Source organism: Streptomyces asoensis (genome assembly GCF_013085465.1).
GTDB classification, from domain to species: Bacteria; Actinomycetota; Actinomycetes; order Streptomycetales; family Streptomycetaceae; genus Streptomyces; species Streptomyces cacaoi_A.
Window position 1 is genome coordinate 1480079 of the sequence record NZ_CP049838.1, and the last position, 57671, is coordinate 1537749.

The 57671-nt window shown below is 73.2% G+C and carries 40 protein-coding genes and 1 pseudogene (2 of these 41 running past the window's edge); 24 read left to right on the forward strand and 17 right to left on the reverse strand.

Going from position 1 to position 57671, the window contains the following annotated elements:
• Positions 1–790 carry the final stretch of a beta-L-arabinofuranosidase domain-containing protein gene (locus G9272_RS06630; protein ID WP_171395662.1) on the forward strand. The gene continues 1997 nt to the left of window position 1, outside the view, so the window shows 790 of its 2787 coding nt (coding positions 1998–2787); the start codon falls outside the window, past its left edge; its stop codon occupies positions 788–790.
• Between the two features lie 15 nt (positions 791–805).
• On the opposite strand, the gene G9272_RS06635 is transcribed toward G9272_RS06630, so the two are convergent.
• Entirely contained in the window at positions 806–1597 is a 792-nt protein-coding gene (locus G9272_RS06635) for a LysR family substrate-binding domain-containing protein (RefSeq protein ID WP_171395663.1), read from the reverse strand.
• Positions 1598–1655: 58 nt separating this feature from the next.
• Between G9272_RS06635 and G9272_RS06640 the strand changes: the two genes are divergently transcribed.
• Positions 1656–2042, forward strand: a complete 387-nt coding sequence (locus G9272_RS06640) for a DUF5997 family protein (RefSeq protein WP_171395664.1) — start codon at positions 1656–1658, stop codon at positions 2040–2042.
• A gap of 6 nt (positions 2043–2048) precedes the next feature.
• Here G9272_RS06640 and G9272_RS06645 read toward each other — a convergent pair whose 3' ends face one another.
• The gene (locus G9272_RS06645) at positions 2049–2957 is read right to left on the reverse strand and encodes an EamA family transporter (protein WP_253267739.1); all 909 of its coding nucleotides are present in this window, start codon (positions 2955–2957) and stop codon (positions 2049–2051) included.
• A gap of 68 nt (positions 2958–3025) precedes the next feature.
• Here G9272_RS06645 and G9272_RS06650 point away from each other — a divergent pair, with 68 nt between their 5' ends.
• The 8 genes from G9272_RS06650 (at position 3026) to G9272_RS06685 (ending at position 17998) form a co-directional block, all read left to right on the forward strand.
• Positions 3026–3901 (forward strand): LysR family transcriptional regulator, encoded by an 876-nt coding sequence (locus tag G9272_RS06650; RefSeq protein ID WP_253267740.1) that lies wholly within the window; start codon positions 3026–3028, stop codon positions 3899–3901.
• Positions 3902–3989: 88 nt separating this feature from the next.
• Positions 3990–4379 (forward strand): cold-shock protein, encoded by a 390-nt coding sequence (locus tag G9272_RS06655; RefSeq protein ID WP_028806173.1) that lies wholly within the window; start codon positions 3990–3992, stop codon positions 4377–4379.
• Between the two features lie 180 nt (positions 4380–4559).
• A complete protein-coding gene (locus G9272_RS06660) occupies positions 4560–5414 on the forward strand; it encodes a DUF4132 domain-containing protein (protein ID WP_171395665.1) in 855 nt (284 codons plus the stop codon).
• Positions 5411–10411, forward strand: coding sequence for a hypothetical protein (locus tag G9272_RS06665; RefSeq protein WP_171395666.1), 5001 nt, complete (start codon positions 5411–5413; stop codon positions 10409–10411). Before G9272_RS06660 ends, G9272_RS06665 begins: the two co-directional genes overlap by 4 nt.
• Positions 10412–10446: 35 nt before the next feature.
• Positions 10447–11643 carry an ATP-binding protein gene (locus G9272_RS06670; RefSeq protein ID WP_171401882.1) on the forward strand — a complete coding sequence of 399 codons (1197 nt, stop codon included), beginning with the start codon at positions 10447–10449 and terminating at the stop codon, positions 11641–11643.
• 5 nt (positions 11644–11648) lie between these two features.
• The gene (locus tag G9272_RS06675) at positions 11649–15614 is read left to right on the forward strand and encodes a DUF5682 family protein (protein WP_171395667.1); all 3966 of its coding nucleotides are present in this window, start codon (positions 11649–11651) and stop codon (positions 15612–15614) included.
• Complete coding sequence (locus tag G9272_RS06680) at positions 15611–17356, forward strand: hypothetical protein (RefSeq protein WP_171395668.1); 1746 nt, start codon at positions 15611–15613, stop codon at positions 17354–17356. The genes G9272_RS06675 and G9272_RS06680 overlap by 4 nt, the downstream gene beginning before the upstream one ends.
• Positions 17357–17443: 87 nt before the next feature.
• A complete protein-coding gene (locus G9272_RS06685) occupies positions 17444–17998 on the forward strand; it encodes a DinB family protein (protein WP_171395669.1) in 555 nt (184 codons plus the stop codon).
• A 19-nt stretch (positions 17999–18017) separates the two neighbouring features.
• Here G9272_RS06685 and G9272_RS06690 read toward each other — a convergent pair whose 3' ends face one another.
• From G9272_RS06690 to G9272_RS06710, 5 genes and pseudogenes are all read right to left on the reverse strand, one after another.
• The gene (locus G9272_RS06690; RefSeq protein WP_171401883.1) at positions 18018–19466 is read right to left on the reverse strand and encodes an alpha-amylase family glycosyl hydrolase; all 1449 of its coding nucleotides are present in this window, start codon (positions 19464–19466) and stop codon (positions 18018–18020) included.
• 189 nt (positions 19467–19655) lie between these two features.
• Positions 19656–20618, reverse strand: coding sequence for an ABC transporter substrate-binding protein (locus G9272_RS06695; RefSeq protein WP_253268180.1), 963 nt, complete (start codon positions 20616–20618; stop codon positions 19656–19658).
• Positions 20619–20667: 49 nt separating this feature from the next.
• The gene (locus tag G9272_RS06700) at positions 20668–21357 is read right to left on the reverse strand and encodes an ABC transporter permease (protein ID WP_171395670.1); all 690 of its coding nucleotides are present in this window, start codon (positions 21355–21357) and stop codon (positions 20668–20670) included.
• Positions 21354–22019 (reverse strand): ABC transporter permease, encoded by a 666-nt coding sequence (locus G9272_RS06705; protein WP_171395671.1) that lies wholly within the window; start codon positions 22017–22019, stop codon positions 21354–21356. The genes G9272_RS06700 and G9272_RS06705 overlap by 4 nt, the downstream gene beginning before the upstream one ends.
• 344 nt (positions 22020–22363) lie before the next feature.
• Positions 22364–23536 (reverse strand): annotated as a pseudogene (locus tag G9272_RS06710) (ABC transporter ATP-binding protein); the annotation flags it as partial.
• Positions 23537–23673: 137 nt separating this feature from the next.
• On the opposite strand from G9272_RS06710, the gene G9272_RS06715 reads away from it, so the two are divergent.
• The 4 genes from G9272_RS06715 (at position 23674) to G9272_RS06730 (ending at position 29877) form a co-directional block, all read left to right on the forward strand.
• Positions 23674–24675: an ornithine cyclodeaminase family protein gene (locus tag G9272_RS06715; protein WP_171395672.1), complete on the forward strand. Its 1002-nt coding sequence runs from the start codon at positions 23674–23676 to the stop codon at positions 24673–24675.
• Positions 24672–26270, forward strand: coding sequence for an HAL/PAL/TAL family ammonia-lyase (locus tag G9272_RS06720; protein WP_171395673.1), 1599 nt, complete (start codon positions 24672–24674; stop codon positions 26268–26270). Before G9272_RS06715 ends, G9272_RS06720 begins: the two co-directional genes overlap by 4 nt.
• Positions 26267–27169 carry an amidohydrolase family protein gene (locus tag G9272_RS06725; RefSeq protein ID WP_171395674.1) on the forward strand — a complete coding sequence of 301 codons (903 nt, stop codon included), beginning with the start codon at positions 26267–26269 and terminating at the stop codon, positions 27167–27169. The genes G9272_RS06720 and G9272_RS06725 overlap by 4 nt, the downstream gene beginning before the upstream one ends.
• A 230-nt stretch (positions 27170–27399) precedes the next feature.
• Positions 27400–29877, forward strand: a complete 2478-nt coding sequence (locus G9272_RS06730) for a CBM35 domain-containing protein (protein WP_171395675.1) — start codon at positions 27400–27402, stop codon at positions 29875–29877.
• 25 nt (positions 29878–29902) lie between these two features.
• Here G9272_RS06730 and G9272_RS06735 read toward each other — a convergent pair whose 3' ends face one another.
• Positions 29903–31306, reverse strand: coding sequence for a cytochrome P450 (locus G9272_RS06735; protein ID WP_171395676.1), 1404 nt, complete (start codon positions 31304–31306; stop codon positions 29903–29905).
• Positions 31307–31772: 466 nt separating this feature from the next.
• Between G9272_RS06735 and G9272_RS06740 the strand changes: the two genes are divergently transcribed.
• The 6 genes from G9272_RS06740 (at position 31773) to G9272_RS06765 (ending at position 42234) form a co-directional block, all read left to right on the forward strand.
• Complete coding sequence (locus G9272_RS06740; RefSeq protein WP_253268181.1) at positions 31773–33242, forward strand: acyl-CoA carboxylase subunit beta; 1470 nt, start codon at positions 31773–31775, stop codon at positions 33240–33242.
• Between the two features lie 47 nt (positions 33243–33289).
• Positions 33290–35026 (forward strand): fatty acyl-AMP ligase, encoded by a 1737-nt coding sequence (locus G9272_RS06745; protein ID WP_171395677.1) that lies wholly within the window; start codon positions 33290–33292, stop codon positions 35024–35026.
• The gene (locus G9272_RS06750; RefSeq protein ID WP_171395678.1) at positions 35023–39129 is read left to right on the forward strand and encodes a type I polyketide synthase; all 4107 of its coding nucleotides are present in this window, start codon (positions 35023–35025) and stop codon (positions 39127–39129) included. The genes G9272_RS06745 and G9272_RS06750 overlap by 4 nt, the downstream gene beginning before the upstream one ends.
• A 9-nt stretch (positions 39130–39138) precedes the next feature.
• The gene (locus G9272_RS06755; protein WP_171395679.1) at positions 39139–40083 is read left to right on the forward strand and encodes an alpha/beta hydrolase; all 945 of its coding nucleotides are present in this window, start codon (positions 39139–39141) and stop codon (positions 40081–40083) included.
• A gap of 122 nt (positions 40084–40205) precedes the next feature.
• Positions 40206–41414, forward strand: a complete 1209-nt coding sequence (locus G9272_RS06760) for a PucR family transcriptional regulator (protein ID WP_171395680.1) — start codon at positions 40206–40208, stop codon at positions 41412–41414.
• A gap of 178 nt (positions 41415–41592) precedes the next feature.
• Positions 41593–42234 (forward strand): cutinase family protein, encoded by a 642-nt coding sequence (locus G9272_RS06765; protein WP_171395681.1) that lies wholly within the window; start codon positions 41593–41595, stop codon positions 42232–42234.
• A gap of 75 nt (positions 42235–42309) precedes the next feature.
• On the opposite strand, the gene G9272_RS06770 is transcribed toward G9272_RS06765, so the two are convergent.
• The 4 genes from G9272_RS06770 to G9272_RS06785 all read right to left on the reverse strand — a co-directional run bounded on the left by G9272_RS06770 (position 42310) and on the right by G9272_RS06785 (position 46534).
• The gene (locus G9272_RS06770) at positions 42310–44031 is read right to left on the reverse strand and encodes a hypothetical protein (RefSeq protein ID WP_171395682.1); all 1722 of its coding nucleotides are present in this window, start codon (positions 44029–44031) and stop codon (positions 42310–42312) included.
• Positions 44032–44148: 117 nt separating this feature from the next.
• Entirely contained in the window at positions 44149–44589 is a 441-nt protein-coding gene (locus G9272_RS06775) for an OsmC family protein (protein WP_171395683.1), read from the reverse strand.
• 133 nt (positions 44590–44722) lie between these two features.
• On the reverse strand, positions 44723–46138 hold the full coding sequence (locus G9272_RS06780; RefSeq protein ID WP_171395684.1) for a DEAD/DEAH box helicase: 1416 nt from the start codon (positions 46136–46138) through the stop codon (positions 44723–44725).
• A 192-nt stretch (positions 46139–46330) separates the two neighbouring features.
• The gene (locus G9272_RS06785; RefSeq protein ID WP_020125862.1) at positions 46331–46534 is read right to left on the reverse strand and encodes a cold-shock protein; all 204 of its coding nucleotides are present in this window, start codon (positions 46532–46534) and stop codon (positions 46331–46333) included.
• A 440-nt stretch (positions 46535–46974) separates the two neighbouring features.
• On the opposite strand from G9272_RS06785, the gene G9272_RS06790 reads away from it, so the two are divergent.
• From G9272_RS06790 to G9272_RS06805, 4 genes are all read left to right on the forward strand, one after another.
• Positions 46975–47715 carry a class I SAM-dependent DNA methyltransferase gene (locus tag G9272_RS06790; protein ID WP_171395685.1) on the forward strand — a complete coding sequence of 247 codons (741 nt, stop codon included), beginning with the start codon at positions 46975–46977 and terminating at the stop codon, positions 47713–47715.
• A gap of 106 nt (positions 47716–47821) precedes the next feature.
• Positions 47822–48037, forward strand: a complete 216-nt coding sequence (locus G9272_RS06795) for a DUF4177 domain-containing protein (protein WP_062646259.1) — start codon at positions 47822–47824, stop codon at positions 48035–48037.
• 178 nt (positions 48038–48215) lie between these two features.
• On the forward strand, positions 48216–49718 hold the full coding sequence (locus tag G9272_RS06800; protein ID WP_171395686.1) for an APC family permease: 1503 nt from the start codon (positions 48216–48218) through the stop codon (positions 49716–49718).
• A 1-nt stretch (position 49719) separates the two neighbouring features.
• Positions 49720–50136: a universal stress protein gene (locus G9272_RS06805; protein WP_171395687.1), complete on the forward strand. Its 417-nt coding sequence runs from the start codon at positions 49720–49722 to the stop codon at positions 50134–50136.
• A gap of 70 nt (positions 50137–50206) precedes the next feature.
• On the opposite strand, the gene G9272_RS06810 is transcribed toward G9272_RS06805, so the two are convergent.
• From G9272_RS06810 to G9272_RS06830, 5 genes are all read right to left on the reverse strand, one after another.
• Positions 50207–51370, reverse strand: a complete 1164-nt coding sequence (locus tag G9272_RS06810; protein WP_171395688.1) for a substrate-binding domain-containing protein — start codon at positions 51368–51370, stop codon at positions 50207–50209.
• A gap of 69 nt (positions 51371–51439) precedes the next feature.
• Entirely contained in the window at positions 51440–52549 is a 1110-nt protein-coding gene (locus G9272_RS06815) for an ABC transporter permease (protein ID WP_171395689.1), read from the reverse strand.
• Positions 52546–54093, reverse strand: a complete 1548-nt coding sequence (locus tag G9272_RS06820) for a sugar ABC transporter ATP-binding protein (RefSeq protein ID WP_171395690.1) — start codon at positions 54091–54093, stop codon at positions 52546–52548. The genes G9272_RS06815 and G9272_RS06820 overlap by 4 nt, the downstream gene beginning before the upstream one ends.
• A 143-nt stretch (positions 54094–54236) precedes the next feature.
• Positions 54237–57095 carry a SpoIIE family protein phosphatase gene (locus G9272_RS06825; protein WP_171395691.1) on the reverse strand — a complete coding sequence of 953 codons (2859 nt, stop codon included), beginning with the start codon at positions 57093–57095 and terminating at the stop codon, positions 54237–54239.
• 161 nt (positions 57096–57256) lie between these two features.
• Positions 57257–57671, reverse strand: the 3' end of a protein-coding gene (locus tag G9272_RS06830) for a serine/threonine-protein kinase (RefSeq protein WP_253267742.1). The gene runs 1223 nt beyond the window's last position; the window shows 415 of its 1638 coding nt (coding positions 1224–1638); its start codon lies off the right edge, out of view; it ends in the stop codon at positions 57257–57259.

Consider the following 57671-nt stretch of genomic DNA (forward strand, 5'->3'; position numbering starts at 1 on the left):
GGCGGCCGACGGCAGCGCGCTGTACGTCAACCTGTACAGCCCGTCCACGCTCACCTGGGCCGAGAAGGGCGTCACCGTCATTCAGAGCACCGACTTCCCGCGCGAACAGGGCAGCACGCTCACCGTCCGGGGGCGCCGGACCGCCTTCGCGCTGCGGCTGCGGGTGCCGTCCTGGGCGACGGCCGGCTTCAAGGTGACGGTCAACGGGCGGAAGGTCGACGGGACTCCGGCGCCCGGCAGCTACTTCACGGTGTCACGGACCTGGCGCGACGGGGACGTCGTCCGGGTGACGATGCCGTTCCGGCTGCGGGTCGAGAAGGCGCTCGACGACCCGTCCCTCCAGACCCTGTTCCACGGTCCGGTCAACCTCGTCGCCCGCAACTCCGCGACGACGTACCTGGAGTTCGGCCTCTACCGGAACGCGGCCCTCTCCGGCGACCTGCTGCCCTCCCTCACGCCGGTGAGCGGGAAGCCGCTGCACTTCACCCTCGACGGCACCGAGTTCGCCCCGTTCTTCGAGGGCACCGAGGATCCGACCCACGCCTATGTACGGCGGGCCGAGCCCGGGATCGTCTTCGGCAACCACGACTCGGGCGTGGCCAACCCGGCGAAGGCGGACGGCACCACCCTGCTCGACGAGGTGTGGGCGGGGGCGCCGTTCCGTGGGAAGCCGCGGCTGGTGGCGCGGGTGCGGACGGTGGTGGACGCCTGGGTGGCCGCCGGGCTGCTCGGCGCGGCCGACGGAGCGAAGGTGGTGAGCACCGCGCGCGGGGCGACCTACCTGCCCTGACGGTGAGGGAGGTCGCTACGACCGGCGGCGGGGCTTGCCGCCGCCGGTACCGCGCCGACCGCCGCCGCCCTTCGCGGCACCGCCCTTGGCGCCACCGCTGCGGCCGCGGGCACCCCCGGCGGTGCTCTTGCCCGCACCGCTGCCCGCCTGCGGCTTACGACGCTCGCCCTTGCGCTCCGGCGCCGGCGCCTGCTGGGCGCGGCCCCGCGTGCTGTTGACGGTGCGGCCACGGACGATGCCGATGAAGTCCTCGACCAGCTCGGTGGTCGCGTCCTCGGGCCAGGCCAGGGCGATGTCCGACCTGGGGGCGTCGACGATCGTCCGGTAGGTGAGGTCCTTGCGGTGGTGGAGGCGGGCCAGGGACTGGGGCACGACCAGCACGCCGATGTTCGCCGCGACCAGCTCGATCGCGTCCTCGGTGGTCGCCGGACGCTCGAAGGCGGCCTCGCCGGGCAGCTGCTCCCAGCCGAGGACGTCGTCCAGCGGGTGCAGGACCACCTCGTCGGCGAGGTCGGCGACCGTGACCTCCTCGGCCGCGGTGATCACGTGGTCCCGGGGGACCACGACGACGGTGGTCTCCGTGTACAGAGGGATCGCGCTGAACACCGTACGGTCGACCGGAAGGCGCACGAAGGCAGCGTCCGCGGCGCCCCCGCGCAAGACGTCGGAGGCCTCCGTGGGGGTCACCTGGAGGAGGGTGAGGGGTGTGTCGGGCAGCCGCTCCGCCCAGATCCGCACCCACTTGGCGGGCGTCACTCCGGGGACGTACGCGAGCCGGAACGAGGGGGAGTCCGCCGAGTCGGTCATCCCGCCAGGTTACCGGCTGTGGTCGGGGGTCTCCGCCGCGGCCGATACCCTGGACTGTATGAAGTCGCAGCAGAACACCCAGACGATGAAGCCCGCCACCGCGGCGAAGAAGCTGGGTGTGCACCTCCCCGCCACGCCCGCCGAGTTCCAGGAGGGCGTCGTCTCGCGCGCCGAGCTGAACGAGCTCCAGGCGAACCCGCCCGAGTGGCTGCTCAAGCTGCGCGAGACCGGCCCGCACCCCCGTCCGGTGGTCGCGGCCAAGCTGGGCGTCTCCATCGCCGGCCTGGCCCGCGCCGGGGTGACCGAGGCGCTCACCACCGAGCAGATCGAGGCCGTCAAGGACGCCAAGCCCGAGTGGCTGGAGAAGGAGCGCGCCACGCAGGCCGAGGTCCGCAAGGAGACCGTCCGCATCAAGAAGCGCAACGCGGAGCGCGCCGAGTCCTGACCCCGGTCAGCGGCGCGGCACGAGGATGCTGAGACCGTTGGCACAGACGACGGCGGCGATCGCCGACCAGTCGACGAGGCCGAGCTCCTGCCCCAGCCCGAACCGGCCGACGAGCGCGGCGAGCACCGGGTTGACGCTCATGAACAGGCCGAACGCGGCGGCGGGCACCTGCCGCAGCGTGAACAGATCGGCGAGGTAGGGCACCGCGGAGGAGAGGACCCCGGCGGCCACGGCGAAGCCGACGGACTGCGCGGTCGGCGGGTGGCGCAGGACCAGAACCACGCCGACCGGCAGGAACAGCACGGCCGAGACGGTCGCCGCGGCAGCCGCGCCCTGGGCGCCGGGGACACGTCGGCCGACCGTGCGGTTGAGCAGGATGTACGACGCCCAGCAGACGGCGGCCAGCAGGCCGAGCCCCATCCCCGGATAGTCGGTGGAGGGCTGCGGGCGCATCAGGGTGACCGCTCCCGCCGCCGCGATCACCGCGCAGCAGGCGTCCACCCGGCGCCGCGCGGCGGCCAGCGCTATGGTCAGCGGCCCGAGGAACTCCAGGGTCACGGCGAGACCGAGGCCGATGCGGTCGATGGCCGTGTAGAGCGACAGGTTCATCGTCCCGAACACCAGCGCCAGCAGCAGGACCGGGCCCCACTGCCGCCGGGTGAAGGACCGCAGCCGCGGACGGCCCACGGCCAGCAGGACGAGCGCGGCGACGTACTGGCGTACCGCGACGACCCCCGTGGGACCGAGCACGGGGAACGCGAGGGAGCCGATCGCGGCGCCGCTCTGGTTGGACAGACCGCTGCCGACCATGGTGGCCACCCCGGCGAGTCGCCGCCCGCCACGGGACTCGGGTACGGGAACGGGAGCCGCCGCGGGGACGGTCGACGAGGGCGCGGGTACGGAGGCGGCTGGCATACCCGGATCGTCCTCACGATCCGGCCTTGCGCAAAATGCATGAGGTGCTCCATCCATACGATGAAGTCATGGATATGAGCGATCGAGGGCCGGGCGTGGAGCTTCGGCAGCTGCGGTGTCTGGTCGCGATCATCGACGAGGGCGGTTTCACCGACGCCGCCGCCGTGCTCGGGGTCTCTCAAGCGGCGGTGTCCCGGACCCTGGCCTCGCTCGAACAGGCGCTGGGCGTAAGGCTGTTGAGGCGCACCTCCCGGGTGGTGACGCCGACCGCGACCGGGCTGCGGGTGGCGGCGCACGCACGACGGGTGCTCGGCGAGGTGGACGCCCTGGTGCAGGACGCGGCTTCCGGACACACCCGGCTGCGCATCGGCTACGCCTGGTCGGCGCTCGGCCGCCACACCCTCGCCTTCCAGCGTCGGTGGACGGCGCAACGCCCGGAGACGGAGCTCCAGCTGGTGCGCGTGAACTCCGCGAGCGCCGGTCTCGCGGAGGGCACCTGCGACATGGCGGTGGTGCGCAGGCCACTGGAGGACCGGCGCTTCGACGCGGCGATCGTCGGCCTGGAACGGCGTCTGTGCGCGCTGGCCGCCGACGATCCCCTGGCCCGGCGCCGCTCGGTGCGGCTGTCCGACCTCGGCGGGCGGACCCTCCTGGTCGACCGCCGTACCGGCACCACCACCCCGGAACTGTGGCCGCCCGACGCGCGCCCCGCCACCGAGGAGACCCACGACGTCGACGACTGGCTGACGGTGATCGCCACCGGCCGCAGCGTCGGGATGACCGCCGAGGCGACCGCCAACCAGTACCCGCGGCCCGGCGTCGTCTACCGGCCGGTGCGGGACGCCGAGCCCGTCGCCGTCCGGCTGGTGTGGTGGCGCGACGACCCGCACCCCGCGACGCAGGCCGTGATCGAGCTGCTCACCACGCTGTATCGCGCACAGTGAATCCCCGGAGTCGCCCGCGGCCCGTCGCTTTGACTACGATCTGGGCAGGTTCACCGACGTGGGTGTTTCGAGGTTGCTGGGGGTTGGGATGGTTGCTGGTCGTGTGGTGCGCTTCGACAGTCAGCGGGGCTACGGCTTCATCGCGCCCGACGACGGCGGGGAGGACGTCTTCCTGCACGTCAACGACATGCTGATGCCCGAGTCGCAGGTGCGCCGGGGCATCGTGGTGGAGTTCGAGATCGAGGACGGCGAGCGCGGTCCGAAGGCGTCCGACGTCCGGCTCGCGCGGGGTGCGGACGGCAAGCCGCTGGCCGCCGACGACGACGTCCTGTGCGATGTGCTGAGCACCGAGGAATTCACCCGGGACGTCACCGAGGCGCTGCTGACGGCGGCGCCCTCGCTCACCGGTGAGCAGATCGTCCAGGTGCGGGCAGGCCTGGCGCAGTTCGCGAAGAACCACGGCTGGGTCGAGGGCTGAAGCCTCCGGCCGGCCAGGGGCGCGCAGGGTCCCGGGTGAGGCCCGCCACAGGGCGCTGACCTGGGATCTCGTCCTGCCGGACCCCCGGGTGCCGCCCGCCCCGCCGCCTTCCGGATCCCGTTGTCAGTGGCCTGTTCTACTCTTCCCGTCACTTGATCACAGCGGGTGCGGGAGGCACACATGGGGTGGGTGTCGGCCGGCGACTACGAAGTCGCCCTCGATGACGGCAAGGTGGTGTGCCGCAACGCGGCCGGGCGGCGGTTGAAGGCCGTGCCGCCCAAGATCGCCGACGAGCCGGCGGTGGTGGGCCTGCGTCAGCTCACCGAGTGGCTGGAACGGCACGAACGCCAGTGTCTGACCGACGTGGAGCGGTGGATGGTGCGCTCGCTGCCGGTGCCGTTCGCCGTCGTCGCCCAGGTGTGGCCCGACCCCGCCTGGCAGGCCGCTCTGCGCGACCTCGTCGTCACCGGGGCCGACGGCGAGGTGGCCGGGTTCCTGCGGGACGCCGACCCCGAGCGCGGACTCGGTCTGGTCGACCTCGACGGCGACACCGTCCGCATCACGCCCGACCTGGTCCACCTCCCGCACCCCGTGCTCCTCGACGACCTGGAGGAGCTGCGGGAGTTCGCCGTCGAACTCGGCGTCGAGCAGCGCGCGCAGCAGCTGTTCCGCGAGGTGTGGCGGCGTCCCGCGACGCTCGACGCGGAGGGCACCGCGGTCGAGGAGTACGCGGGCGGCTCGTTCAAGGAGCAGCGGTTCCTGCACGGCCGGGTCACCCAGCTCGGCTACCGCGTGCGCGGCGGCCACGCCGTCACCTCCGTCCTCGAGGACAACCGCACCGTCGAGGCCCGGGTGTGGGTCGGCGACTACGAGGGCTACGAGGAGGCGGAGACCGGCCCCCTGGTGTTCACCGACTCCGCCGGCCGGGTGCTGAAGCTCGGTCTGATCGGGCCGGTGGCCTGGTCCGAGGGCATGCGCATGGCGGCCGCGCTGTACGCCGGGCGGGACATCGAGGACGAGGAGCGGGCGGCATGACGACCTACGACGAGACCACCACCGGCGCGCTGCTCGACGCGGGCGCCGTGCTGCCGCCGGGGAGCACCACCCGCGAGGACGCCGACACGCTCACCGTCCGCAGGTACACCCACCCCGCGCTGGACGACCGGCAGATCGTGCGGCTCGTGCCGGGCACCCTGGGCGAGGCCGAGGACCTGGCGCTGGACTTCCTCGGGCTGGCCCGGGACCCGGAGACCCCCGAGGTCGGTCAGGTGCGCCGGGAGACGCTCGGCTTCCCCGCCTGGGCGCTGGTCAACGACCCGGCGAACGGCCACCACGCGCTGGCGCTGGTCAAGGACGTCGAGCGGCTCGCGCGGCAGGCCAAGTCCCGCCCCGGCAACGCCAAGGACGGCTTCGAGGCGCTCGGCACCCGGCTCGGCCGGGCCGTGCCGCACTTCCTGCCCACCTTCTACGAGCAGGCCGCCCGCGTCTTCCTCCAGCACGAGAACACGACGTACGCCTCCGCCTTCTTCGGCAAGGCCCGGGAGGCCGAGCGGGTGCACGCGCTGAAGGTGGACGAGGAGCGGCAGCGGGCCGTCTTCCTGGAGTTCGCGTTCGCCGGGGCACTCACGGTCAAGGCGCTCAAGGAGCACGTCAAGGCCCTCGCGGCGCGGCTCGACGCGGCCGAGGCATGGGCACAGTTCCGGCAGTTGACCGTGGAGCGCTGTGCGGCCGGGATGCCGCCGTACGCGTCCCTGCCGCAGGACGCGCGCGGGCTGATCAAGGCCGCCGGTCTCGACCGGGTCACCGAGGAGTGCGGCCTGGTCGCCGACCTGCTCTCCTCGCCCGCCGCGGTCCGGGCCCCCGCGTCCTTCTGGAACGCCTACCGGGCGACGCTCGCCGTCCTCGCCGAGCGCCGACCGGAGGTGCGCAGGCGACTGCTGGAGATCATGCCGGCCGGCCTGGGGCGTTCCGTCGAGGACGACGAGTTCTGGCTGACGCTGCTCGCGGAGTGCGGGGCGGATCTGCTCCTCACCGGTGAGACGGAGGCCGACGTGGACCCGGCGGAGTGGCTCGGCCGGTGGGCCCTGCACCGCAAGCACGGCGGCAATGTCAGCGGCCGTTCCCCGGCCACCCTCGCCCTGGTGGAGCGGATGGGGCCCCGGCTGCGTGACCTGGGCCGTCCCGTCGATCTGTGCTCGGGCCGCTGGCACGCCGGCGCCGATCTCGACCTGCTCGACCTGTGCGCGGCCCAGGGTGTGCCGCTGACGCTGCCCGGCCCCGGCCAGGTCGTGTACCTCTCCGTCGACCGCTGGTTGCGCGAGGCCGTTCCCGGCCGGCGCGACCTCACCGCGACCGCGGCGGACCCCCGCCTGCGCCGGCTGCTGTACGCCGACATCGGGACCCTCAGCGGGCTCCGCCCCGCGCCGACGGTACTGGAGGGGCTGGCCGCCCACCCCGTGCTCAGCGAGGTGCTGCGCGAGTGGCTGGACGACGCGGCCGGGGAACTGGCCTCGGCGGTCGGCCTGCCCGCCGCGCGGGCGGCGCTGGAACGGCTTCGCCCCTTCCGTACGGTGGCCGCCCGGGTCAGCCCGGCGGCCGTCGCCGTGGTCTCCGCGCACGCGGTCGCGCCGCTGCTCGGGCACACGCTGCGGGCCGGCCTGCTGGACGAGCTGGGCTGGCCCGCGCTGGACGAGGCGCTGCGCCGGCTCGACGCCGAGACCAGGCGCGACCGCGAGGACACGCTCGGCGTCAGCGAGGCCTGGCCCGCGCTGATCCTCGCCCGCGCCCACAAGGTGATCGTCGTCGGCCCCGAGGAGATCCTGCTCGAGCACGACCTTCGGCTGCCCGTGACTCTGGACCGCTGGCAGCGCCCGAGCTACCGCTACACGGACGGCGAACTGCTCGTCATGTGGCGGCAGGACGGCAAGCAGTTCGGCTACTGGTCGGCCCGCCCCGCCGACGTCTTCCCGCTCGGCGGTGAGCAACTCCCGCACTGGTACGGCGGCAACGACGCGGGCGAACCGTCGATCCCGGTCCCCGGAGGCGGCCGCGCCACCGGCGGGCGCACGCTGCACGCCGGTGACACCGTCGTGCCGCCGAGCCGTCGCATCCTCGGCGACGGCACCTCGTACTGGCGCCAGGGCAGGCAGGGCCGGCAGCAGGTGTGGCTCGAGTACGACCCGGCCACCGGCACCCACGGGCGCGCCTCGCTGCCCGCCTTCCTGGGGTCCGGCATCCGGGAGGACGCGACCCTGCTTCAGCAGCAATGCGAGGTGCTGCCGCTCCAACCCGGCCTGGAGCGGAGCCCGTTCGGCACGGACGGCACCGTGCTCGGCCGCTGGGTGCGCACCGAGGGCGAGGGCGCCGAGGCCCGTACGGTCGCCGGTACCCCGGACGGCCGCACCGTCACCCTGCCGTGGGCCGACGGGCGGGCGCCGGGCGTCCTGCTCGGCGCGCTGCGGCTGCCGGGCGGGGCCGAGCCCGTGGCCGTCGCTCTGCACCGGCAGATCGCCCTCTACGCGGGCGACGACCCGTCCGCCGCCGGGGAGCTGGGCCGGGTGACACCGATGGAGCGCGGCGGCGAGTTCGCCGCCGGCACCCGGTTCGTCCCGCCGGTCGACTTCTGGCACGCCCTTCGCCCGCGCGACGAGCGCGCGTCGGCGGTGCTGCGTGCCCTGACCGACGAGCAGGCGGCCGAGATGCTGCGGGCCGCGCAGGAGGCGTTGACGCAACGGCAGGCGAAGCTGGCGGCGGCCAAGGTGGTCGACGGGACCTCGGAGAGCGCAGCCGTCGTGCCGCCCGCCGACGAGGTCGTCCAGGAGGTCGTGTCCCGCTCCCTGCCCTCCCTCGGCGACGGGAGTCTCGTCACGGGTGTCGCCGCGCTGGTGCGCGCGGTGCTGCGGCTCGCGGAGTCGACCGCCGCGTTCGTGGCGCCACCGGTCGAGCGGCCGAAGGCGGAGCGCCGGCGGGTCGACGGCATGTTCGCCGACCTCAAGCCCGAGTACGGCGACGACGCGACGCTGCGCGAGGCCACCACCGGGATCACCGAGGTGCACGGGTGGTGGGGCAGCGAGGTCCGCTGGAGCACGCTGCGGCAGGTCCGCGCCGTGAACCACGTGCTGTCCGGGAAGCCGGCCGACGGCAAGGCCCTGACCGAGGCCTCCCGGTCCACCGGAACCGCCGACGGATGGCGCAGCGACGAGTTCACCCTGCCGGGCATCGGGCTGGTGTGGACGCCGGTGCTCGACGTGCTGCGCCCGCTCGCGTACCGCGCCGCCTCCGCCACGGTGACCGAGGCGCACCGCGAGGCGCTGCTGCTGCTGTTCGAGGCGATCACGGACGGTCCACTGGCCGCTCCGGGGGCCGCCCTGCGCGAGGTCGTGCTGAGCGAGCCGCACGAGAAGCAGGAGCGCGTCGGTCAGGTGCTGCGCCGGGACGGCCGTACCGTCGTCGTCCTCGGCTGCCAGAACCTGGACCGGCAGGCGGGTCGGGTGCACTGGCTCGCCCTGGACCACGATCCGGCCGGTGTCTTCGGCGCGATCGCCCACTTCACGCTGGAGCGGGAGACCGCGCACCCGGCGGTGTTCCCCACCGACGCGCTGAGCGCCGTCACCGGGCTCGTCCGGGACAAGGGCCCCGCGCCCTGGCAGCCGGAGGCGCCGGCCGCCCTCGCCGCCGCGACCCACGGCAGGCTGGGGCCCATGCAGGCGGCCCTGCTGCTGGCCGGCAAGCCGAAGCAGCTCACCGCCGAGGTGATCGCCGCGACCGGGCTGAAGCCGCGTCAGAAGGAGCTGGCCGACGCCCTGCTGTCCTCGGTCGGAAGCGACGACCGGACGGCCCTCGTCGGCGCCCTGCTGCCCGGGAACCCCGGTGACCTGTGGACGGCCGGGCCGGACACGGAGGCGGCGGGCCGGGTGTGGGCCGAGCGGCTCGGCGAGGTCGTCCGGCTGCCCGAGGACCTTGCCGGGGAACTCTCCCTCGGCGGCCTGCCCACCGGCTCCGCGGAGGACGTCCTCAATCCGCGGCTGACCCCCTGGATCAGCCGCACCACCGTCCAACGGCCGGACAAGGACGGCAACCTGGTCGCGGAGGACCCGGCGGCACTGCCCGGCCGGAACCACCTGACGGGGGCCGTGACCGCCCTGGCCGGACTCGCCTACTCCCTGCCGTACGGACACCCGCTGCGGGCCGTCCTGCCGGAGAGCATCGCCGCCCTGCGCCGCCGCTTCGCCGACCGGGGCCTGCTGCTCGACCTGGACGTCGCGTGGACGGAGAAGGGCTCCTCGTCCGCCGTCGAACTGCGCAAGGCGTACGGGCTGCCCGCCACCGGGGGCGCCGACGCCCACGGTCTGACGCCCGTGGGCGAGGCGCTGGCGCTGCGCCCCTGGTACGGCGACCAGGAGACCGTCCTGGTCCGGCCGGGCGCGCTCGGCGCTCCCGACAACCCCGTGTTCGGGCTCGTCGAGGGGCTGGTCGGGCCGGGACGGGGCGAGGGCATGCGGGCCCTGCGGACCCTCCTCGACGACGAACTGGCCCGCGCGGTCGCGGTCGGGGGCGATCCCGAGGGGCCCTCCGGACACGCCCAGGACCCGACCTTCAGCGTGCCCGGCCTGGTCGCCGAGGTAGCCGAGCGGCACGGCCTCGGCGAGGACGCGGCGGCGCTCTACCTCCAGCTGCTGGCGCTCCCGGACCCCACGGACCGCAACTGCGCCCGCTGGACCGGCTGGAAGCCCGCCCGGACGAAGAAGGCCCGCGTCGAACTCGCGGCGAGCGAGCTGGTCGTCGAGGCCAAGCGGGCGCGCGCCGGACGCACCCTGTTCCTGCCGTGCGGCTGGCTGGACCTGACGTCGCCCGCGCTGCCGGTGGAGATCTGGAAGGAGGGCCTCTATCCGGTCCGTGCCTACGGGCGCGTGCTGCCGCTGATGCCCGTGCCCGAACTGTTCACGCGCGCGTGGGACCGCGTCCGCTCCGGCGACGCCCCGGCCTACGAGCAGCTCACCACCCGCGCCACCCGTAAGGGCCGTCGCCGATGACCACCCTCCCGCCCCACCTGGAAGAACGCGCGCCGATGACCACCACCGCCCTGTCCCCCGACTCCGACTCGGCCGGCTCCCCCGGCCCGGTTCGCCAGATCGTCCCGCCCGAGGACCGGTACGCCGGCGAGCTGGCCTTCCTCGCCGCGTACGACGACGGGCCGCGCCCGCCCGCCTGGCGGCTCACCCCGCGTGCCGTCGTCACGTTCGTCATGGGCAGCGACGGCCGCGCCCTGAAGCTGCCCGAGGACGCCGAGGCGCCGGACGGGGTGCCGCGTCGGCTGGTGGTGGAGGGCAAGTTCGTCGGGGACCGGGCGCTGGTGGAGCGGTGCGTGGTCACGCTCGCCGGCGAGCGCGGGCTGCTGCTCGTCGGCGAGCCGGGTACCGCGAAGTCGATGCTGTCCGAGCTGCTGTCCACCGCCGTGTGCGGCACCAGCGGGCTGGTCGTGCAGGGCACCGCGGGTACCACGGAGGACCAGCTCAAGTACGGCTGGAACTACGCCCTGTTGCTGGCCCAGGGGCCGAGCCGGCAGGCGCTGGTGCCCTCGCCGGTGCTGACCGCCATGTCGCGGGGCGCCATCGCCCGGGTCGAGGAGGTCACGCGCTGTCTGCCCGAGGTGCAGGACGCGCTGGTCTCGCTGCTGTCGGAGCGGCGCATCGCCGTGCCCGAACTGGCGGGCTCGGACGACGCGTTGGCGCACGCCGCGCCCGGCTTCAACCTCATCGCCACGGCCAACCTGCGGGACAAGGGCGTCTCGGAGATGTCCGCGGCCCTCAAGCGCCGCTTCAACTTCGAGACCGTCGGACCGATTCCGGACCTCGACGCGGAGACCGCCCTGGTGCGCAGCCAGGCACGGGCCTCGGTGGAGCGGGCCGGCGCGCCCTTCCAGGTCGACGACGCCGTGCTGGAGGCGCTGGTCACCGCCTTCCGTGATCTGCGTGAGGGCCGCTCGGCGGAGGGCTGGGAGGTGGAGCGGCCGTCCACGGTGATGAGCACCGCGGAGGCCGTGTCCGTCGCGGGTGCGCTGGCGCTCGCGGCGGCGTACTTCCCGGGCGACCGTGATGTGCTCGGGCTGCTGCCGGGCCATCTGCTGGGTGTGGTCCGCAAGGACGATCCGGCCGACGCGGCCCGGCTGCGCGGCTACTGGGACGGGCCCGTCCGCCGCCGTGCCGAACAGGGTTCCGCCACCTGGCGCACCCTGTGGAACCTGCGCACGGTCCTGGAGGGCTGACGGCCGTGTCCCTGCACCCCACCACCGCACCGGGCGCACCGGACTCCCCGGACTCCCCGGACTCCCCGGACTCCCCGGACGAGGCTCTCGCCGCCCTCACCGACCCGGCCGCGCCCTACCTCATCGGGGTACGGCACCACGCGCCCTCGCTGGCCGCCGCCGTGCCCGCGCTGCTGGACGAGGCGAAGCCCGACGTGCTGCTCGTCGAGCTGCCGGCCGAGATGCAGGAGTGGCTGCCCTGGCTCGGGCACGAGGAGACCCGTGCCCCGGTCGCGCTAGCCGCCGCGCCCGGTGACGGCGGGGGCGGCGGGGGCCCGGCGTTCTATCCGTTCGCCGACTTCTCGCCCGAGCTGGCCGCCGTGCGCTGGGCCGCCAGGCACGGCGTCCCGGTGCTCGCCTGCGACCTGCCCCTCGCGGACCGGGCGTGGGGCGAGGGGCGCGACGGCACCGCGCAGGGAGAGGCGCCCGGAATCGCCGGCGCGCTGCGGGCCCGGCTCACGGGCCGTCCCGGGGACGACCTGTGGGACCGGCTCGTCGAGGCCACCGCCCCGGGTTCGCCGCCCGAGGCACTGCGCCGGGCGGCCCTGCTGACGGGGTGGGCGCTGCGGACGGACGCGGCCGCCTCCGGCGGGGTGCCCGAGCTGGATCTGCGGCGTGAGCGGTGGATGCGGTCCCGGATCACCGAGGCCACCGCGCGGGGCGAGCGTGCCGCCGTGCTCGTCGGCGCCTTCCACGCACCGGCGCTGACCGGCCCGTTCCTGGCCGGACGAGGCGACGGCTCCGCGCCCGCCATCGGCGGCGAGCGAGACGAAACCGCTGCCCCGGGCGTCGGCGACAGTGCCGGAGCCACGGTCCCGGCCGACGACGAACAGGGCGACGGCACCGCCCCGGCCATGGGCGAGCCTGCCGGTGCCACCCTCCCGGCCATCGGCAAGCCCGCCGATGCCACCCTCCCGGCCATCGGCAAGCCCGCCGATGCCACCCTCCCGGCCATCGGCAAGCCCGCCGGAGCCACCCTCCCGGCCATCGGCAAGCCCGCCGGAGCCACCCTCCCGGCCATCGGCAAGCCCGCCGGAGCCACCCTCCCGGCCATCGGCAAGCCCGCCGATGCCACCCCCCCGGGTGTCGGCAAGCGGGACGCAGACGCCGTCCCGGGTGTCGGCAGGCCGGGGGAAGGGGCCGCGGGAAGTCGGGCGGGGTGGATCACCTCGCTGATTCCGTATGCCTATGCCCTTCTGGACGAGCGTTCCGGTTATCCGGCCGGTATCCGGGATCCGGAGTGGCAGGACATGGTGCTGCGGGCTGCGGGCGATCCGGCGGCGTTGGAGGAGGCGCTGACGGGGGCGGCCGTGCGGGTGTGCGCGGCGTTGCGGGACCTCGGGCATCCGTCCGGGCCGGCCGACGCGCGCGAGATCACCCGGCTGGCCTCGGATCTGGCCCGGCTGCGCGGGCTGCCCGCGGCGGGCCGGGGCGAGTTGGTCGAGGCGGTGCAGACGGTCCTCGCGCAGGGCGAGCCCTACGGGCGGGGACGGGCCGTGGCGCGGGCGATGGAGCGGGTGCTGGTCGGCACGCGCACCGGCCGGCCGGCACCGGACGCGCCGCGCAGCGGTCTCGTCCCGGCGGTCGAGGCCGAGGTGGCGGGGCTGGGCCTGCCCGGGCCGGAGAACGCCTCCGGCCCGGCACGGGATCTGCGGCTCGACCCGCTGCGGTCGGACCTCGACCGGCGTCGTGAGCTGCTGCTGCGCCGGCTGACGGTGTGCGGTGTGCCCTACGGCGAGGCGAGGGAGGTCGTCGGCGCGGGCGGCGCCGAGGCCCTCACCTCGCGCTGGGAGGTGCGCTGGACGCCGGCGACGGCGGCCATGCTGACCGCGGCCGGCGTGCGCGGGGTCACCGCGGCGCAGGCCGCCGAGGGTGTGCTGCGGGAGCGTCGGCGCGCGGAGCGGGACGCGGGCGGGTCGACGGCCGCGCAGGTGCTCCAGGGGCTCGCGGAAGCCGCGGAGTGCGGTCTGCCGACGCTGGCGGACGAGCGGCTCGAAGACGTCGCCGAGGTGCTGCCGCTGGCCGGTACCCTGCCCGAACTCCTGGCCGGGCTTGCCCTGTCGGACCGGCTGCGGTCCGGTCATGTGCCGGGGCTCGACGCCGACGGGGACCGTACGGCGCGGGCGGCCGCCGTGGCCGAGCTGCTCACCGCGGCGGCGGTGCGGCAGGTGGACGGACTGACCGGTTCCGAGGACCCGGCCGACGCCCACGCCCTGCTCGAGCTCGCGCACCGGGCCGACCTGTTGGGCGGTATCCGGCTCACCGACGCCCTCGCCCGGCTGGCCGCCGACGGCTCCCCGCTGATGCGCGGTGCCGCCGGAGCGGTCCGGGTGCTGCTCGGACAGGAGAACGCCGGAGCCTTCGGCGACCGGGTCGCGTCCTGGGTGGACGGCGCGGTCGACGCCGACTCGCGGTCGGCCCTGACGGCCCGGCTGAGCGGGCTGCTGGCTGCCGCCGGTCCGCTGCTGGAAGCGGCGGCGCCCGCGCTGGAGCCGCTGCTGGGCCGGGTGTCGGAGCTGCCCGACCGGGAGTTCCTCGACCGACTGCCCGCGCTGCGGGGCGGCTTCGAGACCCTGAGTCCCGCGGCCCGCGACCGTCTCCTCTCGGTTGTCGAGGAACGCCTCGGCACCGGACGCGTCGCCGACACCGACGGGCTGGACCCGGCCGCGCTCGCCGCCTGGGTCGGGGCGGACCTCGCGGCCCGCGCCGCCCTGCGGTCGCTGGGGCTGCTGCCCGCCCCGGGCGGCGACGAACAGGTGCCCACCGACGCGACCGTGACCGTGACCGACAAGGCAGGCCCCGCCGGGGAGGAGCGCCACGACCGTCGGCTTGCGCCGGCCGACCGGTGGCGGCTCCTCCTGGGCCGTCGCAGCGATCGACTCCCGTCGTCCGCACGCGCGTTGGCGACTGCTCTGGACGAGCTGTACGGCAGCGGGCGCGGCGAGGGCAGCCGCGGGGACCTGACGGGCCCGGGGGCCGGCGGTGGCCGGGACGCGCCCTATCCCGGGGTGCGGGAGTGGTCGCAGGAGCTGGCCGCGCTGTTCGGGCCGGGCATCCGGGAGGAGGTGCTGGCGGCGGCCGCCGCGTCGGGCCGCAGGGACGTGCTCACGGAGCTGGACGCGGACAGCGTGCGCCCCTCCGTCGATCTGCTGCGCACCGTGCTGCGGCACGCGGGCGGGCTGCCCGAGGCCCGGCTGGCGGCGCTGCGCCCGCTGGTACGGCGGCTGGTAGAGGCACTGACCCGGCAGCTGGCCACCCGGCTGCGCCCCGCGCTGCACGGCACGGCGCTGCCGCGCCCCAGCCGGCGTCCGGGCGGCGGCCTCGACCTCCCACGTACGCTGCGCGCCAATCTGGCGACCGCGCGGCGCGGCCCGGACGGCACGGTCCGGGTCATCCCGGAGCGCCCGGTGTTCCGTACCCGGGCGCGGCGGGCCGCCGACTGGCGGCTGATCCTGGTCACGGACGTGTCGGGGTCCATGGAGGCGTCCACGGTGTGGGCCGCGCTGACGGCGTCGGTGCTGGCCGGGGTGCCGACGCTGTCCACGCACTTCCTGGCCTTCTCCACCGAGGTCATGGACCTCACCGGCCATGTCGAGGACCCGCTGTCGCTGCTGCTGGAGGTCAGCGTGGGCGGCGGCACGCACATCGCGGCGGGGCTGCGGCACGCCCGCGAGCTGGTCACCGTGCCGTCGCGGACGCTGGTCGTGGTCGTCAGCGACTTCGAGGAGGGCTATCCGCTCGGCGGGCTGCTCGCGGAGGTGCGTGCGCTGGTCGGTGCGGGCTGCCACGTACTGGGCTGCGCGAGCCTCGACGACACGGGCCGGCCGCGCTACTCCACGGGCGTCGCGGGGCAGCTCGTCGCCGCGGGCATGCCCGTCGCCGCTCTCAGTCCGCTCGAACTCGCCCGCTGGGTAGGGGAGAAGATCGCATGAGCCAGGACCTGTTGCCGCCGGTCGCGCCGTCCGTCACCGCCGAACTCGTCGAAGCGCTCTCTCCCCGGCTGCGCAAGCGGCTGGACGCGGGCATCGCCAAGCTGGCGGCGCGTCCGGTCGTCCGCGAGGGCGACACCGCGCGGATCGCCGTCGACGACGACACCGACCTCGAACTGCACGCGCCCGGGGGCGCGGTGACCAGCGCGGACGCGATCCGCTGCGGTTGTCTGCTCGCCCCCGACTGTCTGCACCGTGCGGCGGCCGCCTCGGCCGCGCCGGTGGCCGAGGACACTCCCGACAGCATGCCCGCGCAGCCGACAACCGAAGGGGCAGCGCAGCCGCCGGACGACGAGACCGCCGCCCCGGCGCAACTCGCCGCCGCGCGGGCCGTGTACGACGCGGCGGCCGCCGTGCTCGAAGCCGGTGCGGACGGCTCCGGTGCCGTGCTCCAGGCGGAGCTCCTGCGCGCCGCGCACACCGCGCGGCTCGCGGGTCTCCCCCGGGTCGCCGCCGCCGCGGTCTCCGTGGTCAACGGGATACGCGCGGCCCGTTCCGCCGACCCCGCCCACCGGCTGCCCGACCTTGTCGACGCGCTGCGCACCGTTCTCGGCATGGCGCACCGCCTGCCGTTCGCGACCGGCCCGGACCTGGCCGAACTGCGCGGCAGCGTACGTCAGCCGTACACCCCGGACGGCTCGCTGCGGCTGTACGGGCTCTTCTCGGAGCCCGTCCTGACGACGACCGGCTACGCGGGTGCCGTCACCTGGACCGCCGACACCGAGGGCCGCCTCTACACGGTCTCCGACGTGGCTCCGGGCGGCCCCGGCCGGGCGACCGGCGCCGCCGACCGGGCCGTCCGGATCGGCGACACCGCCCTGACCCACCGTGAGCTGTCGCACGCGGGCCTCGCGGTGTCCGGTGCGACCGTGTCCCCGACAGGCCGGCTCGGCGCCGGGGCCGGGGTGCGGGCGGTGCGCGCGTCCGGCGCCGCCTGGAGCGCGGAGCCGCTCGACCGGCTGTGGGCGGTGCCGGTCGCCGAGCAGGTCGCGCGCGCCCTGGGCGGCGGCGGGCATGGTCTGCTCTTCCTCGACGTCACCCTGGCGGGCACGGTCCGGGAGGCGGCGGGTGACCGTCTGCTGGCCGACTGCGAAGGCCGCACGGTCCGGCTCGCCGTGGCCCACGACGATCCCGCGCTCCCCTACCGCGACAACCTCCGCCTCCTGGCCGCCGCCCGGGGCAGCCGGCTGCGGGTCGTCGCGCGTCTCGCGCCGGGGCCGCTCCCGCGCGCCCTGCTGCTCGCCGCCGAGCACCCGGCCCGGGCCGGCGACCGGGTGGATCTGGGCCTGGACCGTCTCCAGCACGCGGACCTGCCCACGGCGACGACGACGGCCGCGCCCGCCTCCGCTCCCCCGGTGGACGAGGCCCCGTTGCACCTGCTGCGCCGCCGTGTGCACCAGGCCGTGTCCGGGGGCCGCCGGGTGCTGGGCTTCCCGGGCAGCGGGGCGGGCGACGGCGGGCGGCTGCGCCGCGTCGGTCTCGCCACCGCGGGCGATCTGCTCGGCGAACTCCGGTCCGCCGCGGCGGACCGCTCCCGGGACGCCTTCGGCCGGTTGCTCCCGGCGGACACGGGCCGTTTCGCCCGCGCCTGGCTGGCCGCGGCCGTCTACACCGGCGAGGTCGAGCGAGCACTGTGCGCGGCGGCCTGGGGGGCGGATGCGGAGATGGTGGCGACATCGCGGTGAACTCGGCGCCTCTAGGACAGGATCTGACCTCTATCGCTCCTAACGTGGTACTCGATCGCGGAACAGCACTGACGGAAGAAGGCGACCATGAGCAAGCCCACCTCCCTCGACGAGACCACTTCGGCCCCCGCCGTCACCGGCGAGCGCGCCGACCTGCTGGAGGCGCTCGCCAAGCAGCGGCACTTCCTGCGCTTCACCACCCGCGACCTCACCGATGAGCAGGTCGGTCAGCGCCCCACCGCGAGCGAACTCTGTCTCGGCGGGCTGATCAAGCACGTGGCCTCGGTCGAACGGGGTTGGGTGGCCTTCATCCTGGAGGGCCCGTCGTCGATGCCCGACTTCACCAGCATGACCGAGGCGGACTTCGCCAAGCGGGCCGACGAGTTCCGGATGCTGCCCGGTGAGACGCTGGCGGGGGTGCTGAAGGAGTACGCCGAGGTGGCGCACCGTACCGACGAACTGGTCGTGTCCCTGCCCGATCTGGACGCGGACCACCCGCTGCCGCCGGCGCCGTGGAACGAGCCGGGCGTGCGGTGGTCGGCCCGCCGGGTCCTGCTGCACATCGTCGCGGAGACCGCCCAGCACGCGGGCCACGCCGACATCATCCGCGAGTCCCTGGACGGGGCGAAGAGCATGGGCTGAGGCCCCGCGCGGAGGGCTGTCACCCGACCTCGAAGACATGCGTCTGCCAGGCCTCCAGGGCCACGAACAGACCGAGGTCGGCCAGTTCGCCGCCGTCCCGGTCGTACGTCTGTGACGTCAGCAGGTCGGTCAGGCGGTGCTCGTGCCCTGGCAGGTCGCCCCAGGGCAGGGGCAGCCGTGCCTGGGCCGGCCGGTCGGAGTGGTTGACGACGACCAGGTGGCGTACGTCCGCGTGCGTCCAGGTCCAGGCGAGCAGGTAGCGGTGGGTGTCGTTGTCCGGCCGGCCGGCCGGGGTGAGCGGCCGCCATTCGCCCCGGCGGACGGCGGCAGCGGCCGTCAGCAGCCGGTGGTGGAAGGCGCGCAGCGGCGCGTCGACGGGCTCCTGCGGTCTGCGTGCGAGGAACACCGGTGGACGGATCCGGCGCCCCTCGAACTGGCCCTCCTGCCACAGCGTCGCGCCGGGCAGCGTGGCGACGGCCACGGCTGCCGCCCGCCCCCGCGCGCCCGGCAGGGTGGCGGCGGCCCGTGGTTCGTCGTGGTTCTCGAGGAAGCGGACGAGGCCTCGCTGACAGGTGAGGTCGGCCCGCAGATGGGCGCGGACGGCGTCGGCGTCCTCGTGCAGGAGACGGTCGTACAGCCGCTTGTCGTAGCAGTGGTCGAAGCCCTGCCGCCGCAGGGCGTGTTCGAGGTCCCAGTACGCCTCCGCGACGAAGAGGAGGTCCGGGTGGCGCTCGCGGACACGCGGCAGGACGTACGGCCAGAAGTCCGCGGCGGGCGCCGGTCCGGCCCGGTCGCCCCACGTCTTCGCGAAGACGTCGTTCATCAGCAGCATCGCCATGTCGCAGCGCACGCCGTCCGCCTGGTCCCCGATGGACACCAGCGTGTCCACGGTCGCCGCGCGCAGAGCGTCGCCGAAGGCGTTCAGCTGGACGACGTCGGGCCAGGACGGGAAGAACGGGTCGCGCCCCCGGGCGAGGATCCGGCCGCCGGACTCCATGAAGTCGCCCGGGTTTCGGGACAGGTCGTCCGCGGTGCCCCGGATCAGGCGGTCGGGGTGCTCGATGACCCAGGGGTGGTCGGGGGCGACGTGGTTGGGGACGAAGTCGAGGATCAACCGCAGTCCGCGGGCGGCCAGCCGGGCCCTGGCCTCGGCGAGTCCTTCCGGTCCGCCGAACGAGGCGTCGACGACGTAGTCCCGTACGCAGTAGGGGGATCCGGCGATGTCCGCCTCGGTGACGTCGGACAGGGCGGCGCGGAACGACGTCCGCAGGGTCTCGTCGCTCAGCGCGATCCGCCGTCCGGCCGGGCTGCGCGCCCAGACGCCCATCAACCAGACCGTGTCGATGCCGGGCAGGGCGATCTCGTCCCAGGCCTCGCCGGGCACATCCCCCAGAGTGACCCGGCGCCCGTACCGTCCGCTCAACTCGCCCAGCCAGACAGCCGTGTTGATCTCGTAGAGCACCGTCATGACAGGGGCTCCCCGCGGTCGCCGCCGCTCGGCGTCCGCCGCGCCGTCGCCGTCCGTCATCGCCCGTCCTCCTCGCCACCACCCGCCACCTGGCTCCACCCTCGGGCGTCCGGGGGCGGGCCGCAATGACAGGGCGCGAGCACGGTCACGACTTGGGCCGAACGACCGACGCGCGGCGGGCCGAGCCGGTCAGCTCGCCAGACCGGCCTTCGTCAGCCACTCCTTCGCGACCGTGGCGGCGTCCTCCTTGTCGTTGACGAGCTTCTTCATCATCTCCACCAGGTCCTCGGTGGTGAGCTTGGCGGAGACGCCGTTGAGCGCCGCCTTGGCCGTGTCGTCGACCGCGGACTTGTAGACCAGGGGCGTGACGTTCTGCGAGGAGAAGAGGTTCTTCGGGTCCTCCAGCACCACCAGCTTGTCCTCGACGATGGCGGGGTCCGTGGTGTAGATGTTCGCGGCCTGCACCTTGTCGGACTTCAGCAGCTTCAGCAGGGTGCTCTGGGCGCCCGCGTCGAGCGGCTGGAACTTCCCGAACTCGACGCCGTAGACCTTCTTCAGACCGACCCAGCCCTGGGTGCGGGTCTTGAACTCCGAGCCGGCGCCGATCGTCCAGTCCCCGGCCACCGGCTTGAGGTCGGCGAGGGTCTTGAGGTTGTACTCGGCGGCGGTCTCGGCGGTGACCGTGACCGAGTCCTTGTCCTGCGCCGCGGCGGAGTCGAGTATCTCCACCGACGACGGGAGCTTCTTCTTCAGCTCGGCGTTGATGTCCTCCGTACCGGTCGCGGTGCTGGTCTTGTCGACCGCCGTCGCCAGCAGGGCGCCGTTGTACTCGGGGAAGACGGTGATGCCGCCCTTGACCACCTGGTCGTAGTAGACCTCACGGGCCCCGATGTCGAACTTGCGCGTCACCTTCAGGCCCTTGGCCTCCAGCGCCTCGGCGTAGATCTCGGCCAGCAGCTGGTTCTCGGGGAAGTTCGCCGAGCCGACGACGAGGGACTTGCCGTCGCCGCTGCCGGCACTGCCGCTGCCACCGGTCAGCGGGTTGCTGTCGCTGTCGTCGCCGCTGCCGCAGGCGGTCAGCGAGAGCGCGGCGACCAGGCCGAACGCGGCGCCCCTGGACACGCCTCTGGACAGGCGCCGCACGGTGTTCATGGTGTTCACGGGTGGTTCCTTTCTCAGGCCCCGAAATGCTCGGGAGAACTCAGGACTTCGACGCCGAGACCCGCAGGCCCGGCGAGACGAGGACGCGCCGCAGCGCGGTGAACGCGATCTGGACGACGAGCGCCAGCACGACGACGACGGTGGAGCCGCCGACGACCAGCTGGTAGTCGTTGCGGGAGAGCCCGTCGACGATGAATCGGCCCAGGCCGCCGAGACCGGGATAGGCCGCGACGGTCGCGGTGGCCACGACCTGGATCGCGGCGATCCTGAGGCCGAGGAGGATCAGCGGGAGAGCCATGGGCACCTCCACCCGCACCAGGACCTCCCACTCGGTCATGCCGACCCCTCGGGCCGCGTCCCGGGTGGCGGGGTCCACGCCCCGGACTCCCTCGAAGGTGTTGATGAGGATCGGCGGGACCGCGAGCGCGACCAGGGCGATCAGCACCGGCGTGGTGCTCAGCCCGGCGAGCGTGACGACGAGGACGACCAGGCCGAACGTGGGGATGGCCCGGGCCAGGTTGACCACGCCGGCCACGGCGAACGCGCCCCGGCCGGTGTGTCCGACGAGCAGCCCCAGGGTCAGTCCGATCAGAGCGGCGAACAGCAGCGACAGACCGCTGTAGGTGAGGTGTTCGACGAGCCGCCGGGGGATCCCCTCGTCGCCGTGCCACTGCTTCGAGGACGCCAGCCAGTCCCCCACGAGCCGGACCTGGTTCAGGAGATCGTTCATGACGACGTCACCTTGCTCCGGGACCACGGGGTGAGCAGCCGCTGCGCGAGGACCAGGAGCGCGTCGGTCGCGAGGGCGAGCAGCATGATCAGCACGATCGCGGTCACGATCGGGGTCGGGAAGTCGAGCTGGAGGCCACGGGTGATGTAGTAGCCGAGCCCGCCCTGTCCGATCAGCTGTCCCACGGCGACGAGGCTGATGGACGAGACGGCGGCGACACGTACGCCGGCGATGACGACGGGCACGGCGATCGGCAGTTCGACCTGGACGACCCGGCGTACCGTGCCGAATCCCAGCGCGGTGGCCGCCTGCCGGACCGGTTCGGGGACCGAGGCGAGACCGTCCACGACATTGGGCACCAGCACCGACAGCGTGTAGAGGGTCAGCGGGATCAGCACCGTGCGCTCGGTCAGCCCCGTGTACCTGACGAAGATCATGAACAGGGCCAGGGACGGTATCGAGTACAGGATGTTGGCCACGGTCAGCACCGGTGGGTACAGCCACCGCCAGCGGTGGCACGCGATCCCGAGCGGCACGGAGACGATCAGCCCGAACAGCACCGGCAGGAGGCCGAGCCTCAGATGGGCGCCGGTGTAGTCGGCCAGCTCGCCGGCATGATCGCCGATCCAGTCCCACCGGACCAGCGGCTCACCGCCGCTCATCGTTCACCACCGCCCACACCGTCGGCGGCGCCCGCCTTGCCCACGGCCGGCAGCTCGCCCGCTACGACCGTCTCCGCATCGGCTGCCGTCTCTCCGTCGGCTGCCGGCGTCTCCCCTCCGGACGGCGGCTCTCCGTCGGCTGCCGGCGTCTCCCCTCCGGCTGCCGGCGTCTCCCCTCCGGCTGCCGCCTCCGCGTCGGCGGCCGTCTCCGCGTCGGCGGCCGTCTCCGCGTCGGCGGCCGTCTCTCCGTCGGCGGCCGTCTCTCCGTCGGTGGACGGCGTCCCACCTCCGGCCGGCGTCTCCCCGTCGGCGGCCGTCTCCCCTCCAGCGGCGGCCGTCTCACCTTCGGCGGCAGCCGTCTCCCCTCCAGCGGCAGCCGTCTCCCCTTCGGCAGGTGTCGCTGCCACTTCTGCTGCGGCCGCCGCCGCTTCGGCGGCCGCCGTTACGGCGGACAGCTCGTAGGCGTCCGCGACGCCGATGACCGTGCCTTGCGCGTCCACGCCCACGGCGAGCCGGGAGGGCGACAGCAGCGCCGCGTCGAGGGCGGCCCGTGCCGAGTCGCCGACCAGGCTGAAGGTGTGGCCGAGCGGGGTCAGCGGCGCGTCCGCGAGCGTGCCGTGCTCCGGCAGCCCGGCGACCGCGGTCCAGCCGAGCGGGCGCCGGTCGTCGTCGACGACCAGCACCCAGGATTCGTCCGCGGCTCGGGCGAGGGCCACCGCGGAGGTCGCCGGCAGCACCGGTCCGGCGCGCAGCGGCACCTCGGCCGCCTTGACGAAGGACAGCCGGCGGATGCCCCGGTCCTGCCCCACGAAGCCGGCCACGAACTCGTCGACGGGACGGGCGAGCAGCCGCTCGGGGGTGTCGAACTGCGCGAGCCTGCCGCCGGTCCGGAACACCGCGATGTTGTCGCCGAGCCTGATCGCCTCGTCGATGTCATGGGTGACGAACACGATCGTCTTGTGCAGCTCCTTCTGGAGCCGGAGGAACTCGTCCTGGAGCTCCGCACGCACGATCGGGTCGACGGCACTGAACGGCTCGTCCATCAGCAGCACCGGAGGGTCGGCGCCCAGCGCCCTGGCCACCCCGACGCGCTGCTGCTGTCCGCCGGAGAGCTGGTTCGGGTACCGCTTGGCCATCTCGGGCGGCAGCCCCACCAGTTCCAGCAGTTCCGCCGCCCGTGCCCGCGCCTTCTTCCGGCTCCACCCGAGGAGCAGCGGGACGGTGGCTATGTTGTCGAGGACGGTGCGGTGCGGGAACAGTCCCGCGTGCTGGATCACGTACCCGATGCCACGGCGCAGTTCGGGGGCGTGGACCTCCCGGATGTCCCGGCCGCGCAGGCTCACCGTCCCGGCGGTCGGCTCGACCATGCGGTTGATCATGCGCAGGGTCGTGGTCTTGCCGCACCCGGAGGGACCGACGAGAACCGTGATGCCGCCCTCGGCCAGCTCCAGGGACAGATCGTCCACGGCCGTGGTGCCGTTCGGATAGTTTTTGCTCACCGCGTCGAACCTGATCAAGGCTGCCCCTTACCCCGACTGCATATGGTCATGCAGAGTTACCGGTGGCTGAATGGCAGTCAATGCCCGACTGTAAACGGCGCGTTACGTTCGTACGAAATCAACAAATCCCCAGCTCCGAGGTAGGTACAGGCCCCATGGAACCGGTCTGGTTCACGTTCCTGAACGGTTCGGACATCGAGCGGCTCGAGCTGACCGACACCGAGATACTCGACGCCGTCGAGGACGGACTGCGCGCCCAGGGTCTGGGCGAGACGGTGATCGAGCCACGTGTGCATCTCATGCCCGATCCCGCGTTCCACGGTCACTTCAACGTCCTCCGCGGCTATGTCGCCCCGCTCTCGCTGGCCGGGGTCAAGATCGTGGGCGACTACGTGGGCAACTACCGGCAGGGGCTGCCCTCCGAGATGGCGCTGCTCAACCTCTTCGACCCACGCACCGGCATGCCGGTGGCCGTACTCGACGCCACCGCGATCACCGAGATGCGCACCGGCGCCCTCACCGCGCTGGGCGCACGCCACCTCGCCCGCCCGGACGCCCGGGTGCTCGGGCACATCGGCGCCCGCGCCACGTCGTACTGGAACGTCCGGCTGCTCGACCGGATCTTCGACCTGACCGAGATACGCGTCCACTCGCGCCGCCCCGAGAGCCGGCGGGCCTTCGCCGAGCGGCTGGAGCGGGACCTCGGCAAGCCGGTCGTCGTGACGGAAGACTGGCGCAGTTGTGTGGAGGGCGCGGACATCGTCGTGGAGGCGTCCCGCCTGGAGCGGCCGGAGCAGCTGCTGAGGACCGAGTGGATCGCGCCCGGCGCGCTGGTCGTGCCCTACGGGACGAACAGCGCCGTCGAACTCACCCTCACGGACATCATGGACAAGATCGTCGTCGACGACTGGGGCCAGGCGCACGCCGGACCGTTCGGCGCGCTGCGCGCGCACGTCGACTCGGGCAGGCTGAACGAGACCAATCTGCATGGCGAGTTGGGCGAGATCGTGGTCGGCCGCAAGCCCGGCCGGGAGAGCGCGGACGAGACGAACCTGTTCTGGCACCGCGGCCTCTCGCTCTCCGACATCGCGCTGGGCGCGGCCCTGCTCAGGAAGGCCGAAGAGCGCGGCCTCGGCCAGAAGCTGCGGTTCTCGTGACCGGCGTCGCGGTCACCGACGTCCTCGTCGACGGACGGACGCTGTCCTACGACGATGTCGTCGCGGTCGCCCGGCACGGGGCCCGGGTGGTCCTCGCGGACGAGGTGCTCCCCCGGCTGACGCGCGACCGGGCCGTCGTGGACGACGTCGTCGACCGCCAGGTGCCGACGTACGGCCTGACCACAGGCCTCGGCGCGCGCTCCTCGTACGCCCTGCCCCGCGCCGAGCTCGAGCGCTTCAGCGTCCGTACGGTCCGGGGACGGGCCAACGCGGTCGGTGAACCCCTGCCCGTGCCCGTCGTGCGCGCGGCCGTCCTCGCCCGGGTGAACGGCATCGCGGGCGGCGGCAGCGGGGTACGGCCGGAGATCCCGCGGCTGCTGGTGGACATGCTCAACGCGCGGGTGCATCCCGTGATCCCCGAGGTGGGGTCGATCGGCGCCTCCGACCTGTGTCAGATGGCCCATGTCGGCCTGGTCGTCATCGGTGAGGGCGGCGCCGAGTTCGCCGACGAGGTGCTCGACGGCGGCGCGGCCCTGCGGCGGGCCGGTCTCACCCCGGCGACGCTGGGCCCCAGGGACGGGCATGTGCTGTGCAGCGCGAGCCCGCTGGCCGCCGGCGTGGGCGCCCTCGCCCTGCACGAGGCGGCCGCCGTCCTCACGCTCGCCCAGGCCGTCACGGCGCTCACCTACGAGGGCTTCCGGGCGAACACGGGTCCGCTCGACGCCCGGGTGCTGGGCCTGCGTCCCGCCCCCGGTCAGTCCCGCGCGGCGGCCGGCCTGCGCGCTCTGCTGGCCGGAGGCGAGCTGGGCGATCCCCGCAACGCGCGACGGGTGCAGGACCCCGTCAGCCTGCGCTGCGCGGCCCAGGTGCACGGGGCGCTGCACACCGCGCTGGACTTCGCCGACGCCGCGCTGCGACCGGAGCTGAACGGCTGCGGTGACAACCCGGTGGTGCTGGCCGGCGGCGACAACCCCGTGAAGCCGGCCGGCGGCGGCGAGATCCTCTCGTCCGGCAACTTCCACACCCCGGCCCTGGCCCTCGCCTTCGACACCCTCGCGCTGGCCCTGACGCAGACCGCGTCGGTGTCCGCCGAACGCATGCGGCGCCTGCTGGAGCCCGCCGTCAGCGGACTGCCCGCGAACCTCTCGCCGTACGGCCCGGAGCGCTCGGGCTTCGCACCGCTGACCAAGACGGCGCAGGCCCTCGTCGCCGAGATCCGCATGCTGTCCGTACCGGTGAGCACCGACCCCCGGCACGGCGCGGACGCCGTCGAGGACGACTCGACCAACGCGGCGCTCGGGGCACGGCGGCTGACGACGATCCTGGTCCGGCTGCGGCACCTGCTCGCCGTGGAGGCCGTGGTCGCCGCGCAGGCGGTGGACCTGGCGGCGCCGTCGGAGCTGGGGCGGGGCCCGGCGCTCCTGCACCATGCGATCCGCGCGATCGTGCCCCGCCTGGACGACGACCGGCCCTGCGGGGTGGACGTGGAGGCGGTGAGCCGTGACGTCCTGGGCCGCGAGGACGTGCGGAGCACACTGCACACGTGGGTGACGGAGGCGGCGAGGGAAGCGGCCGCCCCGGAAGGAGCGTCATGACGGATATCGACGTCCACCAGCATCTGTGGACCCCGTCCCTGGTGGCGGCGCTGCGGTCGCGCCGCGAACCGCCGTACCTGGACGGCTGGACGCTCCACCTGGACGGTGAGCCGCCCTACGAGGTCCCGCCCGCCGACCACGACGTGGCCCGGCGCACGGAGATCGCCGCGGCCGACGGGCTCGGCCGGGCGCTCGTCTCGCTGTCCGCCCCGATCGGGGTGGAATGGCTGCCCCCGGCCGAGGCGCGCCCCCTGCTCGACGCCTATCACCAGGGCGCGGCCGCCCTCCCCGAGCCGTTCGGCGCCTGGGCCGCGGCCTGCGTGCGGGACATCGACGCGCGGCTGCTGGCCGAGGACCTCGACCAGGGGTTCGTCGGGCTCCAGCTGCCGGCGAACGCCCTGGCCGACGCGGGCGGTTACGCGCGCTGCGCCCCGCTGCTGGATCTGCTCGAGGCACGCGGCCTGCCGTTGTTCGTCCATCCGGGGCCGGCGGCGCCCGGCGGGTCCGAGGTGCCGGGCTGGTGGCCCGCGATGGTCCCCTACGTCCAGCAGATGCACTCCGCCTGGTTCGCCTTCCGGGCCTTCGGCCGGCCGCGCCACCCACGGCTGCGGGTGTGCTTCGCGCTGCTGGCCGGCCTCGCGCCGCTGCACGGAGAACGCCTCGCCGCGCGTGGCGGAGGGTGGGAGGAGGCCGACCCGGGCGTCTTCGTCGAGACGTCCTCGTACGGTCCCGGTGCCGTCGAGGCAATCGTCCGTGCCCTGGGCGCCGGTGCCGTGGTGCTGGGCACCGACCGGCCGTACGCGGGGCCGCCGGAGCAACCCGGCTTCGGCCTGGGCGAGGCGGCAGCGCACGCCTTCGGCGCCACCAATCCCCGACGCCTGCTCACCGGAGGTCGCTGACGGGCCGCCGGCAACCCCGCTCGACCCCTGACGGCTCGCTCACCGAGAGGCGGTGACCGGTCGGCCGCACCCCCGCTCGACCCGCGACGGCCTGCTCGACGGAGTCGGTGTCCGGCCGCCCGGCAACCCCGTTCGATCCCCCGCCACAGCCGGCCTTCACGGCGTCGGATCGTCGATCCCCCTCGTCATGGTCCATTGACGGCCTCGGTACGACCGGCCACAATCCTCCCATGGATGTGACCGGTCACACGCCGCTTTCGGCAGCGGCTGCCGCGGACGCCCCGCAGCGCCTCACCGTCGACCTCGCCGTCTCCGAAGGGCCGGTGCTGCTCGGCGCCAACGGCGCGTTGTACGGGATCGGCGACGACGGGGTACCGAGTGACGCCGCACTCGCCCCGCTGAAGATCACCAGCATCACGCAGAAGCCGGAGCGCGGCGCCCAGCACCCCAACGGGGACGCGCTCTCCGTCGCCGGGTCGTTCTTCCGCAACGGCGGCGGCGAGATCAACGTGATGATGCAGGACGTCTACGCCGAGTGGCCGTACGAGAACCTGGGCATCGACGACTACCTCCCCAAGGTCGACAGGATCGTCAAGGAGGTGTCGGCGGACCCGCACGGCGACCGCTTCGTCTACATCCCGTTCAACGAGCCCGACTGCATCTGGTACGACCTCGGCGTCAGTGACCAGGCGCGGTACGAGACCAACCGCGACCGGTTCTTCGAGGACTGGAAAACCGTGTACCGGCGCATCCGCGCCCTCGCCCCCGACGCCAGGATCGCCGGGCCCAACGAGACGGGCTACCACACCCGCCTGATGACCGACTTCCTCGCCTTCGCCCAGCGGGAGAACGTGCTGCCCCACGTCGTGACCTGGCACGAGTTGGGCCCGGACTCGCTGCGGGACTTCCAGGGTCATCACGACGACTACCGTGCGATCGAGCGCCGGTTGGGCATCGCACCGCTGACGATCAGCATCGACGAGTACGCCAACCGCCGTGATCTGTCCGTGCCGGGACAGCTCGTGCAGTGGGTGTCGATGTTCGAGCGGAACAAGGTGTACGCCAACCAGGCCTACTGGGACGCCGCCGGCAACCTGGACGGCAACGTGGTGCGCACGAACATCCCCAACGGCGGCTGGTGGTTCTTCCGTTGGTACGCCGGACTGACCGGCGACACCGTCGAGGTCACCCCGCCGCAGCCGCACACCGTCGACACCCTCCAGGGCCTCGCCTCGCTCGACACCTCGCGCCGTCAGGCCCAGGTGCTGCTCGGTGGCTCGGACGGCGACACGGACGTCGTGGTGCGCGGCGTCCCCCGGTCCGTCTTCGGCCGCACGGTCGTCGCGACCGTCGCCGAGGCCGCATGGTCGGGCTACGAGGGACAGCACGCCGCTCCGCGGGTCCTCGCCCGCACCGGGCTCGAGGTGGCGGCCGACGGTTCGGTGACCGTGCCGCTGCGCGACGGGCACCGGATGTCCGCGTACCGGATCGTCCTCACGCCCGGCGGCGCCGGCACCCCGTCCGTCGCGTCCGTGCCCTGGTCGGCGTCGTACGAGGCCGAGGACGCGGCGATCACCGGCGGCCGGGTCCACACCCGGGGGACGGTCGCCGACCCCAACGGCTACGCGGCCTCCGGCACGAAGGACGTCGACTCCCTCGACACCGCTTCCAGCCGAGTCGACCTCACGGTGACGGTCCCGGCGGACGGGACGTACGACCTGGCGATCCTCTACGGCAACCAGTCGGGCGCCCCCGCCACCCAGAAGCTGCTCGTCGACGGCACGGACCCGGTCACGGTGACATACCCCTCCACACAGAACTGGGCCTACCGCGCCAAGAAGGACCTCGGTGTCGAGCTGTCGGCCGGCACCCATGTGCTGACCCTCGCCAAGGGCGACGCCGCGGTCACCCTCGACCGCGTCGACCTCACCGCGCGCACCGGCGCACCGTCGGCGTCGTACGAGGCGACACTCGCGGACATCGGCGGCAGCCCGTCGTACGACTACTCCTCGTCGGCCGGAGTGGGCACGGGCGCCCTGGTCCTGCGGGAGGGGGACCGGGCCGTCTTCGACGTCTACGCCCCTCGCGACGGCTACTACACGGTCGTGCCGCGAGCCTCGGCGGCGGTGCGGCTCACTCTGCACGGCGAGCGGGTGCCGGCGGCGCCGGACCGGCCGCTGCGGCTCTACCTGGTGGCGGGCAACAACCGCGTCGCGCTGACCGCGGGGCACTCGGCCGTCCGGTCCCTCGACGTCTCGGGGGCGGGCTCGACCGACGGCACCCTCTCCTACGCCGCCGCGTCCGCCGTCCTCACCGGCGGGGCGAAGCTCGTCGACTCCGCCCACGCCTTCGGCGGCTCCTGCATCGACGACCTCGGCAACAGCCCTGTCGGCGCGGCCGAGTTCACGGTGCACGCGCCGGACTCCGGCCGCTACATGCTGGTCGTGCACTACGCGCACGACGACCGCCGCGACAACGGCCACGCCTACAACACCGACATCCTGTCCCGTACGGCGGATCTCACCGTCGGCGGCGGAGCACCACGGAGGCTCACCTTCAAGAACACCTGGAGCCGGGACGACTACTGGACGCTGGGCGTCCCCGTCGACCTGCGCGAGGGCGTCGAAAGCGTGACCTTCCGCAACGCGACGGGCCGGGCCCCGCGCATCGCCCGCATCGAACTGGGCCGGATCCACTGCCGGACGTAGTCCGATGCGCGCACATGCTCCGAGGTCAGCGGCCGACGCCGATCAGGCCCGTCAGATAGCGCCACAGCGACGAGCGCTGCCGGACCGCCGGATCGGGCAGTCCGATCCCGGCCGGTTCCTCGGCGGCCGCGGCCTGCGAGGACGGCGGCTCCGGCATCGTGGCCAGTTCGTACCGTACGGGCAGCGAGCGCAGTCCGCGCATGAAGGGCGAGGAGCGCCACGGCAGTTGGTCGACGGGGAGGGCGAGGTCCAGGTGGGTGAACCGCTCGAACAGCCGGCCCACGCCGACCGCCGCGACCGTCGACGCGAGCTCGCGCGCCGGGCACTGGCGACGGCCCGCGCCCCAGGCCAGGTGCGCCCGGGTGCTGACCGTGGTGCCGGATTCGACGTGGTCGGCGAAGAGCGGGTCGGCGTGCGCCGCCGCGGAGGAGACCCACACCGGGTCGCCGGCCCGGATCGTGTAGTTCCCGAGCCGGGTGTCCTCGGCCGCGAAGCGCGGCACGAAGTTCACCAGCGGCGGCTTGCGCATGACCACCCGGTTCATGCTCTCCCTGACCATCCCGGCGGACAGGCTGGCCCGCACGCCGCCCTCACCCGAGATGACCTCGACCACCGTGTTGGAGATGAGGATGCCGACATGGTCGGAGGTCATGCCCAGCAGCATGAACAACTCACGGGCGAGCTCGTCGAGCGAGAGTTCGGGATGCGCGGCCAGCAGGTACGAGGGGAAGTCCTCCCCCGGCTTCTCCAGCTTCCCCGCCGCCAGTTCGGCCAGCGCCGCAAGGAGCCGCTCCAGGGCGGGCTCCGCGTCCGGACCCGCGTCCAGTACCCGCCACATGTCCATCAGCGCGTCGTCGCCCTGCGAACCGGGGAAGCCGAGCAGATGGCTGGCCACCATCAGCGGCAGCGGCCGGGAGAACTGGGCGGAGAGGTCCGCCCAGCCCGTGCCGCCGGCCTGCCCCACCAGGCTGATCAGTTCGTCGGCGTAGGCGCCGACGGCCGTCTTCAGCCTCTTGGCCTGCGGGTGGCGCGGGTCCTGGAACGGCTTGAGGGCCGCGTCCCAGGCCGTCCGCAGCGGCCGGTAACCGGGGCCGCCCTGGATCAGCACATGGTTGACCTCGAGGGACGGTCCGAGCGGCCAGTCGGCCGGCACCCTGCCCTCCGACCGGGCCCGCCACTTCTCCAGCCCCTTGGGCCACCCGGCGTCGTCCTGGAGCACCTCGAGCGACTCCCGGTATCCCAGGACCAGCCAGGCGGGCACCCCCAGCAGGTCGACCGGCGCGACCGGACCGTGCTGTTGCCTGAGCCGCTCGTACACGAGCGAGGGGCGCGTCTCGTAGTCCCGGGTCAGCAGCGGTTCCGGAGTCATCGTCTCCAACCGCGCGCCGTCCAGGTCCACGGATCCGCCGTCACCCACCTGCGATTCCATCGCTCTGCCGCCCTCCGACACTCCCCGTACCGGCGCGTGGTCATTCGGTAGCCGGAACCGGTCGGACCCTATCCCAGGACCCGTCCGCGGTGAACGACGGGGGCGCTGCGGGCCGCGATCCCGGGACTGCCGTGTCCCCCAACGCGGCACCGCATCAACTCGGCCGGTTCACTGAGCGGTTGACCTCCGCCTGAGCGGGACCGCGCGAGCGTCCGGCGCCGTCGCCTTGTCACGCCAGGACGAACCTGCGTCCCCGAGGACTCAACTCACGCAAACAGAACGGTGATCCCTCCGGTTCGCTCCCGCATCGCTGCCATATTCGAGAACCACTTCGGAGGTGGCTGTGACGCGAGAGGCGACAACATCCCTGGCTACGGCGACGGCGGCAGAGATACCGACAACGACGAGCACGGCGGACCGCACCGCCGACCGTATCGCGGACCTGACACGCCGTCAGGCACAGGCGATGGTGCCGGGCACGCCCAGGAGATCCGGGGCCCTCGGTGCGCGGGAGCGGATCGAGCGGCTGCTGGACGAGGGCTCCTTCACGGAGACCGGCGGGTTCGTCCGGGCGCGGTCCACGGGGGACGGTGCCCGCCGGCCCTACGGGGACGGGGTCGTCACCGGGTACGGCACGGTCGACGGACGGCCGGTCTGTGTGTTCGCCCAGGACTCCACGGTCTTCGGCGGCAGCATGGGCGAGGCCTTCGGCGAGAAGACCGTGGCCCTCATGGACCTCGCGCTCAAGACGGGCTGTCCGGTCGTCGGGCTCAACGACTCCGGCGGCGCCCGGATCCAGGAGGGCGTCTCCTCGCTCGCCCTCTACGCCGAGCTGGTGCGCCGCAACGTACGGGCGTCCGGGGTGATCCCGCAGATCTCGGTCGTCCTGGGCCCCTGCGCGGGCGGCGCCGCGTACTCGCCGGCCATCACCGACTTCACCGTGATGGTGGACGGCGTCTCGCACATGTTCGTCACCGGGCCCGACGTCATCGAGGCCGTCACCGGCGAGCGCACCACCGCCGAGGAGCTGGGCGGCGCCCGCGCCAGCAACTCCGTCAACGGCAACGCCCACTTCCTGGCCGTCGACGAGGAGGACGCCCTCGACACCGTGCGCGACCTGCTGTCGTACCTGCCCGCCAACAACCTCGGGCGGCCGCCGGAGTACGCTCCCACGCCCGCCCCCGACGGGGCCCGGCTCGACACGCTGGTCCCCGACCGGACCGGCCAGGCCTACGACATGCGCGACCTCCTGCACACGGTCGTCGACGACGGCGAACTGCTCCAGGTGCAGGAGCTGTTCGCGCCGAACATCATCTGCGCCCTGGCCCGGGTCGAGGGCGCCACCGTCGGGGTCGTCGCCAACCAGCCGATGCACGCGGCCGGCGTCCTCGACATCGACGCCTCCGAGAAGGCCGCGCGGTTCGTGCGGTTCTGCGACGCGTTCGGCATCCCGCTGCTGACCTTCGCCGACGTCCCCGGCTATCTCTCCGGTGTCAGCCAGGAACAGGCCGGCATCATCCGGCGCGGCGCCAAGCTGCTGTACGCCTACGCCGAGGCGACGGTCCCGAAGATCACGGTGGTGGTGCGCAAGGCCTACGGGGGCGGGTACGCGGTGATGGGCTCCAAACACCTGGGCGCCGACCTCAACCTCGCCTGGCCCACCGCCCGTATCGCCGTCATGGGCGCGGAGGGCGCCGTCGGCGTGCTGCACCGGCGTGAACTCGCCGCGGCCGACGACCCCGAGGCGCTGCGTGCCCGTCTCGTCGCCGCGTACGAGGCCACCCACGGGACGCCCTACCCCGCCGCCGAACGCGGGTACGTCGACGCCGTCATCGCCCCCCGCGACACCCGCGCCCACCTGTGCCGTGCCCTGCGCGCGCTGCGCGGGAAGCGCGCCCCGATGCCGGAGCGCCGGCACGGCAACATCCCGCTCTGATCCGCCCGACCCGCCAGCCGACACCGCGCCGTGAGGAGCCACGCCCGATGGACAGCCGCCCCCCGCTCGCGCCCGCGTACCGGACTCTGCCCGAGTACCTGCGGCACTGGGCCGAAACCGCCCCCGACCGCCGGGCGTTCACCTTCGTCGACCACCCCGGCCCGCATTCGCGGGGCGTACACCGCACGCTGACCTGGCGGAGTCTGGACAGCCGCGTGCGGGCGCTCGCGGCCCGGCTCGCCGAGGAGGCCGAGCCCGGGGCGCGGGTGGCGCTGCTGTGCCCTCAGGGAACGGAGTACGTCACCGGTTTCCTGGCAGCGCTGGCCGCCGGGCTGGTCGCCGTACCGCTGTATCCGCCCGGCCTGCCCGGCCACGGGGACCGGCTCGCCTCGGTGCTGGCCGACGCGCGTCCCGCGGTCGTGGTGACCACGAGCCGGGCGATGGCGGAGGTGGCGGACCTCTGCGCGCGTGCGCAGGTGCCGGCCGTCGCGGTGGACCGGGTCCCCGACACCGCCGCCCGGGACCGGCCGGTGGCCGCGCCGGACGCCGGGGCGACCGCCTATCTCCAGTACACCTCCGGATCCACCCGCGCCCCGGCGGGCGTGGAGATCACCCACGCCAACGTGGTCGCCAACGCCCGCCAGGCACTGACCGCCTACGGCGCCGACACGGCCCCGGTGACCTGCGTGGGCTGGCTGCCGCTCTACCACGACATGGGGCTCGTGCTGAGCGTCGCGGCACCTGTCGTCCAGGGTCGCCTGTCGGTGCTCATGGACCCGGCAGCGTTCCTGCACGAGCCGGCCCGCTGGCTGCGACTGCTCGCCGCGCATCCGCACGCGCTGAGCGCCGCGCCCAACTTCGCCTACGACTACTGCGTCTCCGCCGTCACCGACGCGCAGAAGGCGGAGCTGCGCCTGGACGGTGTCGCCGCGTTGATCAACGGCAGTGAACCGGTCCGGCCCGGCACCGCCGACCGCTTCCACGCGGCGTTCGCCGCCCAGGGCCTTGCCGCGGACGTCCACTGTCCGTCGTACGGGCTCGCCGAGGCCACCGTCTTCGTCAGCGCCGCCCGGCCCGGTGAGCCGTTGCGCCGGTTCGCCCTCGACCGGGACGCCCTCGCCGCCGGCAAGGCCCTGCCCGCGCGGCCCGACGACGCCGACGCCGTGCAGCTGGCGGGCTGCGGTACCCCGGCGGGCCAGCAGGTCCACGTCGTCGATCCCGTCTCCGGCGACTCCCTCTCCGAGGGGGAGGTCGGCGAGATCTGGGTGCGGGGCCCCAACGTGGGGCGCGGTTACTGGAACAACGAGGCCCAGAGCCGGCGTGTCTTCGGTGCCCGGCCGGCCGGCGCCCCGGGCGGCTGGCTGCGCACCGGCGACCTGGGGACGGTACTGGACGGACAGCTGATCGTCACCGGCCGGCTGAAGGACCTCATCGTCGTCGACGGCCGCAACCACTACCCGCAGGACCTGGAGGCCACCGTCCAGGACGCGCATCCGGCCGTGCGACGCGACCGGCTCGCCGCCTTCGGCGTCCCGGGCGACGCGGGTGAGCGCGTGGTCGTGGTGGCCGAGCACACGCGGGCCACCCGTCTCGACGGGATCGACGTACCGGCCCTGGCGCGGGCCGTGCGCGCGGCCGTCTCCGCCCGGCACGGCCTGCGGCTCGCCGACGTCGTCCTCGTCGCTCCCGGCGCCGTGCCCCGGACGTCCAGCGGCAAGGTGGCGCGGGCCCTGACCCGGGCCCGGTATCTGGAGGGCGCCTTCGGGGCGGGGAGGGCGCGATGAGCGCCGTCGACGAGGGCGCGCTGCGCCGTCTGATCGCGGAACGGGTCGCCGCCTGGAACGGCACCGGCGACGACGTACCGATGGACCTGCCGCTGGCCGACCTCGGCATGTCCTCACGGGACGCGGTCGGCCTGGCCGGGGAACTGTCCCGGCTGACGGGCCGCGAGCTGCCGGCGACGCTGCTCTGGTCGGCGCCCACGCTGGAGGCTCTGGTGGCGCAGCTGAGTGGCCCGGCGGCACGGCACCTCCCCGCGCCGCCGGCGGCCCCTCCCCCGGCGGCGCTCGACGAGCCCGTCGCGGTCATCGGGGTCGGGTGCCGGCTGCCCGGCGGGGTGCGTGGCCCGGCCGACTACTGGCGGCTGCTGGGCGACGGGACCGACGCGATCGGGCCGGTCCCGGCGGACCGGTGGCGGGACTTCACCGCCTTCCCGCCCGCCGACGCGCCCGCGTACGGCGGCTACCTCGACGACATCGCCGGGTTCGACGCCGACTTCTTCCGCATCACACCGCGCGAGGCCACGGTGATGGACCCGCAGCAGCGGATGCTCCTGGAGGTCGTCCACGAGACGCTCGACCACGCCGCCGTCCCGGCCGCCACCCTCGCCGGCTCGGCCACCGGCGTCTTCGTCGGCGTCTGCTCCCCGGAGTACGGACAGCTCACCGGCGCCCGAGCGGCCGCCGTCGATCCATGGGCCCCGGCGGGCGCGGCGCTCGGTGTGACCGCGGGCCGGCTGGCGTACGTCCTGGACACCCGCGGGCCGAGCATGGCCGTCGACACCGCTTGTTCGTCCTCGCTCGTCGCCGTGCACCACGCCTGTGTCAGTCTGCGCACCGGCGAGAGCGACCTGGCGATCGCCGCCGGGGTCAACCTGCTCCTGTCGCCCGTCGTCGGCGTCGCGTTCGCGCGGGCGGGCGCCCTCGCGCCGGACGGCCGCTGCAAGCCGTTCGCCACGGCGGCCGACGGCATCGGGCGCGGCGAGGGATGCGCGGCCGTGCTGCTGAAACGGCTGTCCGACGCCGAGCGCGACGGTGACCGCGTCCTCGCGGTCGTCCGCGCCACCGCCGTGAACTCCGACGGCCGCTCCAACGGCCTCCTCGCCCCCAACCCGGCGGCGCAGCAGGCCCTGTTGAGCACCGCCTACGCGCGGGCCGGGCTGGCCCCGGCGCATATCGACTACGTCGAGGCGCACGGCACCGGCACCCCGCTCGGCGACCCGATCGAGGCGGGCGCGCTCGACACGGTCCTGGGCCCGGGCCGCGACCGCGACCAGCCGCTGCTGCTCGGCTCCGTCAAGGGCAACCTCGGGCATCTGGAGTCCGCGGCGGGCATCGCGGGCCTGGTGAAGACGGTCCTCGCGCTGCATCACGACCGCGTTCCGCCGTCGCTGCACTGCGCGCACGGCAGCGCCCTGGACGGCGTACGACTGCGGGTGGTGACCGAGCCCGAGCCCTGGCCCCGCTACGGCGGCACGGCCACCGTGGGGGTGTCGGCCTTCGGGTTCGGCGGTACCAACGCCCATGCCGTACTGGAGGAATGGCGGCCCGACACGCTGCCGCCACCCCCGGCCGAGGAACCGGCCGCCCGGCTGCACCTGCTGTCCGACGTCGACACCGAGCGGGTCCGGGACACCGCGGCCCGGCTCGCCGGGTGGCTCCGCACGCCCGGGGGGCGCGCCGCCCGTCCGGCCGACGTGGCCCGTACGCTCGCCGGACGCACTGGGCGCGGGCCGGTACGCGCCGCCGTGGTCGCCCATGACCGGGAGGAACTGGCCGACGCGCTGGGCGCGTTGGCGCAGGACCGGCCGCACGCGCGGGTGCTGACCGGCGACCGCGATCGGGTCGGGCGCGGTCCGGTGTGGGTGTTCTCCGGGTACGGCAGCCAGTGGCCCGGCATGGGGCGTCGCCTGCTGGCCGAGGAACCGGCCTTCGCGGCCGCCGTGGAGAAGCTCGACGCGCAGCTCGCCGTCGCATGCGGCTTCTCGCTCCACGACCAGCTGGCCTCCGGAGCGGCGCTCGACCGTGTGGAGATCGCCCAACCCGTGCTGTTCGGGCTCCAGTTGGCGCTCGCCGAGTTGTGGCGCTCGTACGGCGCCGAACCGGCGGCCGTGATCGGTCACTCCCTGGGCGAGGTGGCCGCCGCCGTCTGCGCGGGTGCCCTGGACGTGTCGGACGCGGCCCGGGTCGTCGCCGTGCGGGCCCGGCTGCTGGGCGGGTTGCACGGCGGCGCGATGGCCGTCGTCGACCTGGACGACGGCGAACTGGCCGACCTGGAGCGCGACTTCCCGGGCGTCCGGGTCGCCGTCCACTCCTCGCCCCGGCAGAAGGTCGTCACCGGGGACGAGGAGGCGGTCACCCGGCTCGTGCGCCGACTCGAGGAGCGGGGCCGCGCCGCCCGGGCCTTGCGGGTCGTCGGCGCCGGACACTCGCCCCAGGTGGACCCGCTGCTGCCGGAGCTCACCGACGCCCTGTTCGACGTCGGGGGCAGGCCCGCGCGCGTCCCGGTCTACTCCACCGTCCTCGACGACCCGCGCGGCGACTGCCGGTTCGACGCCGCCCACTGGGCCGCCAATCTGCGCCGTCCCGTGCGCCTGGACCGGGCCCTCGCGGCGGCCGCCGCCGACGGCCACACCGCCTTCGTCGAGATCTCGCCACATCCGGTCCTGGCCCGGCCGGTGACCGACACGGTGCCCGGCGCCCTCGCGGTGGGCACCCTGCGCCGCGGCGCGGACGGCTGCGCCGGGTTCCTCTCGGAGCTGGGCACCCTGTACGCGGCCGGCCTGCCCCTGCCGCGGCCGCCCGGCCGGGTCGTCGACATGCCCGCACCGCGCTGGCGGCACGCCCGGTACTGGTGGACGGACGGCCGGGCCCCCGTCGCGCCGCCGGCAGTGGCGGCGGGGCGATGGGCCGAGCCCTCCGCACCGGGCGAGGAGGCCGACGCACCGGGCGAGGAGGCCGACAGCCCGGGTGAGGAGACCGACGGCCCGGTCTCGATCGCCGCCCGCCTCAGCCACCACATCGCCGCCGTCACCGGCCACCCGACGGCCCGCGTCACGCCTGCCACGGCGCTGGCCGACCTCGGCCTGGACTCGCTGATGGCCGTCCGTATCCGCACAGCCCTGGAACGCGAGTTCCGGATCGACCTGCCGTTGCGCGACCTGCTCGGCTCCGCCACCGTCGACGAGGTGGCCGACCGCATCCGACAGGCCCTTCCCGCAACGGCGACTGCGACTGCGACTGCGGTTGCGGTTGCGGTTGCCAGGGACGAGGGGGAGGGGCCCTCACCGCTGCGGGCCCTGCGCACCGCCGGCTCCCGGCCGCCGCTGTTCCTGTTCCACGCGGCCGGTGGCCGCGCCGACGTCTACCGCGCACTCGCCGAACGGCTCGGGGACGACCGTCCGGTGCACGGGCTGGAACGGCTGGAGGACGCCCGTACCGTGCCGGAGAAGGCACGCCGCTATGCCGAGGCGATCACCGCCGCCCATCCCGACGGGCCTCTTCTGCTGGGCGGTTGGTCCTTCGGCGGCTTCCTCGCCCAGGAGACGGCCCGACAGCTCACCTCCGTCGGACGGGCCGTGCCGCTCGTCGTGCTCATCGACTCGGTGCGGCCCCTCCTCCGACCCGACCGTAGGCAGGCCGACCGGCTCCGCGCGCACTTCACGGGCTTCGCCCGGCACGTCGCCGACACCTACGGGGTGCGGCTGCGGCTGCCGTACGACGAACTCGTGGCGATGGACGACGACCGCGAGCGCATCGACCTCGTGCTGCGGACCCTGCGCGGCGCCGTCGAGGTACCGGCCGCCGCGCTGGAGCACCAGCGTGCCTCCTACCTGGACCTGAGGGTCGGGGAGGCCCACCGTCCGGGCCGCCACGACGGCCGCGTGGTCCTGTACCGGGCCACCGAACCGGCTCCGCACACCGTGCGCGACCCGGCCTACGAACGCGACGACGAGACCCTCGGCTGGGACGAGGTGTGCCCGCGTCTGACGGTCGTACCGGTCCCGGGGCACCACCTCTCGCTGCTCGACCCGCCGCACGTGGACGAGATCGCCGCCCATCTGCGGCAGGTGCTCGCCACGCCGAGCGGACCCGCTGAACCGGACTGAGGAGCCGCCATGCCGCAGCACACCGCCCGACCGTCCCGACGCGCCGTCACCAGGGCCGCGGCGGCCACCGGCCTGGCCGCCCTGTTCGGCGCCACCGCCGCCACGGCACACGCCCGGGCCGCGACCCGGCTGGGGCCGCGGACCTTCGACGTGTCCGTGTCCTCCGCCGCGCTGGGCCGCAGCGCGCCGGTCCGACTGATCCTGCCGTCGGACTTCGACGCCCGGCCCACGCGGAGCTACCCCGTCCTGTATCTCCTGCACGGCGCCCACGACGACTACACGTCCTGGACCCGGGAGACGGACATCGAGGCCTTCACCGAGGGCCGCGACCTGATCGTGGTCATGCCGGACGCGGGCCCCACGGGCATCCCGACCGCATGGCGCGGCGGCCCCGACTACGAGACCTTCCAGCTCCAGGAGGTCCCGGCGCTGCTGGCCCGCGACTACCGGGCGTCCGGCGTGCGGGCCGTCGCCGGGGTCTCCACCGGAGGCTACGGCGCGATGGCGCACGCGGCCCGCCACCCGGGCACGTTCACCGCCGCGGCCTCCTACAGCGGCATCCTCGACACCACCGCCCCCGGCGTGCCCGCTCTCCTGGACGCCATCGTGGCCCGCGAGAACCTGGCCCCGCACTCGCTCTGGGGCAGTCCGCTGCTCAACGCCCTCACCTGGCGCGACTTCAACCCGCGCGCCCGGGCCGCCGGGCTGCGCGGCACTCCCCTGTACGTCTCCAGCGGCAGTGGGGTGGTCGGCGGCATCGGCGACTGGCTGCCCGAGGCGCTGGAGAGCACCCTGTGGCCCTCCGCGCACGGCTTCACCGACCTCCTCGCGCTCCTCGGCATCCCGGCCACCACCCACTACTACGCGGGAGGAGGACACAGCTGGACCTACTGGAAGCGGGAGTTCACCGCCTCGTGGCCGATGCTCGCCGGTGCGCTGGGGGTGCCGGAGTGATGTCGGTGCAGCCGGGGCACGGAACGGAGCGCAGGGGGCGTCCGTCCAACACAGGACGTCCCCCTCGTCCCACGGGCAACAGCGCGTGGGCGAGCCGCCTCCGGGTGAAAGGAGTGTCCGTCGTGGCTGTGCCCACCCCGCGCGGCGTGCCCACCGATCCCGGGACCGTTTCGGTTCCGCCCGATCTGGCCGAGTTACTGCGCGCCCAGTTGGAGGGCGTCGCCGACGAGGTGGAGGAGGAGGTCCGACGGCAGGTGCCCGAGTACGCGCGGCCGGCCGACGGGACCTACGGCCGCAATCTCCGGGCCGGAGTGGTGCAGGCGCTCACGTTGTTCGTCGACCACATCGCCGACCCGCGCGGCCACGGAGCCGCCATCGCCGCGACGTACTACGAACTCGGGCGCGGCGAGGCACTCGAGGGCCGCAGTCTGGACGCGTTGCAGTCCGCGTTACGGGTGGGCGGGCTGCACGCCTGGCGGCTGATGAGCCGTACGGCGGAGGAACTCGGGCTGGACTCGACGGTCGTCGCCGCACTCGGCGAACTGGCGTTCCGGACCGTGCACGAGGTCGCGGAGGCAGCAGCCGCGGGCTACGCGGAGGCACGGTCACACAACACGGACGAGCTGGAACGGCGCCGCCGACGCCTGCTCGATCTGCTGCTGGGCGACGGACCGGTGTCCCCGGAGGCGGTGCAGGACCTGGCGCACGGAGCACGCTGGCGGGTGCCGTCACGGGTCGCCGTCGTCACGCTGGCGGCCACCGCGGACCCGCATGCTGCGGACGGGCCACCGGCGATGCCCGGGGCGCTGATGGACATGGGGTCACGGCCGCCGCGCGTGCTGGTGCCGGACCCGGAGGGCTCCGGGCGGTTCGGCGGCCGGTCGTTCCTGCTGGGCCTCCAGGGCCGCCCGGCGGCGATCGGCCCGACGGTCCCCGTCACCGAGGCCGCGCAGTCGCTGCGCTGGGCCACGCGGGCGCTGGGGCTGATGGGGCGCGGGATCCTGCCCCGGCAGGGCGTGGTGCGGTGCGACGACCACCTGTCGGCCCTGTTGCTGTACAGCGACGAGCCGCTGCTCGCCCACCTGCGGACGCGGGCCCTCAGGCCCCTCGACGCCGCTTCCGAGGGACAGCGCGCCCGGCTGGCCGAGACGCTGCTGGCCTGGCTGCTCAGCGGCAGCAACGTGCCCGATGTCGCCGCCCGGCTCCACATCCATCCGCAGACGGTCCGCTACCGCCTGCGCCAGCTGGAGAAGCTCTTCGGCGACGCCCTGCACGACCCCGGCGCCCGCCTGGATCTGATCCTGGCCCTGCGCTCCGCGAACTACTCCTGATGGCCGAACCACCCCTGATGGCCACCGGCACCACCCGGGCCCGGGCCCACTCACCACGGAACAAAAACAAGCGGAATTTCTGAATTCCCGTCCATAACACCCGGCCAGGAAACGCGAATACCTTCGGGACTGTCCTTTTCATCAGGCGCTTCACGCGCCCCACCCGCAAAGGATCCCCATGCGTATCCGCTTGTGTCTCGCCGCGCTCTCCCTCGTCGGCGGGGCGGGACTCGTCACTCTCTCGACACCCACCGCAACCGCCGCCACCTGCTCGGACATTGACGTCGTGGCCGCTCGCGGCACCTTCGAACCGGGCACGCTCGGCCTGATCGTCGGCGACCCGGTGTTCTCCGCACTCCAGAAGAAACTGACAGGCAAAAGCCTGTCCAGCTACGCGGTGAACTATCCCGCAGACCTTTCCCTGACATCGGCCGCGCAGGGAAACGCGGATCTGGTGAACCACGTCAAGGCGCAGGCGACGGCCTGCCCGAATCAGCGTTTCATTCTCGTCGGATATTCGCAGGGCGCGAATGTCGTCGACAATTCCATCGGCATCAGCAGTGCCGGCGCGGTGGTCGGCAGCCCCATCGTCGCGACCCTCCCCACGGCGGTCGAGCCGAAGGTCGCCGCGGTCCTGCTGTTCGGCAACCCGATCCGGGCCCTCGGCAAGAGCGTCACCGGCACCTACCAGAGCCGCACCATCGACTTCTGCGCCACCGGTGACCCCATCTGCGAGAACGGCGGCGACGACGTACTGGCGCATCTCGGCTACACCTCCGACGCCACCGCGGCGGCCACGTTCGCCGCCGGCAAGGTCTGACCGCACCGGCACACCAGCACACGGCAGGGCCCGGGAGGAGATCCTCCCGGGCCCTTCGGACGTGTGACGCGACGGCTATCGGGGAGTGCGGGCGAACGACGAGAGAGCTCCGGACACGGGTTCGGGCAGCCCGTTGTTCTGTTCCGGCGCCGCGGTCAGCACGTCGAGGTGCTGGTAGCCCGCGGCGACGACGGGGTGCAGGTCGGCCGGGATGCGGCCCGCGAGCAGTCCGTCGCCCGCGAGCACCGTGAGCGTCGGATTGGCCGTCAGCCCTGTGGGATGTACGACGAGTTTCCTCACCTGCGGTGAAGTGGCCAGCTGGATGTCGGTCACCAGTTTGGTCGGGAAGTACTGCTCGGTGAAGTCGAGCGGCTGCTCCGCCAGGCTGCGGGCCAGCTCCTGGAGATCGGTGACCTCCTTGCCCGCGTCGGTGAACGGCGTACCGTCGGCCGACCGGTACCCGGGGTCGTCGGCGTCGCCGACCCGGTCGTAGTCACGCCAGGTGTACAGCGGCCCGTGGGGCTGCGCGGGGATGGCCTTGTACCCGACGCCGAACAACCGCGTCGGCTGCGTGCCGCCGTTGGCCGCGGGGAAGCTCTTGTCCGTGACCGGCCCGCCGTCGAAGAAGCCCACACTGCTCTGGAGGAACGCCAGCGGTACGGAGTTGTCGTCCATCAGTGCCCCGAGCACCGTGGCGTTGGTGAGCCGGAAGTCCTTCACCCCGGGTGAGCCGGTGAGGAAGGTGGCGGCGTCCTTCGAGAACAGGAAGCGGTTGGTGGCCTCGATGTTGATGCCGGAGGGCAGATAGGCCGGCAGGTCCGCCTCACCGTCCGCGTCGCGCACGGCGCCCAGGCCGGCGATGGCGAGCAGGGTCATGGTCTCCGGGTTGAGCAGCACCGGCGCGGACAGCGAGCGGGGCAGCACCCCGGTGTCGAGCCCCGCCTGCACCGCCGCATAGCCGAGCCCGATGTCCGGCAGGTCGGTGTCGTCGGGCAGGCTGCCGCTCAGGTCGGCCAGCGAGGTGGAGATCGTCGTGTCGAGGGCGAAGTAGCCGGCGCACTGGTTCTGTCCCGCGTCCGCCAGGGTGGTGGGGTCGCCGTCGAAGTCGGCCGCCGCGAAGTACCCGGTGACGACCCCGCCCAGCGAGTGTCCGCCGCACAGCACCTTGTTCCTGCGCAGGCCCTGGTCGGGCAGTTCGTGAACCAGCAGGTCGTATTCGTCCCGTACGGTCTGTTCGATGCCGAGCTTCGCCATCCACCCGAGCCGGTTGTCGCCGACGAAGCCCCCGAAGACCCGGCCGTCGACCTGCTTGGCCCGGTAGTAGTAGTCGACGGCGGTGTGCTGGTCGCCGGAAGCGATGCCGGTGCGGTCCTCCAGGCAGTTGGAGCGCCGGTCCAGGGCCCAGAACTCGATGTGCCGCCCCTGCGCGGCGGCCTTCGCGACCGTGCCGCGGGCCACACTGTCGAAGGCTCCGGCGCCCTCCAGGATGCCCGGCTGGGCCACGAGGATCCGGTCGGCGTCGGCCGACGCCGCCGGTCCGTCGGCGGAGCGATAGCGCAGATACGACAGCTGGTCGCAGGCCGCCGGCCGGTCCCCGAAGGACCGCGGCAACGGCAGCTTCACCCGTACCACCGACTCGGTCACGCCGTCGGCCGGGTGCGTCGACGTCACGGGCGTCTCGGTCCGTGCGCCGTCTCCCTGAGCGTCCGGGGCGGCCGCGGTGAGCGCCCCCGTGGTCAGCAGCACCGCCAGCGCCGCGCCGCGCCACGTCCTTCCTCTGCTACGACTCGTGTTCATAGCCGGACCGTAGGGCCGTGGAAGGCGGGGGCTCGGGAAGTGCTCACAAGAACGCAGCGCTCGACGGCGCGCTTGTCACCGGTCCGCAGAGAACGGGTCCGCGGTGTCGCGGCGCGGTCAGTCGTCCGTGACGGTCACGGTGACGGGAGTGCCGATCTCGATGGTGCGGCTGACGGTGCACAGCCGGTCGTGGGAGACCGCGACCGCCCGGGGCAGGATCGTGCGGGCCCGGTCGCCGGACGCGCCGTCCGGGAAGGTGACGGAGAAGGTGACCGCGAGGTCGGTCATCCGGTTGCCGAAGTCGTCGCTGATCTTGTCGCCGGTCACGGTGACGGTGAACTCGGCGGGCTCGGCGTGCCGGCCGGTGGCGACGTCGACGTCGGCGGCGGTGCAGCCGCCGATCGCCGCGAGCAGGAGTTCGACCGGGGTGAAGTCGGTGCCGCCGTCGGAATCGGAGCCGGTACCGAAGCCGATCGTGCCACCGCGGACGTTCGTCGCGGTGAACCGGCCGGCGCCGGTCCGCTCGATGGTGACGAGGCGCTGGGAGTCTTCGCTCATGCCGACGACACTAGTGCCGCGCCACCGGCACGCCACGCGGGCAGAACCCCGCCACGGCACCGGCTCGGCCCCGCCGGGCAGCCCAGGGGCCAAGGCACGTCCGAGGGATCGGCGTCCCGGCGGCCCGGCCGGGCTAGGCGCCCCGGCGCACCCGGGCGGCCGCGCGTGCCTCGGCGGCCTGGCGGGCCTCGGTGGCCTTGCGGGACTCGCCACCGCGGCCGGGCCGCCCCGGGCGGGTGCCCATACCGCGGAAGGGAGCACCGCCGCGCTGCGCACGCTCCGCGACGACCGGCCCGCTGCCGCCGACGGGGACGCCGGAGGGAGCCTGGGCGCCGGTGATACGGCTCAGCTCGGCCTCGCCGGAGCGGACCTGTGTGATCTGCGCCCTGATGCCCGCGTCGGACAGCAGCCGGGCCATGTCCCGGCGCTGGCTGTGCGTGACCAGGGTGACGACACTTCCGGACTCGCCGGCGCGTGCCGTACGGCCGCCGCGGTGCAGGTAGTCCTTGTGGTCGGCGGGCGGGTCGACGTTGACCACGAGGTCGAGGTTGTCGACGTGGATGCCGCGGGCCGCAACGTTGGTCGCGACCAGCACCGTGACACGGCCGTCCTTGAACTGGGCCAGGGTGTGGTTGCGCTGGGGCTGCGACTTGCCGCCGTGCAGCGCGGCGGCCCTGACGCCACTGCCCAGCAGGTGCCGGGTGAACTGGTCGACGGCGTGCTTGGTGTCCAGGAACATGAGCACGCGCCCTTCGCGGGCGGCGATCTCGGTGGCGGCGGCGTACTTGTCCGCGCCGTGCACCTGGAGGACGTGATGCTCCATCGTGGTGACCGCGCCCGCCGACGGGTCGACCGAGTGGACCACCGGGTCATGGAGGTAGCGACGGACCAGGAGGTCGATGTTGCTGTCGAGCGTGGCCGAGAACAGCATGCGCTGGCCGTCGGGGCGTACCTGGTCCAGCAGCTCGGTGACCTGCGGCAGGAAGCCCATGTCGGCCATCTGGTCGGCCTCGTCGAGGACGGTGATGTCCACCCGGTCCAGGCGGCAGTCCTTGCGCTCGACGAGATCCGTGAGGCGGCCCGGAGTCGCTACGACCACCTCGGCCCCGGCCCGTAGCGCGCCGGCCTGCCTGCCGATCGACATGCCGCCGACCACGGTGGCCAGCCGCAGCTTCAGCAGCCGGGCGTACGGGGTGAGCACGTCGCTGACCTGCTGGGCCAGCTCGCGCGTGGGGACGAGGACCAGGGCCAGCGGCTTCCGCGGCTCGGCGCGTCGGCCGGCCGTGCGCACCAGGAGCGCCAGGCCGAAGGCGAGCGTCTTGCCCGACCCGGTGCGACCGCGGCCCAGGACATCGCGGCCCGCGAGCGAGTTCGGCAGCGTGGCGGCCTGGATCGGGAACGGCTCGTTCAGGCCGTGCCCGGCGAGCATCTCCAGCAACTCGGCGGGCATGTCCAGTTCACCGAAGGTCGCGGCGGCGGGGAGGGCGGGGGTGACGGTGACCGGGAGCGCGAACTCGGAACGGTCATTCGTGCGAGCTGAACGGTTCAACGGAGAACCTTCCTCGACGGGGCACGCATCGAGGAATTCCCGGCAGGAGTGAGAATGAGCCGGACGAATTGCAAGCACGAGCCGAAAATGAGACTGAAAGAATTCCATCAGAATCTTCGGAATCCTTGAAAAGCAGCAAGCTGGGGCCCGCACCACATGGTGCGGGCCCCAGCTGCCTCATACGCTTTCGCGTCAGGCGGGCGTGATGTTCTCCGCCTGCGGGCCCTTCTGGCCCTGCGTGACGTCGAAGTTCACCTTCTGGCCTTCCTGAAGCTCACGGAAGCCCTGGGTGGCGATGTTCGAGTAGTGAGCGAAAACGTCGGGGCCGCCGCCGTCCTGCTCGATGAAACCGAATCCCTTTTCCGAGTTGAACCACTTGACGGTGCCAGTAGCCATGTCACATCTCCTTCGGGGCAGTGCCCAGAGGTCCACACCGTGTGGACCCATGCGTTGCCACAATGAACCCCGTCCGGATAAGCACCGGAGATACAAAAATGCCCGGCGACAGACAGTCGCCGAGGCACTTGAAGTTTCGGGAACCACAACTGCAACTAGCCTGAAGCCTAGCACGGTACATACAACCGCACTACCTTTCGCCCACGCGGCACCGGATCGGGCGCGCAAGCCTGTACGAAGTCAAATACACGCGAAAGGTTAATTTTCAGATTACACAAGGTGCGCCCCAGGAGAACGCGACCATGGCTCGAGCGTGCGCCACCGGCCCTGGCGGGGGCGGCGCGCCGGGGCGGAGCCGGGCCTCCCCGGCACGGCGCCGAGCTGCCGGCGGAGGGAAATCTCGTCGACAGCGCGCCCCGCGCCCGGCAGAGTGGCCGCTTGTGACGAGCAGCGAACTGTGGACCCGCGCGACCGCCGACCGCTACGACGCCGAGGAGGGCGAGATGTCCTCGGCCGCCGTCCTCGGACCGACTCTTGACTTCCTCGCCGGACTCGTCGGCGACGGCCGGGCACTGGAATTCGCCATCGGAACCGGACGCGTGGGTGTCCCGCTCCGGGAGCGCGGCGTGCCCGTGGTGGGCGTCGAACTGTCCGAGCACATGGCGGCGGTCCTGCGACGCAAGATCGACGAGGACACTCTGCCGGTCGTCCTCGGGGACATGGCCACGACCGTCGTGCCCGGCGAGTTCACCCTGGTGTATCTCGTCTACAACACCATCACGAACCTGCTCACGCAGGACGAACAGGTCGAGTGCTTCCGCAACGCCGCACGACACCTGGCGCCCGGCGGCCGCTTCGTCATCGAGCTGGGGGTGCCGCCGCTGCGGTTCCTGCCGCCCGGGCAGGTCGCGGTGCCCTTCGACGTCTCCGAGCGGCATCTGGGCTTCGACACCTTCGACCTGGTCGAACAGATCCTCGTCTCGCACCACTTCACCCGCGACGCCGACGACGGCAGCTACCGCCGCGGAAACTCCCGGCACCGGTACGCGTGGCCCGCGGAGCTCGACCTGATGGCACGGATCGCGGGACTCGAACCGGAACGGCGCGTCGCGGACTGGAACGGCGCACCGTTCACCCAGGACTCCACGAAGCACATCTCCGTGTGGCGCAAGCCGACCTGACACACCTTCCTCCCGCCGAACCCGCCCCGCCGTGTGCGGCGGGAGTCGACCGGTGATTGGCTGTCCCCGTTTCCGGCAGCCAGTCCATCCACAGGAGGGCCCCGTCATGAGCAGTCCCCACACACTCGAGTACAAGGTCGTCACCTTCCGCGAGTCACTGATCGGCGACGCGCTGGACAGCGACAAGCTGGAGAAGGTGCTCAACAAGCACGCCGAGGACGGCTGGGCCCTCAAGGCGATCACGTCCGCCGACGTCAAGGGCCGTATCGGGCCCGGCGCGGTCGAGGGCCTGCTCCTCACGCTGGAGCGTCCGCGCCGCTGACACCCGCGGTCCTGCCTACGGGTGCCGCTCCGCGGAAGGCCGTGGAGCGGCACCGGCTCCGAGTCCGGACGCCTCCGGCGTTCCCTCGGTGACACCCGTGGCCAATAAGCCCTCAATGGCATCGAAAGTCGCAAAGCTCCCTGTTGTATGGCTTCACGCACAACCGGAGCGAGGGAACATGGCCAACGACACCACTGACGCACGTCCACCTGACGGGTTGAAGGCCAATGCGATCGGCTTCGTCGACGCGCTCGTCATCGGGCTCAACGCCACCTCACCGGCGTACTCACTGGCGGCGGTCATCGGTCCGATCGTGGCGCTCGTGGGCATCTACGCCCCCGGCGTGCTGGTCGCTTCGTTCGTGCCGATGCTCCTGATCGCGTCGGCGTTCTACTACCTCAACAAGGTCGACCAGGACTGCGGCACCACCTTCTCGTGGGTCACCCGGGCCATGGGGCCCTGGGCAGGCTGGCTGGGCGGTTGGGCCATCACCATGACCGGGGTGCTGGTCGTCGGGTCACTGGCGGATGTCGCCGTGAGCTTCGCGCTGCTCGCCTTCGGCCTCGACAGCTGGGTCGACAACGACTTCGTACGCCAGCTGCTCGCGGTGCTGCTGATCCTCGTGATGACCGCCGTGTGCGTCATCGGCACCGAGGTGTCCGCCAAGGTGCAGAACGTGCTCATCCTCGCCCAGGTCGTCTGTCTGCTCGCCTTCGTCGTCGTAGCCCTCTACCGCGTCTACGCGGGCACCAGCACCTTCGATTCCGTCGAACCGTCGATCGGATGGCTCAACCCCTTCGGCGCCGGCGGCGCGACGCTGACCGGGGCCCTGCTGCTGGGCGTGTTCATCTACTGGGGCTGGGAGTCCGCGGTCAATCTCACCGAGGAGGTCGAGGACTCCGCCACCGCGCCCGGCAAGGCGGGCGTCTGGTCGACGGTCATCCTGCTGGTGACCTACGTGTCGGTCGGTTTCGCCGTCGTGGCCTACGCCGGAACGACCTTCCTGGCGGAGAACGCCGACGAGGAGGAGTTCATCTTCGCCCTGCTCGCCGGCAAGGTGATGGACGGCTGGGACTGGGTCGTGCTGCTGGCTGTCTCCACCTCCGCGCTGGCGTCGACGCAGACGACGATCATCCCGGCGTCCCGTACGGCGCTGTCGATGGCACGCCGTCAGGCGCTGCCCGCGCACTTCGCCCACATCCACCCGCGGTTCCGCACGCCCGACGTGAGCACCTGGTGGGTCGCCGGCATCGCCATCGCCTGGTATCTCGTCCTCAACCAGATCAGCACCAACGCGCTCTTCGACTCGCTCACCGCGCTGTCGTTGCTGATCGCGTTCTACTACGCCCTCACCGGTGTGGCCTGCGCCGTCTACTACCGCCGCCATCTGACGGAGAGCGTCCGCTACTTCGTGCTCATCGGCCTCGGCCCTCTCGTCGGCGCCGGGCTGTTGGCATGGCTCCTGGTGGAATCGGTCTCCGACATGTCCGACCCCGCGAACTCCTACACCGGCGCCTCGTGGCTCGGGGTCGGCCCGCCGCTCGTCATCGGCATCGGCATCGCCGCCGCGGGAGTGGTGCTCATGGTGCTGTGGCGGCTGAAGTCACCCGCCTTCTGGTCGGAACGCGCGGGCGTGGCCGACCCCGATCTTGTCCACGGCGTCCCCGGCAAGGAGTCCTGAGATGGCGGTCGTCCTCGGATACGACGAATCTCCCGGCGCGGTACGCGCCCTGCGCATCGCGATCCAGACGGCGGCCGCGTTCGGTGAGCCCCTCGTGCTGGTCTACGGCGCCGCGGCCCCGGGGCCGGGCGGCGAGGAGTACCGGGCCCACCACGAAGCCGTCCGCGAGGCCGGACGCATCGCCCTCGAGCACGCCGTCACGGCGGCCGAGGCGGCGGGCGTGCCCACGACTGTCGAGATCATCGACCAGAAACCGGCGCAGGCGCTGGTCGACGCCGCGTCACGCCATGGGGCGAGGTTCATCGTGGTGGGCAGCTGGGGCGAGAGCCCGATGCGCGGGGCGCTGTTGGGCTCGACCCCCCACAAACTCCTGCACCTGTCGAGCGTCCCGGTGCTCTGCGTCCCGACCGAACAATGAGCCGCCGCAGAGAACCGCGCAGGCCGACCATTGGGCGGATGATCACACCGGTCGCATCCCCGACGCCGCCTCACCTGCCCCAGATCCTCCGGTACGCCTCCCGGTAGCCCGACGGGTCCCAGCTCGTGGCGCCGTCGCTGTTGTCGGCCGTGGCGATGTGGACGGGTGCCGCATACCCGCTGGCGGGACGGCCGGAGAAGGCGCGGTTGAACTCGTCGATGATCTGCCAGCCCTGGAGGGACAGCGGCTCGGGCACGGTGGCGGCCTGGTACTGCCCGCTGTTGATGCGCTGGAAGGCGGAGGGATCGCCGTCGCCGGCGCCGATGTTGAAGGGCGGGCCTGAGCCCTTCTCACCGGCCGCCCGGAAGGCGGGGGCGGCGTCGGCGAAGTACAGGTCGTTGATGGCGACGGAGTGGGTCCACCTGCTCCGGAAGCGGGAGAGGAGGGAGGCGATCTCTCGCGGGGTGCGACTGCTCGCGTCCGGGATCGGGATGTTCTCGTACGCGAGCACCTTCACACCCGGACAGGTGGCCAGCTCCTTCCTGATCAGCTCGGACTTGTTCCTGGCGAAGGGAATCGAGGCGTCGGTGATGAGCACGACCCCCGCACGGCCGTTGGACGTCGAGATGATCCACCGCGCGCTGATTCTCGCCACGTCCTCGACGTAAGTGGTGACGTTGGTGAAGAGCTCGGGCCGCCGACTGGGGCCGGGAGCGGCGACCGCGTGCCAGCCGATGAGCGGGATGCCTGCCGCGTTGGCCCGCGCGACCTGTCGCGACGTCGCGTCGGGGTCGAACCCGCCGATGACGATGCCCGAGGGCTTGAGGGCCACGGCCTCGCTCATGGCCGCCTGGATACCGGTGGGAGTGCCTCCGCCGTCGATCACCCGGACGTCCCATCCGATGGCCTGCGCGGCTTGCCGCACCCCGTTCGCGGCGCCGGCGACTCCGGGATTGGTCATGGTCTGGGCGACGTAGACGATGGACTTGCCGGACACCGCCGTGGGGCCGCTGGTCGGCCCGTTCCAGGGGACGTCGGTTTCCTCCGCCCCGGTGACGGCCGCCTGGGCCCTGGCGTGGACGGCAGGGCAGCCGCTCGGGCCGTGGGTGGACTCCCCCGGGCCCCCCGACGAGCCGCGTTCGCAGCCGGCGAGGAGCGTTGCCGTTGCCAGCAGGGCGCAGGCGGCGAGCCGAGCGTTGACGACGCCGGGGGTCGCTTTGCGGCTGCCGTACACGGGAGCTCCTCACATGGGGACGAGCGGGAGGATGCGGCCGGGGGCACGGAGGTGGTGCCCCCGGCGTGGTCAAGGAGTGGTGCCCGCTGTGCCGCCGTCCTGCGTCGAAGACGACGGCGACCGAGGCGGCACGGTGGGCGAACCGCGGGCCGCGAAGGCGCCGGTGCGCATGCGGCGGCGGGCCGCGTAACCGGCCAGGCCGACGGCGAGGAGCAGGGTGCCGCCGTAGAACAGCGGGACCGTCCAGAAGTCGGCGCCCAACTGGCCGATGCCGGTGAGGCCGACGGCGAGGACGGCGACGGCGACCACGGTGCCGATGGCGTTGGGGCGGCCGGGTTTGATCGCGGTGGAGCCGAGGAGGGCACCGACGAAGGCGGGCAGCAGGTAGTCGAGGCCGACACTCGGATTGCCGATCTGCTGCTGGGCCGCGAGCAGCACACCGGCGAAGCCGACGATCAGCCCCGAAGTGGTGAACGCGTAGACGGTGTACCTGCGGGTCGGGATGCCGACGAGGTCGGCCGCGCGCGGGTTCGAGCCGACGACGTACAGGTACCGGCCGAGCGGCAGCCGCTCCAGCACCGTCCAGAGAACGACCGCGAGGGCGAGTACGTAGAAGGCGGGGACCGGAAGGCCGAGGAACGTGGAGTCGTAGAGGTCGGTGAAGGCGGCCGGGAGGCCTTGCGGGCCGGGGACGATCCGGCCGCCGTCGGTGATCCAGCCGGTCACGGCGTACATCATGCTGCCGGTCCCGAGGGTGGCGATGAAGGAGTCGATCCGGCCGAACACGACGATGACACCGTTGAGGACGCCCACGACCGCCCCTCCGACGATCACCGCGAGGCAGGCGAGCGGCCATGGCCACCCGTCGTGGACGACGAGCTGGAGCACCGTGACGTGAGTCAGGCCGAGGCCGTAGCCGATGGAGAGGTCGAACGCGCCGGTCACGATGGGGACCATGGCGGCGAGCGCGAGGACGGCCGGGATCGACTGGTTGGACAGGATCGAGTCGACGGTGTCCAGCGTGGGGAAGGTGCGCGGCAGGGCGAGGGAGAAGATCAGGACGAGCAGGGCGGTGAGGGCCAGGAGGCCGTAAGCGCCGATGAGGTGCCCGGGGCCGTGCGCTCGCCCCGGTCGGCGCGGTCGTGGCCGGGGCGAGGAGGGGGAGGGCGGGGCGCTCATGGGTTCGTCCCGGCCCCTGGAGAGGGCATGGCCGAAGCCGCCCGGGTGAGCCCGGCGACCGTGAGGGCCGCACCGCTCAGCTCGGCCGTCACGGACCCGCGGACGAAGACCAGGGTGCGCCGGCACACGCCCACCACCTCCTCGAAGTCGGTGGAGATGAGCAGGACCGCGAGGCCGTCGGCCAGCGCTTCGTCGAGCAGGCGGTGGAGCGCGGCCTTGGCGCCCACGTCCACGCTCGCGGTCGGCTCCTCGAGGATCAGCAGGCGCAGGCCCACCCGGAACCACCGGCCGATCATGACTTTCTGCTGGTTTCCGCCGGACAGGGTGGCGATGGGGGCCTCGCTGTCACGGGGGCGTACCGAGAACCGTTCGATCAGGGTGACGGCCTCGGCGCGTTCGCGCCGGGGGTTGATCCAGCGCAGCGCCGACAGGCCTCCCGCGCGGGGGTTGGCCAGGAGGTTCTCCCGTACGGTCAGCTCGGCGAGGCAGCTCTCCCGCAGTCTGTCGCCGGGCACGAAGCCGACCCCGACTCCGACGGCGTCGGCCACCGTGCGAGGCCGGTACGGCCGACCGTCGAGAAGGGCCCGCCCGTCGAGAAGGGGCCGGGAGCCTGCGAGGGCCCGGCCCAGATCCATGTGGCCGGCGCCCGAGAGGCCGACCAGGCCCAGGGCTTCCCCGGCCGTCAGTTCCAGGCTGACCGGTCCTGTGCCGGCGGTCCTCACGCCGTCGAGGGTCAGGACGGCCGACCCGTCGGCCGGAGCCTTGGCGGGGTGGTGGTCCGTCAGTTCCTCGCCGACGATGTCGTGCACCAGACGGGCGGGGCTGTGGCCCGCCAGCGAGCCGTGGCTGACGAGGTGGCCGTCACGCAGTACGGCGTAGGTGTCGGCGACTTCGTACACCTCGTCCAGCCGGTGGCTGACGTAGAGGATGGCGTGCCCCCGGTCGCGCAGGGTGTGCAGGACGCGGAACAGCCGGGCACAGTCCGCGGCGGGCAGGCGGGCGGTCGGCTCGTCGAGGACGATGAGCTTCGCGCGTGCCGCCAGGGCCCTGGCGATCGCGACCAGCGAACGCTCGGCCGGGGAGAGTCGGGCGGCCGGTGCGTCGGGGTCGAGATGTCCGGCGACGAGACGCAGGGCGTCCACGCAGCGCTCGCGGGTCCGCCGCCAGGAGATCAGTCCGGCGCGGCGCGGATATCCGGTGCTCAGGGCGATGTTCTCGGCGACCGTCATCCACTCCACGAGACCGAGGTCCTGGTGGATGAAGGACATGCTGTGGGAGGCGGCCCGACTCCCGAGCGGGTGGCCGTCCACCGTGATCTGCCCCGCGTCGGCGTGGTGGACGCCGGCGAGCACCTTGATGAGCGTGGACTTTCCGGCACCGTTGGGCCCGAGGAGGGCGAGGACGCTGCCGGCGTGGACGTCGAGGTCGACCCCGGCCAGCGCGAGGGTCCCGCCGAACCGCTTGCCGAGCCCGCGGATACGGACCAGGGGTTCCGCCTCGAAGGACGCAGCCGCTTTCGCGGACGTGTCGGGAGCGTCGTGCACGGACATCTCCGGGGGTCGGCCTGGCGATTTCTTCCCGACGATCACAGGGATACTATCCGACTGAATTGCATCATTTCAGACAATTCAGCTCGCCATGACTCCAACGGGTCAGCGGGCCGCTCCCGGAGCGCCGGGCCTCGTCCTCACGCCCCGTCGAGCCCGCATTCGGCCCAGATGACCTTGCCCTCCGGGAGGTAGCGCGTACCCCAGGTCTGTGACAGCTGCGCGACGAGGAACAGGCCACGCCCGCCCTCGTCGGTGCTGGCCGCCCGGCGCAGGTGCGGGGCGGTGTTGCTGGTGTCGGAGACCTCGCAGATCAGGGTGCGGTCGTGCAGCAGCCGCACCCCGATGGGCCCGGTGCCGTGGCGGATGGCGTTGGTGACCAGCTCGCTCAGTATCAGTTCCGCGGCGAACGCGGCCTCGTCGAGTCCCCAGTCGGCCAGTCGCCGGAGGGCGGACGCCCGCACCTCACCGACGAAGGCCGGGTCGGCGGGCAGCTCCCAGGTGGCGATCCGACCGGGGTCCAGGGCGTGGGTGCGGGCGACGAGCAGGGCGATGTCGTCGCACGGGTGGGCGGGCGCCACGGTGTCCAGGATCGCCTGGCAGGTCTCCTCGGGGGTGCGCTCCGCGTGGGTGAGGGTCCCGCGCAGCTCGTCCAGGACGACGTCGACGTCGCGGTGCCGGTCCTCGATGAGCCCGTCGGTGTAGAGGACCAGCTGGCTGCCCTCGGGAAGGTCGATCTCGACGGCGTCGAAGGGCAGCCCCCCGAGGCCGAGCGGGGGCCCGGCCGGCAGGTCGGGGTACGACACCTCGCCGTCGGGGCGGACCAGCGCGGGCGGAGGGTGGCCGGCCCGGGCCATCACACACCGCTGCGAGGTCGGGTCGTAGATGGCGTACAGGCAGGTCGCGCCGATGATGCCGACACCCTCGCCGTCGGGGTCCTCCCGGTCCAGGCGTCCCACGAGGTTGTCGAGGTGGGTGAGGACTTCGTCCGGGGGGAAGTCGAGTTCGGCGAAGCTGCGTGCGGCGGTGCGCAGCCGGCCCATCGTGGCGGCGGACAGCATGCCGTGGCCGACGACGTCGCCGACGATGAGGCCGACACGGGTGCCGGAGAGGGGGATGACGTCGTACCAGTCTCCGCTCACGTCCGCTTCGGCGGGCAGGTACCGATGGGCGACCTCGACCGCGTCCTGATCGGGCAGACCGTGCGGGAGCAGCCTGCGCTGTAGGGCCAGGACCATGGTGCGTTCGTGCGTGTAGCGCCGGGCGTTGTCGATGGACAGGGCGGCGCGGGTGGTGAGTTCCTGGGCCAGCGAGCGGTCGTCGTCCCCGAGGGGGGCGGGATCCTGGGCACGGTAGAAGCTGGCGACGCCCAGGACGACACCGCGGGCGACGAGAGGTACGGCGATGAGGGAGTGCACATGAGCCAGCAGCCGTTCGGTGTGCTCGGGGTCCTGGGCGAGCCAGCCGGCGGCGGTCTTCAGGTCCGGCTCCAGCACCGCCTGTCCGCCGGCCAGGCACCGCAGCTGGGGCGCGGTCGCGCCGAAGTCGGTCCGCTTGCCGACCGGGGTGAAGGGTAGGTCGTCGCGGATGCCGTGGACCACCGTACGGCGTAGGTCGTCGAGGGGGTCGGTGGCTTCCTCGCCACGCAGTACGGCCTCGGACAGGTCGACGGTGACGAAGTCGGCCAGCCGCGGGACCGCCGTCTCGGCGAGTTCCTCGGCGGTGCGGCGCACGTCCAGGGTGGCGCCTATGCGGCTGCTGGCCTCGGACAGCAGCTCCAGGCGGCGGCGCGCGGCAAGGGCGTATGCCCCGACGAACGGCTCCCCCACCAGCACGAGCCCTCTGGCCGAGGGCGACGGTGCGGGGTGATCGCCCGTGGCACCGTCGGCGCCATCGGCCGTGACGCCCTCGGCGCCCGCGGCGAGCCGGCCGGGCGCCGCGTCGGGAAGGCGTCCGGACGGCAGGGTGCCGGAGATCCGCGCGACCTGTGGACCGGCAGAGACGACGGCGAGCTCGGCGGGGAAACCCGGCACCTCGTCCACCTGGCGCGGGATGACCAGGGGCCCTTCCGGTGAGAAGGCCGGGAGGACGGCCTCGACCGCGATGCCCTCCACCCCGGAGGCACTCGTCACGGGACGGCTCACGAGCACGATCCGCCGCCCGTCGGGCAGGGACACGTCGACGGCGGCCCGCTGCGCGCGGGATACCAGCTCGGCGGCCTTCTCCAGGAGGATCTCCCGGTCACGGGAGCTCAGCTCGAGGGCCAGTTCGTCCACCGCGATGCCGCGGTGCAGGCCGACGGCTGCTTCGGCTCCGGTGGTCAGGTACGCCCGCAACAGAGCGCGCTCACGCACGGAACTCTGCCCCAGCAGGCGCCGCTCCATGGCCCGCGCCGCTTTGCGTATCACGGCACGCAGTGCCGGGTTCTCGGCGCTGCGCGGATAGCCGAAGCACAGGACCCCCTCGATGCGCCCGCTGAGGGGGTCGCGGACGGGAAGCGCGACACAGGCGCTCGCCTGGGAGCGCTCCGCGAAGTGCTCGGCACCGTAGACCCGGATGAGCTGCCGCTCGGCCAGGGCGAGACCGATGCCGTTGGTGCCGGCGAACTGCTCGGCGAACACGAAGCCCGGGACTCTCTGGATCGCCGGGAGCCTTCTGGCCAGCGACGCCTCGCCGAAACGGCGCAGGAGGACCGTCCCGTTCGCATCGGCGACGGAGATGTTGATCTCACTACCGGAGAACTTGGCCTGAAGCCGGTCGAGCACCGGCACGGCCACGCGGACGATCCTGCCGTCCGGATCGAAATCCTCCAGGAAGGGAAGGTCGGACTGGTCCGGTGAGATGCCCAGGTTCCGGCAGCGCTGCCACGAGTCCAGAATCGGCGTGCGCACGCCCTGATCCACCGGCTCACCCTGGAGAAACCGCTCACGGAAACGGACGGGCCCCGTGCCGTCTGTAGCACGTCCCGCCGACCTCGGTTTCCCGCCGGACCGAACCACGCTTCGCCTCACCCGTGCCCGATTCACCACGTTTTACGAAAATAATCCGATATGGGCGAGGATACGGGCATCAGGGGCGCTAGTCACGGCTCACAGGTCCCTCACGAGTGCGGTGACCCGGCGGGGCCCCTCCGCCACACGACCACCACAGGGGCCTCCGTTCACCCCTGCACAGCGAACTGGCTCCCGGTCTTCTCCCCGTCCTGCGTGACCGCGGCGGCCACACAGCGGAAGACGCGCAGCCCCTTGTCCCATTCCGACGCTGTCGGCGGGAGGATGTCGACGTTCCACTCGTCTGCGACCTCACGGCCGCCAGGGACCATGGACTCGGCCATGACCTGCTGCGAGCACAGCGCCTTCACGTCAGGATGCTTGATCAGATCCCGCGCGTTGTTCGTCATGCCGTCCTCCGGCAGCGGGGCGATCGCGAAGGTCTCCCACACATGCCTGGTCCGGCAGTCCGCGCGACTGACAGTGATGATGCCCGAGATATCCGTGATGCCGCTCCAGCACTCCGGGGTCGCGACACACCGACCGCCCACACCGTCGACGCCCGTCGCAGGGCAGTTCTCCGTC

What these genes read in the sequence shown, in the direction of transcription:
- G9272_RS06800 (WP_171395686.1), top strand. Translation starts at nt 48,216, where the DNA reads ATGGCCAACGACACCACTGACGCACGTCCACCTGACGGGTTGAAGGCC.
- G9272_RS06735 (WP_171395676.1), bottom strand. Translation starts at nt 31,306, where the DNA reads ATGGAATCGCAGGTGGGTGACGGCGGATCCGTGGACCTGGACGGCGCG.
- G9272_RS06650 (WP_253267740.1), top strand. Translation starts at nt 3,026, where the DNA reads ATGGATATGAGCGATCGAGGGCCGGGCGTGGAGCTTCGGCAGCTGCGG.
- G9272_RS06745 (WP_171395677.1), top strand. Translation starts at nt 33,290, where the DNA reads ATGGACAGCCGCCCCCCGCTCGCGCCCGCGTACCGGACTCTGCCCGAG.
- G9272_RS06695 (WP_253268180.1), bottom strand. Translation starts at nt 20,618, where the DNA reads ATGAACACCGTGCGGCGCCTGTCCAGAGGCGTGTCCAGGGGCGCCGCG.
- G9272_RS06635 (WP_171395663.1), bottom strand. Translation starts at nt 1,597, where the DNA reads ATGACCGACTCGGCGGACTCCCCCTCGTTCCGGCTCGCGTACGTCCCC.
- G9272_RS06685 (WP_171395669.1), top strand. Translation starts at nt 17,444, where the DNA reads ATGAGCAAGCCCACCTCCCTCGACGAGACCACTTCGGCCCCCGCCGTC.
- G9272_RS06795 (WP_062646259.1), top strand. Translation starts at nt 47,822, where the DNA reads ATGAGCAGTCCCCACACACTCGAGTACAAGGTCGTCACCTTCCGCGAG.
- G9272_RS06805 (WP_171395687.1), top strand. Translation starts at nt 49,720, where the DNA reads ATGGCGGTCGTCCTCGGATACGACGAATCTCCCGGCGCGGTACGCGCC.
- G9272_RS06785 (WP_020125862.1), bottom strand. Translation starts at nt 46,534, where the DNA reads ATGGCTACTGGCACCGTCAAGTGGTTCAACTCGGAAAAGGGATTCGGT.
- G9272_RS06655 (WP_028806173.1), top strand. Translation starts at nt 3,990, where the DNA reads ATGGTTGCTGGTCGTGTGGTGCGCTTCGACAGTCAGCGGGGCTACGGC.
- G9272_RS06670 (WP_171401882.1), top strand. Translation starts at nt 10,447, where the DNA reads ATGACCACCACCGCCCTGTCCCCCGACTCCGACTCGGCCGGCTCCCCC.
- G9272_RS06730 (WP_171395675.1), top strand. Translation starts at nt 27,400, where the DNA reads ATGGATGTGACCGGTCACACGCCGCTTTCGGCAGCGGCTGCCGCGGAC.
- G9272_RS06770 (WP_171395682.1), bottom strand. Translation starts at nt 44,031, where the DNA reads ATGAACACGAGTCGTAGCAGAGGAAGGACGTGGCGCGGCGCGGCGCTG.
- G9272_RS06755 (WP_171395679.1), top strand. Translation starts at nt 39,139, where the DNA reads ATGCCGCAGCACACCGCCCGACCGTCCCGACGCGCCGTCACCAGGGCC.
- G9272_RS06705 (WP_171395671.1), bottom strand. Translation starts at nt 22,019, where the DNA reads ATGAGCGGCGGTGAGCCGCTGGTCCGGTGGGACTGGATCGGCGATCAT.
- G9272_RS06640 (WP_171395664.1), top strand. Translation starts at nt 1,656, where the DNA reads ATGAAGTCGCAGCAGAACACCCAGACGATGAAGCCCGCCACCGCGGCG.
- G9272_RS06765 (WP_171395681.1), top strand. Translation starts at nt 41,593, where the DNA reads ATGCGTATCCGCTTGTGTCTCGCCGCGCTCTCCCTCGTCGGCGGGGCG.
- G9272_RS06740 (WP_253268181.1), top strand. Translation starts at nt 31,773, where the DNA reads ATGGTGCCGGGCACGCCCAGGAGATCCGGGGCCCTCGGTGCGCGGGAG.
- G9272_RS06665 (WP_171395666.1), top strand. Translation starts at nt 5,411, where the DNA reads ATGACGACCTACGACGAGACCACCACCGGCGCGCTGCTCGACGCGGGC.
- G9272_RS06700 (WP_171395670.1), bottom strand. Translation starts at nt 21,357, where the DNA reads ATGAACGATCTCCTGAACCAGGTCCGGCTCGTGGGGGACTGGCTGGCG.
- G9272_RS06680 (WP_171395668.1), top strand. Translation starts at nt 15,611, where the DNA reads ATGAGCCAGGACCTGTTGCCGCCGGTCGCGCCGTCCGTCACCGCCGAA.
- G9272_RS06645 (WP_253267739.1), bottom strand. Translation starts at nt 2,957, where the DNA reads ATGCCAGCCGCCTCCGTACCCGCGCCCTCGTCGACCGTCCCCGCGGCG.
- G9272_RS06775 (WP_171395683.1), bottom strand. Translation starts at nt 44,589, where the DNA reads ATGAGCGAAGACTCCCAGCGCCTCGTCACCATCGAGCGGACCGGCGCC.
- G9272_RS06690 (WP_171401883.1), bottom strand. Translation starts at nt 19,466, where the DNA reads ATGACGGTGCTCTACGAGATCAACACGGCTGTCTGGCTGGGCGAGTTG.
- G9272_RS06750 (WP_171395678.1), top strand. Translation starts at nt 35,023, where the DNA reads ATGAGCGCCGTCGACGAGGGCGCGCTGCGCCGTCTGATCGCGGAACGG.
- G9272_RS06715 (WP_171395672.1), top strand. Translation starts at nt 23,674, where the DNA reads ATGGAACCGGTCTGGTTCACGTTCCTGAACGGTTCGGACATCGAGCGG.
- G9272_RS06815 (WP_171395689.1), bottom strand. Translation starts at nt 52,549, where the DNA reads ATGAGCGCCCCGCCCTCCCCCTCCTCGCCCCGGCCACGACCGCGCCGA.
- G9272_RS06725 (WP_171395674.1), top strand. Translation starts at nt 26,267, where the DNA reads ATGACGGATATCGACGTCCACCAGCATCTGTGGACCCCGTCCCTGGTG.
- G9272_RS06660 (WP_171395665.1), top strand. Translation starts at nt 4,560, where the DNA reads ATGGGGTGGGTGTCGGCCGGCGACTACGAAGTCGCCCTCGATGACGGC.